This window comes from Mesorhizobium erdmanii USDA 3471 (genome assembly GCF_000472705.1).
Taxonomy (GTDB): Bacteria; Pseudomonadota; Alphaproteobacteria; order Rhizobiales; family Rhizobiaceae; genus Mesorhizobium; species Mesorhizobium erdmanii.
In genome coordinates this window covers 1-54,371 of sequence record NZ_AXAE01000032.1, presented here as the reverse complement: position 1 = coordinate 54,371, position 54,371 = coordinate 1, and the positions used below count along the sequence as shown (strand labels likewise).

General features: G+C 63.7%; 59 protein-coding genes and 1 pseudogene (1 of these 60 running past the window's edge). 34 read left to right on the top strand and 26 right to left on the bottom strand.

Features of this window, described 5'->3' with window-relative positions; all coding sequences use genetic code 11:
- Together A3AU_RS01000000135930 and A3AU_RS0124145 are read left to right on the top strand one after the other, a co-directional pair.
- Window positions 1-121, top strand: partial view of a putative bifunctional diguanylate cyclase/phosphodiesterase gene (locus A3AU_RS01000000135930; protein ID WP_051355446.1) — the end only. 1,934 nt of this gene lie to the left of the window's left edge; only the last 121 of its 2,055 coding nucleotides appear in the window; its start codon lies beyond the left edge, outside the window; it ends in the stop codon at window positions 119-121.
- A 64-nt stretch (window positions 122-185) separates the two neighbouring features.
- Window positions 186-827, top strand: coding sequence for a LysE family translocator (locus A3AU_RS0124145; protein WP_027055181.1), 642 nt, complete (start codon window positions 186-188; stop codon window positions 825-827).
- On the opposite strand, the gene A3AU_RS0124140 is transcribed toward A3AU_RS0124145, so the two are convergent.
- From A3AU_RS0124140 to rlmN, 3 genes are read right to left on the bottom strand one after another with little or no spacing between them, the layout of a single operon-like run.
- Complete coding sequence (locus A3AU_RS0124140) at window positions 799-1,281, bottom strand: hypothetical protein (protein ID WP_027055180.1); 483 nt, start codon at window positions 1,279-1,281, stop codon at window positions 799-801. The two genes, A3AU_RS0124145 and A3AU_RS0124140, sit on opposite strands and share 29 nt — an antisense overlap.
- Complete coding sequence (locus A3AU_RS0124135) at window positions 1,278-1,727, bottom strand: hypothetical protein (RefSeq protein ID WP_027055179.1); 450 nt, start codon at window positions 1,725-1,727, stop codon at window positions 1,278-1,280. The genes A3AU_RS0124140 and A3AU_RS0124135 overlap by 4 nt, the downstream gene beginning before the upstream one ends.
- The gene (rlmN, locus tag A3AU_RS0124130; protein WP_027055178.1) at window positions 1,724-2,959 is read right to left on the bottom strand and encodes a dual-specificity RNA methyltransferase RlmN; all 1,236 of its coding nucleotides are present in this window, start codon (window positions 2,957-2,959) and stop codon (window positions 1,724-1,726) included. The genes A3AU_RS0124135 and rlmN overlap by 4 nt, the downstream gene beginning before the upstream one ends.
- A gap of 238 nt (window positions 2,960-3,197) precedes the next feature.
- Here rlmN and A3AU_RS0124125 point away from each other — a divergent pair, with 238 nt between their 5' ends.
- Both A3AU_RS0124125 and A3AU_RS0124120 read left to right on the top strand, forming a co-directional pair.
- Window positions 3,198-3,497, top strand: coding sequence for a hypothetical protein (locus A3AU_RS0124125; RefSeq protein WP_027055177.1), 300 nt, complete (start codon window positions 3,198-3,200; stop codon window positions 3,495-3,497).
- A gap of 124 nt (window positions 3,498-3,621) precedes the next feature.
- Window positions 3,622-4,992 carry a chloride channel protein gene (locus A3AU_RS0124120; protein WP_027055176.1) on the top strand — a complete coding sequence of 457 codons (1,371 nt, stop codon included), beginning with the start codon at window positions 3,622-3,624 and terminating at the stop codon, window positions 4,990-4,992.
- Between the two features lie 53 nt (window positions 4,993-5,045).
- On the opposite strand, the gene A3AU_RS0124115 is transcribed toward A3AU_RS0124120, so the two are convergent.
- From A3AU_RS0124115 to A3AU_RS0124105, 3 genes are all read right to left on the bottom strand, one after another.
- On the bottom strand, window positions 5,046-5,549 hold the full coding sequence (locus A3AU_RS0124115) for an invasion associated locus B family protein (protein WP_027055175.1): 504 nt from the start codon (window positions 5,547-5,549) through the stop codon (window positions 5,046-5,048).
- Window positions 5,550-5,822: 273 nt separating this feature from the next.
- On the bottom strand, window positions 5,823-6,185 hold the full coding sequence (locus A3AU_RS0124110; protein ID WP_027055174.1) for a YkvA family protein: 363 nt from the start codon (window positions 6,183-6,185) through the stop codon (window positions 5,823-5,825).
- 433 nt (window positions 6,186-6,618) lie between these two features.
- Window positions 6,619-6,912, bottom strand: a complete 294-nt coding sequence (locus A3AU_RS0124105) for a 4a-hydroxytetrahydrobiopterin dehydratase (RefSeq protein ID WP_027055173.1) — start codon at window positions 6,910-6,912, stop codon at window positions 6,619-6,621.
- Between the two features lie 103 nt (window positions 6,913-7,015).
- Between A3AU_RS0124105 and A3AU_RS1000000138260 the strand changes: the two genes are divergently transcribed.
- A complete protein-coding gene (locus tag A3AU_RS1000000138260; protein WP_081709644.1) occupies window positions 7,016-7,528 on the top strand; it encodes a low molecular weight protein-tyrosine-phosphatase in 513 nt (170 codons plus the stop codon).
- On the opposite strand, the gene thpR is transcribed toward A3AU_RS1000000138260, so the two are convergent.
- Together thpR and A3AU_RS0124095 are read right to left on the bottom strand one after the other, a co-directional pair.
- On the bottom strand, window positions 7,432-8,028 hold the full coding sequence (gene thpR / locus A3AU_RS0124100; protein WP_027055172.1) for an RNA 2',3'-cyclic phosphodiesterase: 597 nt from the start codon (window positions 8,026-8,028) through the stop codon (window positions 7,432-7,434). The genes A3AU_RS1000000138260 and thpR overlap by 97 nt on opposite strands.
- 128 nt (window positions 8,029-8,156) lie before the next feature.
- Complete coding sequence (locus A3AU_RS0124095; protein ID WP_027055171.1) at window positions 8,157-8,801, bottom strand: arylesterase; 645 nt, start codon at window positions 8,799-8,801, stop codon at window positions 8,157-8,159.
- 86 nt (window positions 8,802-8,887) lie between these two features.
- On the opposite strand from A3AU_RS0124095, the gene A3AU_RS0124090 reads away from it, so the two are divergent.
- The 4 genes from A3AU_RS0124090 (at window position 8,888) to A3AU_RS0124075 (ending at window position 13,813) form a co-directional block, all read left to right on the top strand.
- A complete protein-coding gene (locus A3AU_RS0124090; RefSeq protein ID WP_027055170.1) occupies window positions 8,888-9,583 on the top strand; it encodes an ABC transporter ATP-binding protein in 696 nt (231 codons plus the stop codon).
- On the top strand, window positions 9,583-12,132 hold the full coding sequence (locus A3AU_RS0124085) for an ABC transporter permease (RefSeq protein WP_027055169.1): 2,550 nt from the start codon (window positions 9,583-9,585) through the stop codon (window positions 12,130-12,132). The genes A3AU_RS0124090 and A3AU_RS0124085 overlap by 1 nt, the downstream gene beginning before the upstream one ends.
- A gap of 216 nt (window positions 12,133-12,348) precedes the next feature.
- Window positions 12,349-13,122 carry a Bax inhibitor-1/YccA family protein gene (locus tag A3AU_RS0124080; protein WP_027055168.1) on the top strand — a complete coding sequence of 258 codons (774 nt, stop codon included), beginning with the start codon at window positions 12,349-12,351 and terminating at the stop codon, window positions 13,120-13,122.
- Window positions 13,123-13,243: 121 nt separating this feature from the next.
- Window positions 13,244-13,813 carry a GNAT family N-acetyltransferase gene (locus A3AU_RS0124075; RefSeq protein ID WP_027055167.1) on the top strand — a complete coding sequence of 190 codons (570 nt, stop codon included), beginning with the start codon at window positions 13,244-13,246 and terminating at the stop codon, window positions 13,811-13,813.
- A 51-nt stretch (window positions 13,814-13,864) separates the two neighbouring features.
- Here A3AU_RS0124075 and A3AU_RS0124070 read toward each other — a convergent pair whose 3' ends face one another.
- Together A3AU_RS0124070 and A3AU_RS0124065 are read right to left on the bottom strand one after the other, a co-directional pair.
- Complete coding sequence (locus tag A3AU_RS0124070; RefSeq protein ID WP_027055166.1) at window positions 13,865-14,251, bottom strand: DUF2794 domain-containing protein; 387 nt, start codon at window positions 14,249-14,251, stop codon at window positions 13,865-13,867.
- Window positions 14,252-14,825: 574 nt separating this feature from the next.
- Window positions 14,826-15,611 carry a DUF1223 domain-containing protein gene (locus tag A3AU_RS0124065; RefSeq protein ID WP_027055165.1) on the bottom strand — a complete coding sequence of 262 codons (786 nt, stop codon included), beginning with the start codon at window positions 15,609-15,611 and terminating at the stop codon, window positions 14,826-14,828.
- Window positions 15,612-15,788: 177 nt separating this feature from the next.
- Here A3AU_RS0124065 and A3AU_RS0124060 point away from each other — a divergent pair, with 177 nt between their 5' ends.
- Window positions 15,789-16,469 carry a ceramidase domain-containing protein gene (locus tag A3AU_RS0124060; protein ID WP_027055164.1) on the top strand — a complete coding sequence of 227 codons (681 nt, stop codon included), beginning with the start codon at window positions 15,789-15,791 and terminating at the stop codon, window positions 16,467-16,469.
- A gap of 109 nt (window positions 16,470-16,578) precedes the next feature.
- On the opposite strand, the gene acnA is transcribed toward A3AU_RS0124060, so the two are convergent.
- On the bottom strand, window positions 16,579-19,269 hold the full coding sequence (gene acnA, locus A3AU_RS0124055) for an aconitate hydratase AcnA (protein WP_027055163.1): 2,691 nt from the start codon (window positions 19,267-19,269) through the stop codon (window positions 16,579-16,581).
- A gap of 285 nt (window positions 19,270-19,554) precedes the next feature.
- Between acnA and ccmA the strand changes: the two genes are divergently transcribed.
- From ccmA to A3AU_RS0124025, 4 genes are all read left to right on the top strand, one after another.
- Window positions 19,555-20,163 carry a heme ABC exporter ATP-binding protein CcmA gene (gene ccmA / locus A3AU_RS0124050; protein ID WP_027055162.1) on the top strand — a complete coding sequence of 203 codons (609 nt, stop codon included), beginning with the start codon at window positions 19,555-19,557 and terminating at the stop codon, window positions 20,161-20,163.
- A gap of 212 nt (window positions 20,164-20,375) precedes the next feature.
- The gene (gene ccmB / locus A3AU_RS0124040; protein ID WP_027055160.1) at window positions 20,376-21,041 is read left to right on the top strand and encodes a heme exporter protein CcmB; all 666 of its coding nucleotides are present in this window, start codon (window positions 20,376-20,378) and stop codon (window positions 21,039-21,041) included.
- 124 nt (window positions 21,042-21,165) lie between these two features.
- Window positions 21,166-21,336, top strand: coding sequence for a heme exporter protein CcmD (gene ccmD, locus A3AU_RS0124030; protein ID WP_027055159.1), 171 nt, complete (start codon window positions 21,166-21,168; stop codon window positions 21,334-21,336).
- On the top strand, window positions 21,333-21,911 hold the full coding sequence (locus tag A3AU_RS0124025) for a DsbE family thiol:disulfide interchange protein (protein WP_027055158.1): 579 nt from the start codon (window positions 21,333-21,335) through the stop codon (window positions 21,909-21,911). Before ccmD ends, A3AU_RS0124025 begins: the two co-directional genes overlap by 4 nt.
- Window positions 21,912-22,077: 166 nt before the next feature.
- Here the strand turns inward: A3AU_RS0124025 and A3AU_RS1000000139950 are convergent, their stop codons facing one another.
- On the bottom strand, window positions 22,078-22,242 hold the full coding sequence (locus tag A3AU_RS1000000139950; RefSeq protein ID WP_081294228.1) for a hypothetical protein: 165 nt from the start codon (window positions 22,240-22,242) through the stop codon (window positions 22,078-22,080).
- Between the two features lie 293 nt (window positions 22,243-22,535).
- On the opposite strand from A3AU_RS1000000139950, the gene A3AU_RS0124015 reads away from it, so the two are divergent.
- Window positions 22,536-23,456: an SMP-30/gluconolactonase/LRE family protein gene (locus A3AU_RS0124015; protein WP_027055156.1), complete on the top strand. Its 921-nt coding sequence runs from the start codon at window positions 22,536-22,538 to the stop codon at window positions 23,454-23,456.
- 167 nt (window positions 23,457-23,623) lie between these two features.
- On the top strand, window positions 23,624-23,830 hold the full coding sequence (locus A3AU_RS0124010) for a tautomerase family protein (protein WP_027055155.1): 207 nt from the start codon (window positions 23,624-23,626) through the stop codon (window positions 23,828-23,830).
- A gap of 205 nt (window positions 23,831-24,035) precedes the next feature.
- Here A3AU_RS0124010 and A3AU_RS0124005 read toward each other — a convergent pair whose 3' ends face one another.
- The 10 genes from A3AU_RS0124005 to A3AU_RS0123960 all read right to left on the bottom strand — a co-directional run bounded on the left by A3AU_RS0124005 (window position 24,036) and on the right by A3AU_RS0123960 (window position 32,688).
- Entirely contained in the window at window positions 24,036-24,581 is a 546-nt protein-coding gene (locus A3AU_RS0124005; RefSeq protein WP_027055154.1) for an NADPH-dependent FMN reductase, read from the bottom strand.
- A 117-nt stretch (window positions 24,582-24,698) separates the two neighbouring features.
- Entirely contained in the window at window positions 24,699-25,319 is a 621-nt protein-coding gene (locus A3AU_RS0124000) for a pyridoxamine 5'-phosphate oxidase family protein (protein ID WP_027055153.1), read from the bottom strand.
- 77 nt (window positions 25,320-25,396) lie between these two features.
- Complete coding sequence (locus A3AU_RS0123995) at window positions 25,397-26,071, bottom strand: septation protein A (protein WP_027055152.1); 675 nt, start codon at window positions 26,069-26,071, stop codon at window positions 25,397-25,399.
- A 45-nt stretch (window positions 26,072-26,116) separates the two neighbouring features.
- Window positions 26,117-27,919 (bottom strand): signal recognition particle-docking protein FtsY, encoded by a 1,803-nt coding sequence (gene ftsY, locus A3AU_RS0123990; RefSeq protein WP_027055151.1) that lies wholly within the window; start codon window positions 27,917-27,919, stop codon window positions 26,117-26,119.
- Window positions 27,920-27,931: 12 nt separating this feature from the next.
- Window positions 27,932-29,272, bottom strand: a complete 1,341-nt coding sequence (mtaB, locus tag A3AU_RS0123985) for a tRNA (N(6)-L-threonylcarbamoyladenosine(37)-C(2))-methylthiotransferase MtaB (protein ID WP_027055150.1) — start codon at window positions 29,270-29,272, stop codon at window positions 27,932-27,934.
- Complete coding sequence (dapF, locus tag A3AU_RS0123980; protein WP_027055149.1) at window positions 29,272-30,156, bottom strand: diaminopimelate epimerase; 885 nt, start codon at window positions 30,154-30,156, stop codon at window positions 29,272-29,274. Before dapF ends, mtaB begins: the two co-directional genes overlap by 1 nt.
- A gap of 73 nt (window positions 30,157-30,229) precedes the next feature.
- The gene (locus A3AU_RS0123975; protein ID WP_027055148.1) at window positions 30,230-30,667 is read right to left on the bottom strand and encodes a VOC family protein; all 438 of its coding nucleotides are present in this window, start codon (window positions 30,665-30,667) and stop codon (window positions 30,230-30,232) included.
- Between the two features lie 117 nt (window positions 30,668-30,784).
- Window positions 30,785-30,946: a DUF1328 family protein gene (locus tag A3AU_RS1000000138250; protein ID WP_010912345.1), complete on the bottom strand. Its 162-nt coding sequence runs from the start codon at window positions 30,944-30,946 to the stop codon at window positions 30,785-30,787.
- 95 nt (window positions 30,947-31,041) lie between these two features.
- Entirely contained in the window at window positions 31,042-31,608 is a 567-nt protein-coding gene (locus A3AU_RS0123965) for a hypothetical protein (RefSeq protein ID WP_027055147.1), read from the bottom strand.
- A gap of 75 nt (window positions 31,609-31,683) precedes the next feature.
- Window positions 31,684-32,688, bottom strand: a complete 1,005-nt coding sequence (locus A3AU_RS0123960; RefSeq protein WP_027055146.1) for an MBL fold metallo-hydrolase — start codon at window positions 32,686-32,688, stop codon at window positions 31,684-31,686.
- Window positions 32,689-32,970: 282 nt separating this feature from the next.
- On the opposite strand from A3AU_RS0123960, the gene A3AU_RS0123950 reads away from it, so the two are divergent.
- From A3AU_RS0123950 to A3AU_RS1000000140875, 15 genes and pseudogenes are all read left to right on the top strand, one after another.
- On the top strand, window positions 32,971-33,510 hold the full coding sequence (locus A3AU_RS0123950; RefSeq protein WP_027055145.1) for a protease inhibitor Inh/omp19 family protein: 540 nt from the start codon (window positions 32,971-32,973) through the stop codon (window positions 33,508-33,510).
- 109 nt (window positions 33,511-33,619) lie between these two features.
- Window positions 33,620-34,819, top strand: coding sequence for a cell division protein ZapE (gene zapE, locus A3AU_RS0123945; RefSeq protein ID WP_027055144.1), 1,200 nt, complete (start codon window positions 33,620-33,622; stop codon window positions 34,817-34,819).
- A gap of 353 nt (window positions 34,820-35,172) precedes the next feature.
- Complete coding sequence (mdh, locus tag A3AU_RS0123940; protein ID WP_027055143.1) at window positions 35,173-36,141, top strand: malate dehydrogenase; 969 nt, start codon at window positions 35,173-35,175, stop codon at window positions 36,139-36,141.
- Between the two features lie 30 nt (window positions 36,142-36,171).
- Window positions 36,172-37,365, top strand: a complete 1,194-nt coding sequence (gene sucC / locus A3AU_RS0123935) for an ADP-forming succinate--CoA ligase subunit beta (RefSeq protein ID WP_027055142.1) — start codon at window positions 36,172-36,174, stop codon at window positions 37,363-37,365.
- Between the two features lie 4 nt (window positions 37,366-37,369).
- Window positions 37,370-37,741: a cupin domain-containing protein gene (locus A3AU_RS0123930; protein ID WP_027055141.1), complete on the top strand. Its 372-nt coding sequence runs from the start codon at window positions 37,370-37,372 to the stop codon at window positions 37,739-37,741.
- A gap of 3 nt (window positions 37,742-37,744) precedes the next feature.
- Complete coding sequence (locus A3AU_RS0123925) at window positions 37,745-38,242, top strand: DUF1579 family protein (protein ID WP_027055140.1); 498 nt, start codon at window positions 37,745-37,747, stop codon at window positions 38,240-38,242.
- Between the two features lie 11 nt (window positions 38,243-38,253).
- Window positions 38,254-39,156, top strand: a complete 903-nt coding sequence (gene sucD / locus A3AU_RS0123920; protein WP_027055139.1) for a succinate--CoA ligase subunit alpha — start codon at window positions 38,254-38,256, stop codon at window positions 39,154-39,156.
- A gap of 136 nt (window positions 39,157-39,292) precedes the next feature.
- Entirely contained in the window at window positions 39,293-42,280 is a 2,988-nt protein-coding gene (locus A3AU_RS0123915; RefSeq protein WP_027055138.1) for a 2-oxoglutarate dehydrogenase E1 component, read from the top strand.
- A gap of 46 nt (window positions 42,281-42,326) precedes the next feature.
- The gene (gene odhB / locus A3AU_RS0123910) at window positions 42,327-43,598 is read left to right on the top strand and encodes a 2-oxoglutarate dehydrogenase complex dihydrolipoyllysine-residue succinyltransferase (protein ID WP_027055137.1); all 1,272 of its coding nucleotides are present in this window, start codon (window positions 42,327-42,329) and stop codon (window positions 43,596-43,598) included.
- A gap of 16 nt (window positions 43,599-43,614) precedes the next feature.
- Window positions 43,615-44,343, top strand: coding sequence for a DUF4241 domain-containing protein (locus A3AU_RS0123905; RefSeq protein ID WP_027055136.1), 729 nt, complete (start codon window positions 43,615-43,617; stop codon window positions 44,341-44,343).
- On the top strand, window positions 44,343-44,852 hold the full coding sequence (locus tag A3AU_RS0123900; RefSeq protein ID WP_027055135.1) for a hypothetical protein: 510 nt from the start codon (window positions 44,343-44,345) through the stop codon (window positions 44,850-44,852). The genes A3AU_RS0123905 and A3AU_RS0123900 overlap by 1 nt, the downstream gene beginning before the upstream one ends.
- Complete coding sequence (locus A3AU_RS0123895) at window positions 44,849-45,604, top strand: SDR family oxidoreductase (RefSeq protein ID WP_027055134.1); 756 nt, start codon at window positions 44,849-44,851, stop codon at window positions 45,602-45,604. The genes A3AU_RS0123900 and A3AU_RS0123895 overlap by 4 nt, the downstream gene beginning before the upstream one ends.
- A gap of 22 nt (window positions 45,605-45,626) precedes the next feature.
- On the top strand, window positions 45,627-47,033 hold the full coding sequence (lpdA, locus tag A3AU_RS0123890; protein WP_027055133.1) for a dihydrolipoyl dehydrogenase: 1,407 nt from the start codon (window positions 45,627-45,629) through the stop codon (window positions 47,031-47,033).
- An 825-nt stretch (window positions 47,034-47,858) separates the two neighbouring features.
- Complete coding sequence (locus A3AU_RS1000000140880) at window positions 47,859-48,005, top strand: hypothetical protein (protein WP_335337160.1); 147 nt, start codon at window positions 47,859-47,861, stop codon at window positions 48,003-48,005.
- A gap of 21 nt (window positions 48,006-48,026) precedes the next feature.
- A pseudogene (locus A3AU_RS1000000140875) lies at window positions 48,027-48,335 on the top strand (DUF2867 domain-containing protein); the annotation flags it as partial.
- A 3-nt stretch (window positions 48,336-48,338) separates the two neighbouring features.
- Here A3AU_RS1000000140875 and A3AU_RS0123880 read toward each other — a convergent pair.
- Together A3AU_RS0123880 and A3AU_RS0123875 are read right to left on the bottom strand one after the other, a co-directional pair.
- Window positions 48,339-49,409, bottom strand: a complete 1,071-nt coding sequence (locus A3AU_RS0123880) for a TraB/GumN family protein (RefSeq protein WP_027055132.1) — start codon at window positions 49,407-49,409, stop codon at window positions 48,339-48,341.
- A gap of 286 nt (window positions 49,410-49,695) precedes the next feature.
- On the bottom strand, window positions 49,696-50,634 hold the full coding sequence (locus A3AU_RS0123875; RefSeq protein ID WP_027055131.1) for a tyrosine recombinase XerC: 939 nt from the start codon (window positions 50,632-50,634) through the stop codon (window positions 49,696-49,698).
- Window positions 50,635-50,957: 323 nt separating this feature from the next.
- Here A3AU_RS0123875 and rimM point away from each other — a divergent pair, with 323 nt between their 5' ends.
- Window positions 50,958-51,557 (top strand): ribosome maturation factor RimM, encoded by a 600-nt coding sequence (rimM, locus tag A3AU_RS0123870; protein WP_027055130.1) that lies wholly within the window; start codon window positions 50,958-50,960, stop codon window positions 51,555-51,557.
- Window positions 51,554-52,252 (top strand): tRNA (guanosine(37)-N1)-methyltransferase TrmD, encoded by a 699-nt coding sequence (gene trmD, locus A3AU_RS0123865; RefSeq protein ID WP_027055129.1) that lies wholly within the window; start codon window positions 51,554-51,556, stop codon window positions 52,250-52,252. Before rimM ends, trmD begins: the two co-directional genes overlap by 4 nt.
- On the opposite strand, the gene A3AU_RS0123860 is transcribed toward trmD, so the two are convergent.
- On the bottom strand, window positions 52,234-52,986 hold the full coding sequence (locus A3AU_RS0123860) for a sulfite exporter TauE/SafE family protein (RefSeq protein ID WP_027055128.1): 753 nt from the start codon (window positions 52,984-52,986) through the stop codon (window positions 52,234-52,236). The two genes, trmD and A3AU_RS0123860, sit on opposite strands and share 19 nt — an antisense overlap.
- A 325-nt stretch (window positions 52,987-53,311) precedes the next feature.
- Here A3AU_RS0123860 and rplS point away from each other — a divergent pair, with 325 nt between their 5' ends.
- Window positions 53,312-53,857, top strand: coding sequence for a 50S ribosomal protein L19 (gene rplS, locus A3AU_RS0123855; protein WP_027055127.1), 546 nt, complete (start codon window positions 53,312-53,314; stop codon window positions 53,855-53,857).
- Between the two features lie 289 nt (window positions 53,858-54,146).
- On the opposite strand, the gene A3AU_RS01000000135920 is transcribed toward rplS, so the two are convergent.
- A partial coding sequence (locus A3AU_RS01000000135920) for a transposase (RefSeq protein WP_032918005.1) occupies window positions 54,147-54,371 on the bottom strand: 225 nt, incomplete at its 5' end.

Below are 54,371 nucleotides of genomic sequence, written 5' to 3'. Positions count from 1 at the left end.
AGTCGAAGGCTGCAACGAGGCGCAAGGCTATTTCCTTGGCCGTCCCAAGCCGATCGATCAGATCCTGTTGACCGGAACGGCAGCCGTCATGCTGGCCGAGATGGACCAGTCGGCGGCCTGACCTGCCGTCTGGCGCCGATGCCGTGCGTCCCGTATAGGCTCCCATGTTCTCCTAGGGGCCGCACATGTCCTTCATTCCCGATACCGCCACGCTGATCCAGTTCGCCATCGCCACCGTGATCCTGGCGATCACGCCCGGGCCCGACATGACGCTGTTCGTGTCTCGCACCCTGAGCCAGGGGCGCGCCACCGGTTTTGCCTCGATGGCCGGCGCGTTGTGCGGCACGCTGATCCACACCACGCTGGTGGTGGTCGGCGTCTCGGCGCTGATCGTCGCCTCGCCGATGGCCTTCTTCGTGCTGAAAATCTTCGGCGCGGGCTATCTCGTCTTCCTGGCCTGGCAGGCGATCGCCAAGGGCTCGGCGTTTTCGCCGGAGAAGAAGACAGGACCGCAAATCTCGCTGTTGCGCAGCTGGGCGGCGGGGCTGGGCGTCAATTTGCTCAACCCGAAGATCATCCTGTTCTTCATGACCTTCCTGCCGCAGTTCGTCTCAGCGCATGACCCGCACGCGCAGGGAAAGCTGTTCTTCCTTGGCGCCATGTTCATCGTGCTGTCGATCCCGGTGACGGCGCCGATGGTGCTGGCGGCGGAGAAATTCTCGGCGGCTATGAAGGCCAGCCCGCGCGTCACGCGGGTGGTCGACTATCTTTTCGCCGGTGTTTTTTCCGCTTTCGCGCTCAAGATCCTGACGGCGCAGGCGAAATAGGCGGGTTCTCATCGGTCCACCAGCTTCCGGCCCAGCGGCCGGCGGCGAGCCAATAGAAGATGCCGCCAACCATGCCGCCGCCGATCACGGCCATGATCGCGCCGGTCTCCTTCACCGCGAAGATGGACTCTTGGGCGTGGTCGACGAGGCCGAGGAAGACGCCCGCGACCACCGCGCCCGCCAGCGCGTAGTACAGCCAGTCGCGCCGGCCGATGATTTCGGCAACCAGGATGACGATCACCGACGGCAAGAAGGCGAAATAGGCCACGAACAAAGCGACGAAGGGGATCGACACATACAGCGAAGCCGTCATCGTCGGGTGCGTGTGGTCGGGCGTATAGCCGAGCGAGGCCAGGAACAGGACGTTGAGGAAGGCGCTCGCCGCCAGCGAGGCGACGGCATAGCCAAACAGGATGACGGCAAAGCGGACGAGATAGGCGACGAAGCGGGTCATTGGGGATCTCGCCCCATGAGACGGCCGGAACGGCGTCCGGCAACCAACCAGTAGACCGAACCGGCGGCGGTGCCGGCCGTGGCCAGGAAACCGAGAAAGCCCGGATTGAAGACAAACCCGCCGGCCGAGCCCGGGATAAGAACGCCAAAGGCGATGGAGGTGACCGCCCCGGTGACCGCGAAATAGAACCATCCGCGCAGTGACAACCGTTCGGCGATGAAGATCGCGGGGCCGACGATCAGCAGCGCGCAGACCGCTACGGTGAGCACCGCCAGCGGGAAGGAGCCCAGCCAGTCGAAGGTGAAGACCAGGGACCAGTTGCCGTATTCGATCCCTTCCAGGAGCGTGATCAGCAGCACAGGCACCAGGATCGAGGTCAGCACGCCGGCGATGTAACCGACTGCTATGATGGCGATGCGTTTGAGTCCGGCGACGAGACGGCTCACGCCTCTCCGTGCCCCGCGATCATCATGGCTTCCAGCGCCAGTCGGTCGACCTTTCGCATGCGCTCGGATTCCGACTTCAGCTGGCCACAGGCGGCAAGGATGTCGCGGCCGCGCGGCGTGCGGATCGGCGAGGCGTAGCCGGCATTGTTGATGTAGTCGGCGAATTTCTCGATCGTCTCCCAGTCCGAGCACTGGTAGTTGGTGCCGGGCCACGGATTGAACGGGATCAGGTTGATCTTGGCCGGAATGCCCTTGAGCAGCTTGATCAGGCCCTTGGCGTCCTCGATGGAATCGTTGACGTCCTTCAGCATCACATATTCGAAGGTGATGCGCTTGGCGTTGGACAGGCCGGGATAGGCGCGGCAAGCCGCGATCAGCTCTTTCAGCGGATACTTCTTGTTGATCGGCACGAGCAGGTCGCGCAGATCGTCATTGGTGGCGTGCAGCGAGATCGCCAGCATGACACCGATCTCCTCGCCAGTGCGCAGGATCTCGGGCACGACGCCGGAGGTCGACAGCGTGATGCGGCGCTTGGACAAGGAAAGTCCGTCGCCGTCGGAGGCGATCAGCAGCGCCTTCTTCACCGCTTCGAAATTATAGAGCGGCTCGCCCATGCCCATCATGACGATGTTGGAGACCTTGCGGCCTTCGGCCGGCACGATGGCGCCGTCCGGCGTGTCGCGGTCGGGGAAATCGCCAAGCCGGTCGCGGGCGGTGAGCAATTGCGCCAGGATCTCCTCGGCCGTGAGATTGCGCACCAGCTTCTGCGTGCCGGTGTGGCAGAAGGAGCAGGTCAGCGTGCAGCCGACCTGCGAGGAGATGCACAGCGTGCCGCGGCCTTCCTCGGGGATGTAGACGGTCTCGATCTCGACCGGCCGCCCGGCGCCGCGCGGCGGAAAGCGGAACAGCCACTTGCGCGTGCCGTCGGCGGAAATCTGCTCCTCGACGATTTCGGGCCTGGCGACAGTGAAATGCTTGTCGAGTTCGGCGCGCAGGTCCTTGGAGATGTTGAACATGCCGGCGAAATCGGAAACGCCGCGCACATAAATCCAGTGCCAGAGCTGCTGGGCACGCATCTTGGCCTGGCGCTCGGGCACGGTGCCGGATTCGATGAGGGCGGCGGCGAGCTCGGCGCGGGTCAAGCCGATCAGCGACGGTTTTTCGGCCGTCGCGGGACGGCTGCGCAACGCGTCGCGGGCGCCTTCGGCGGTAAGGTCAAGCGAAAGGGTCATGGTTCCACGGATATAAGCGGTTTGCGGCCGATTTCATCCATCGTGCCTGATATGAAGCGCGGCGCATAGCACAGGTTGAGTACGAAGTCATGCGGCGTCGGCCTGCCCCTGTTTCGGTGGACCCCCACGTGCCGACGCGCGGTACCGATCACATAGTCGTGTTGATGTAACGACCTCCCTTCACCGGTCGAAGCCTGGGATAGGGCAAAAGTGCCCTTCAAAAACGGGAGTATGCAGGATGAATTCGAAAAACATCGCCGTTGTCATCGGTCTTATGGGCCTCTCTGTCTCACAGGCATTTGCCGAAGACACGATGGGCACGATGACCATGATGAAGGGTGGGCAGGTAACGGCCATAATGCCGGACGGGCATATGGGAACCATGACGCCGGATGCAAAAATGGGCGCCGAGATGATGAAGATGGCCAAGCCGATCAAGCACTGCATGATGATGATGACCGACGCCAAGGGCAAAACCTACATGATCGATACGTCGACAAAGAAGGCCCAGGCCGAATGTGAAAAAATGGCCATGTAAGGGCCAGGGCCATGCTGTGGGTAGTCGGCCGACGGCATGGCTCAACGTCCGCACGGACTTGATTGCGGAGGTTTGATCGCCGCAACGCCTGTGTTAGGCCTTGGCCTTCACCTGAAGGACGGACATGGCCGGCACATCGCGAAAATTTCCCATGCTGCGGCGTTCGCGCGCCATGCTCGGCTCACGGCGCGTCTGGCAGCCGCGGCTGGTGTTCTGGGCCGGCGCGATCGGCATCGGTGTGATCAGCGTGTTGTTCGCGGTCCTCGCAGACAAGGCACAGGCGCTGTTCCACCTGATGATCGGCGACCTGATGATTGGTGACAGGCACAGCTGGCGTTTCTATCTGCCGCTCATCGTCACGCCGCTGGGTTTCGTGCTGTGCGCGTGGCTGGCATATGCCTTCTTTCCCGGCTCGCAAGGCAGCGGCATTCCGCAGGCGATCGCCGCTCGGCACCTGCGCGACGACGAAGACCGCAGCCACATCCTGTCGCTGAAGCTGGTGGTGGGCAAGATCGTGCTCACCATCGTGGGTCTGTTCTGCGGCGCTTCCATCGGCCGCGAGGGTCCGACCGTACAGGTCGGCGCATCGCTGATGCTGCAGGCGGCGCGCTGGGGCGGGATGGCGCAGGCGCGCGGGCTGATCCTGGCCGGTTCCGCCGCCGGCATCGCCGCCGCCTTCAACACGCCACTCGCCGGCATCGTCTTCGCCATCGAGGAAATGGGCCGGACATATGAAGCACGCACCAACGGGCTGGTGCTGACGGCGGTGATCCTGGCTGGCCTCGCCTCGCTCGGACTGCTCGGCAACTACACCTATTTCGGCGTTTCGAAGGACACGATCTCGTTTGCAGTCGAATGGCCGCTGGTGATCGCCTGCGGCGTCATCGGCGGCGGCTTCGGCGCGCTGTTCTCGCTGCTGGCGCTGAAGGTCACGCGGCGGATCCGGCGCTGGCACACGCAGCAGCCCTTGCAGCGCGCCTTGCTGGTGGCCGCCGTCTGCGGGCTCGGCGTCGCGGTGATCGGCATCGCCTCGGGCGGACTGACCTTCGGCACCGGCTACGCACAGGCGCGCGGCGCCGTCGAAGGCACGCCGCTGCCATGGTTCTTCTTTGCCGAAAAATTCGCGGCCGGTTTGCTGTCGATGGTCTCAGGCATTCCCGGCGGTATCTTCGCGCCGTCGCTGGCGGTCGGCGCCGGTATCGGCAGTTCGCTCGGTCTCATCCTTGGTGCCAGCACCGGTGCGGCGGCGCTGCTCGGCATGGCCGGCTATTTCGCCGGCGTGGTGCAGGCGCCGATGACGGCTTTCGTCATCATCCTCGAGATGACCGGAAATCATGACAATGTCATCGCACTGATGCTGGCTTCGATGCTCGGCTATGGCACGGCGCGCATGATCTCGCACGAGCCGCTCTATCACGCGCTGTCACGGGTCTTCATCGCCGAGGCGATCCGGCGCCGGCGAGCGGAAGCCGCGCCAGAACAAGGCCATGGCTGAAAGCAAAGGCCGGGCTTTGCGGCCCGGCCCTTGGTCTCAAAAAGAGGCTTTGCCTATTTGCACTTGGCGATCGACGTCAGCGCCGCCGAGATGCCCTTCAGCGAGAAGACATAGGAGGTCGGGTTGCCGCGGCCGGACTTCGCCGTCACCTTCATGTCGGTGCCGGTCTTCATGGCCGCGATCAGCACCGGTTCCTCGGCGGCGTTCTCGACCCAGGCCGACTTGCCGCGCGTGAACATCGAGAACGACTTCTTGTCGATCGTGACGGTGGCCTTGGAACCTTCCTGGAAATTGTAGCCGGCGATGAACTGCGGCTCATAGGACACCTGCTGGCCGGGCCGCTGGCTGACGAAGAAGAACATGTCGCCATGGTCGAGCGTCGGCGGCTGCTTGTCGGTCGGCACGGTCAAGACATAACAGACCTTGCCGCCCGACGCCTGGTAGCTGTAGGTGCCCCAGGCATTGTGCTGGCCGATCTTGGTCGCCTGCTGCGCCAGCGCCGGCGCTGCGAAGGCCACCAGGGCCAGACTCGAGACTACTGCAATCAATCCGCGCATCGTTTTTCCCGTATTCCAAATGGTGCGGAGGCGGGCCGCATGGCGTCCTGCCGTCGCTTCATTTTGATTTAATCTGGGTTACCAAACGGTGAATTTCCCTCAACAAAAGGACGCTCACCCCAGGAAACCGCCGCCATTCCCGCGCCGCCGCGTTGTCAGCGGCCGGCGCGACGTCCCTTCGGCGACTTGGAGGCCACGAAAGCGGCAAGAGTTTGACTTTTCAGCCAGCCGCCGGGCCGCTCCGTCAGGAAGGCTCGTGCGGCGCAAAGACGCTCAGCCCTTGTCGGCGATGGCGTCCTTCGCAGCCTGCCGATGCGCCGGCGTGATGTGGGCGCCGACGGCGGTGATCGCGGCGGTCAGTACGGCGATGTCGTCGGTGAAACCGAGGCCGAAAATGAAGTCGGGGATGAGGTCCACAGGCAGGACGAAGTAGCCAAGTGCCGCCACCAATATGCCCTTGGCGCGCAACGGCGTGTTCTTGTCCATGGCGCAATAGTACGCGGCGACGACCTCTTCCATGAACGGTATCTGCCGCGCGGCCTTCTTGGCGGTGCGCCAGAATTTCTCGCGCACTTCGCTCTCACCGCCCAGCTTGTCGCCGAAGCCGAAGAAATCAAAACCGGGTTGTTGCGCCATCAATCACTCCTTGCGGGTCGCCACGCGCGTCCTGGCGCATGCCTCGCGATGGAAAATGTGGTGAAAGGGGAACCCGGCTGCAAGATGCCGGTGCGATTACCTGACCGAAATCGGAACGGATGCTTTTCGGTTTGCGTGAAGCTCAGGTCGCTCCGGTTGGCCAGCGCCAACTTTGGAGATTGGCTGAAACACCTCTCTCGTCGTCATCCACGGGCGAAGCAAGGAGCGAAAGCGACGCGGCGCAGACCCCTGGAGCTGCTCTCGCAGCCCAAGGGATCCATGCCGGGATTCCAACGCATCGCCGCGGTCCAGAATTCTGCTCCGCTGTGCCCCAAGTCGAGGTCACGGAATGGACCCCAGGATCTCCGCGACTCCGCGACTTCGCCCTAGATGACAAAGGTGGGGTTGCGGCCGCGACAAAGCCCGCACCAAACTAACCGGCGTATCCGTTCATCTTCTTCGCCAGCGCAATGTCGAGCGCGGTGACGCCGCCGGCGTCGTGCGTGTTCAGCGTCACGTCGACCGTCTTGTAGACATTCGACCAGTCGGGATGATGGTCCATCTTCTCGGCTGCCAGTGCGACGCGGGTCATGAAGGCGAAGGCTTCGGAAAAATTCTTGAAGACGAAGCTGCGCCTGATCGAGGCGCCGTCGGTGGCCAGCGACCAGCCGCCGAGTTCGGCAAGGGCAATGGTGATGGCGTCCTTGCTGAGTTTCTCTCTCGTCATGATGATTTCCCGTGCTATCTCGAATTTGGCCTCAGCATACTGCAAGTCGCCCAAAAGTGTTTTGCGGTTTTGGGGTTCCACATGCACGAACGGCGCATATCGAATGAGCATAAAGCCGATAAATTCCATTCTTTTCGTCTGTCTCGGCAACATCTGCCGGTCGCCGCTGGCCGAGGGCGTCTTTCGCGCCGTTTGGGCGGAGCGTGGCCGGGGCCGCGGTATGGTGCTCGATTCGGCGGCCACCAGCGGCTGGGAGGTCGGCTCGCCTCCCGATCCGCGCTCGATCGCGATTGCCTTGCGTCACGGCATCGATATTTCCGGGCAGAAGGCGCGCAAGGTCAGTCTGGAGGATTTCTCCCGTTTCGATCTGATCCTCGGCATGGACCGCTCCAATGTCGCCGATCTCAAGACGCTGGCGCCCGTGCCTGACCGGGTGCACCTGTTTTTAGAGTTCGCGCACGGACAGGCGCGCGACGTACCCGATCCCTATTATGAGGACCAGCAAGCCTTTGCCGAGGTCTATCGCATGATCCGCGAAGCGTCGGAGGCGCTGGCGACACGGCTTGCGGCGCGGGCATCGGTGCCGGACAGCGGCCAGGCCTCTTCGACGATATAGGGGCCGCCGCCGACCGAATCGCGCGACGACATCAGCACGAAGCGGCCGATGCGGAACGGCATTGTCGAGAAATTGCCACGCGCCGACAGATATTGGGCGACATCCAGCGGGCTCGAGTTGCGCAGCCTCGCCAAAGTGATGTGCGGCGTGAACTTGCGCGGATCGGCGGCCAGGCCAAGCCGCTGGCAGATGCGGTCGATCTCGCCCTGCAGGGCGCTCAGATCCGGTGACGGGGTGACGCCGGCCCATACAGCGTGCGGCTTTTTCTGGCCGAAAGCGCCGACGCCGGACAAGGTCAGCGAGAACGAGGGGCGGTGGACGCGGTCCAGCGCGTTGGCGATCTCGTCGGCGACATGGCCCTCGACATCGCCGATGAAGCGCAGCGTCAGATGGTAGTTTTCGACGTCGATCCAGCGGGCCCCGGGCAGGCCGCCCCGGAGCAGGGACAGCGAAAGGGCAGCGTCACGCGGAATTTCGAGGGCGGTGAAAAGACGCGGCATGAAGAGCCTCCCTTCCTCGAATCGAACTGTCATCCATAGCGAATCATCGATAGTCAAACGGAGCAAGAGGTTTGTTGGTCACAGTCCTTGTCAAAAAGCTTCCCTAACGGAAACAGGTCCAGTCGGCCTCACGAACCTCCCGATGCCGCCGCGATGACCTTTTCGACGGTGGGCAGGATGCGTTCGACCATCTTGTCGACGCCCTGGGCATTCGGATGCATTCCGTCCTCGAGTTGCAGGCCAGGCTGGCCGGCAACGCCGTCGAGAAAGAACGGGTAGAGCGAAACATCGTATTTCCCGGCCAGATGCGGAAAGATGGCGTCGAAGCTGTTTTGATAGTCCGCACCGAGATTGGGCGCGGCGCGCATGCCGGCCAAGAGCACGGCAATCTTGCGCTCCTTCAGCTTGCCTAGCATCTCATCGAGGTTCTTTTGCGTGATGTCGGGCGAGACGCCGCGCAGCATGTCGTTGGCGCCGAGTTCGAGGATGACCAGCCGGGTGCCGTCCGGCACCGACCAGTCGAGCCGCGCCAGGCCGCCGCTCGTGGTGTCACCGGAAACGCCGGCATTGGCGACGGTCACATCATGGCCCCTGGCCTGAAGGGCGGCCTGCAACTTGTCGGTAAAACCCTCCCCGGGTCCGAGGCCAAAGCCAGCCATCAAGCTGTCACCGAAGCCGACGATCTTGAACGGCTCGGCCCGCGCCGACGAAATGGCGCCGCAAATGGCGAGGAGAACGATCAAGCCTGCGGCTATCTGGCGTTTGAAAGACATGCGGCAGGCCCCATATGACAGAAAACTCTTCCGGCGACGGCTTCCGGCAAGCAGAGCCATCATCCCTGATATAGGACGCTTTCATTTTGACAGAAGCCGTCATCGCGTTGAAAGACGTATCCCTGACACTCGGCGAAGGCGCTTCGTCGGTCCACGTGCTGAAGGGCGTCAGCCTCGAGGTGGCGCTCGGCGAGGCCACCGGCATCGTCGGTCCGTCGGGGTCCGGCAAGTCGACCTTGCTGATGGTGCTGGCGGGACTGGAACGGGTCGATTCGGGAACGGTACGGATCGTCGGCGAGCTGCTCAACGGCAAAAGCGAGGACCGGATTGCTTCGTTTCGTGGCCGAAACATTGGCATCGTGTTCCAATCCTTCCATCTCATCCCCAACATGACGGCGCTCGAAAATGTCGCGGTGCCGCTGGAATTGGCCGGCCATGCCGATCCGTTTTCGGTGGCGGCGCGAGAACTGGCTGCGGTCGGCCTCTCCGACCGCGTCACCCACTATCCCGGCGAACTCTCCGGCGGCGAACAGCAGCGCGTGGCGATCGCCCGGGCGCTGGCGCCGTCGCCGCGCATCCTCATCGCCGACGAGCCGACCGGCAATCTCGACCAGGCAACGGGGCGGCAGGTCGCCGACCTGCTGTTCGCCAAGGCGGCGGAGCGCGGCATGACGCTGGTCCTGGTCACCCACGATCCCGCGCTCGCGGCGCGCTGCACGCGCCAGGTTTCGATGCGCTCGGGAGGGATCGAGGCGCCGGCGCCCTTGAAGGTCACTGCCTGATGCCGCTGGCGCAGACGCTGAAGCTCGCGGTCCGCTTCTCGCTGCGCGAGATGCGCGGCGGCCTGTCCGGCTTCCTGATCTTCCTCGCCTGTATCGCGCTCGGCGTCGCGGCGATCGGCGGCGTCAATTCGGTCGCGCGCTCGATCAGTGCCGGCGTCGCCGACCAGGGCCAGACGCTGCTCGGCGGCGATCTTCGTTTCCAGATCAACCAGCGCGACGCCAGCCAAGCGGAGCGCGGATTCCTCGATGGGTTGGGCACCGTTTCACGCACCGCCAGCATGCGCTCGATGGCGCGTCTGGCCGACGGTTCGGACCAGGCGCTGGTCGAGGCGAAGGCGGTCGATGAAGCATATCCGCTCTACGGCATGCTGGAAACCGAGCCGAAGCTGTCGAAGCAGGAACTGTTCGGCGAGGAGTTTGGCGTCTTCGGTGCGGCGGCGCCCGATCTGTTGTTCGAACGGCTGCATCTCAAGCTCGGCGACCGGCTGAAACTCGGCACCGCCACGTTCGAACTGCGGGCCAGGCTGGTCACCGAACCGGACGCCGTGTCCGACGGTTTCGGCTTCGCGCCAAGGCTGATGATCTCGACCGAAGGCCTGGCCGCCACCGGACTGGTGCAGCCGGGAAGCCTGGTCGAAAATGCCTACAAGGTGCGGCTGCCCGCCGACGCCGACGAGGCGCGGCTCAAGGCCATCCAGGATCAGGCCGCGAAGGATTTTCCCGAGGCCGGCTGGTCGATCCGCACGCGTGGCGATGCAGCACCCGCGCTGTCGTCCAACATCGAACGCTTCTCGCAATTCCTGACGCTGGTCGGGCTGACGGCGCTGGTGGTCGGCGGCGTCGGCGTCGCCAATGCGGTGCGCGCCTATCTCGACGGCAAGCGCGGCGTCATCGCCACTTTCAAGAGCCTCGGCGCTTCCGGCGGCTTCGTCTTTGCCGTCTATCTCGTGCAGATCCTGATCATTGCCGCGCTCGGCATCGTTGCCGGCCTGGTGCTTGGCGCGCTGATGCCTTTCGTGGCAAGTGCCGCACTTCAATCCATCATTCCGGTACCAGCGGAGGGCGGCTTCTATCCGGGCGCGCTCGGCATGGCGGCGCTGTTCGGCCTTTTGGTGACGCTGGCCTTCGCGCTGCTGCCGCTCGGCCGCGCCCGCGATGTGCCCGCAACCGCACTGTTCCGGGAGATGGGGCTCGCAGGCCGTGGCTTGCCGCGTCCGATCTATCTCGCATCGGCCATAGGCATCGCGCTGCTGCTGGCCGCGCTGGCGATCCTGTTCTCCGGCGACCAGCGCATCGCCTCGATCTTCGTCGGCGCTACGATCTTTGCCTTCCTGGTGCTGCGCCTGGTCGGTGCGCTGGTTCAGTGGGTCGCCAAAAACAGCCCGCGCGTGCGTTTCGTGGCGCTCAGGCTGGCCGTCGGCAACATCCATCGGCCTGGCGCGCTGACGCCGTCGGTGGTGCTGTCGCTGGGGCTCGGGCTGACACTGCTGGTGACGCTGGCGCTGATCGACGGGAATCTGCGGCAGCAGATCTCCGGCAGCCTGCCGGAGCGGGCGCCGAACTTCTTCTTCGTCGACATTCAGGGCAGCGATGTCGATGCCTTCTCCGCGCTGATCGGCAAAGAGGCGCCGCAGGGAACCCTGGCCAAGGTGCCGATGCTGCGCGGCCGGGTGATGGCGCTTAACGGCGTCGATGTCGACAAGGTCAAGGTGCCGGCCGAAGGCGCCTGGGTGCTGAAAGGCGATCGCGGCCTGACCTATGACGCCAGGCAACCGCAAAATGCGACGCTGACCGAGGGCAAATGGTGGCCGGACAATTATGCCGGGGAGCCGCTGGTTTCGTTCTCGGCACAGGAAGGCAAGGAGATAGGGCTGAAGCTCGGCGACACCGTCACCATCAATGTGCTTGGCCGCAACGTGACGGCCAGGATCGCCAATTTCCGCCAGGTCCAATGGGAAACGATGGGCATCAATTTCGTCATGGTGTTCTCCCCCAACACTTTTGCCGGCGCGCCGCATGGCTGGATGGCGACGCTGACCGAAAAGAGTGCCACCACGGCCGACGACGCGCGCATCCTCAATGCCGTCACCCGCGCCTTTCCGGCGGTGACGACAGTGCGGGTCAAGGACGCGCTCGACGTCGTCAACCGGCTGGTCGGCCAGCTCGGCACGGCGATCCGCGCCGCGGCCGGGGTGGCGCTGATCGCCTCGGTGCTGGTGCTGGCCGGCGCGCTGGCCGCCGGCAACCGCGCCCGCATCCACGACGCGGTGGTGCTGAAGACGCTCGGCGCCACCAGGAGAACGCTGATCGCGGCATTCTCGCTCGAATACATGCTGATCGGCCTGGCCACGGCTGTCTTCGCCCTGGCGGCCGGCGGCATCGCGGCCTGGTACATCGTCGCCCGCATCATGACCCTACCGTCGCATTTCATGCCGGAGGTGGCGGTGGCGACCATCGTCTTTGCGCTGGTGATCACGGTCGGCATCGGCCTCGCCGGCACATGGCGGGTGCTTGGCCACAAGGCAGCACCGGTGCTTCGCGCCCTCTAAAGCGGCCATCTCGGATTAAATCTTGGTAAGGATGCGGGCTGGAAAGCCCCGGAAACCGCGATTTGGGCCCTCACGAACCGTTACATGCCGTTACGGTCTTGTTCTTGACGCGAATAACCATCATATTTCGCCACAGGCATGCTGGAGTCCCGCCAGCGGCGCCTGGGCCCGCAAGAGGCCCGACACCGGACGGGACAGAAGCAATAGAGGATTCCAATGGCTGATCCCATTCGCAACTATCAGACGTCGGCGGTGCCCGGCGTTCGCGCAGACATCGATCAGGGCCTGCGCGCCTACATGATCAAGGTCTACAATCTGATGGGGCTCGGCCTCGTCATCACCGGCCTTGCCGCCATCGGCACGATCATGCTGGCCACCACCACCGATCCGGCCTCGGCTGTCGCAACGCTGCCGAGTGGCGAAATGCTGACCTCCTTCGGCTACGCGATCTTCGGCTCGCCGCTGCGCTGGGTGGTGATGCTGGCGCCGCTGGCCGCCGTGTTCTTCCTGTCGTTCAGGATCCAGTCGATGAGCGTCGCCGCCGCGCAGACCACGTTCTGGGTCTATGCCGGCCTCGTCGGCCTGTCGCTGTCGTCGATCTTCCTGGTCTACACCACGGCCAGCATTTCGCAGACCTTCTTCGCCACCGCGGCCGCCTTCGGCGCGCTGTCGCTGTTCGGCTACACGACCAAGCGCGACCTGACGGCGATGGGCTCGTTCCTGATCATGGGCGTGTTCGGCATCATCATCGCGATGGTGATCAATATCTTCCTGCAGTCGTCGGCGCTGTCCTTCGCCGTCTCGGCGATCGGCGTGCTGGTGTTCGCCGGCCTCACCGCCTACGACACGCAGAAGATCAAGGAAATGTATTTCGACGGAGACGCTTCCGATGTCGCCGGCCGCAAGGCCATCATGGGCGCGCTGAGGCTCTATCTCGACTTCATCAACCTGTTCATGTTCCTGCTGCAGTTCATGGGCGACCGCCGTTAAGGCAGTCCGCATCGTGGTCTGACTGGACCATCGGGTTTGGAAGGGGCGGCCCAACGGCCGCCCTTTTCTTTTGCGCCGGCGTTTGCTGTTATCCGAGGCAGACAGAAGGCTTGCATAAAGAATGAGCAATACCGTGATTCGGACGGCCAGGGCGGACGACCTCGATGCCATCACCGAAATCTACGCCGACGCGGTGACGCATGGCACGGCGAGCTACGAACTGGAGCCGCCCAGCCGAGCCGAGATGGGCACGCGATTCGCCACTCTCACGGCCGGCGGCTTCCCGTATCTGGTGGCGCAGAAGGACGGCGCGGTGCTGGGCTATGCCTATGCCGGCGCCTTCCGGCCACGCCCGGCCTATCGCTTCATCGTCGAGGATTCGGTCTATGTCGCGCCCGAGGCCAAGGGCCAGGGTGTCGGTCTCCAGCTGATGAAGAGCCTGATCGCCGCGGCCGAGGTGGCAGGCTTCCGCCAGATCGTCGCGGTGATCGGCGACGGTCATCCCGACAGCGCCTCGGTGAGGCTGCACGAAAAGCTCGGCTTTCGTCATTCGGGCCGGCTCGAAGGCTCCGGCTACAAGCATGGACGCTGGCTGGATACGGTGTTCATGCAGCTGTCGCTGAATGGCGGCGCGTCGGTCGCGCCCGATCCGGATTCGTTGCCGGAACGGAGATTTCGGGAGGGAAGGTAATTGAAAGGAAGGGAGTTGAAGACTGACGGATGTCCTCTTTCGCCTTCCAGCTCAAGCCTCGACAACCCTGAGCTTGCTGTCGAAGACGCCAAGCACGCGGCCAAGCTCCTGGCCGCGTTTGAGGATGCGCCCGCCGGCAGCGATGACGGCGAAGGCGCCCTGTTTGCGGGCCAGTTTCGGATCCTTGACGATCTGGAACAGCGGCACTTCGCTGGCGCGGCGGAAGACGGAAAACACCGCCCTGTCGGTGAGATGGTCGATGGCGTAGTCGCGCCATTCATTGGCGGCGACCATGCGTCCGTAGAGCCTGAGGATCTGGTCCAGTTCACGCCGATCGAAGCGCACCGGCTGGTCGAGGCGTGCGCTGCGCGCCTCGTGCAGCGGGATCAATATCGCGGATGCGTCACCATCCCCCGTCCCGCCGCTGTCGTCAGTCATGCCTCGATCCTTCAAAATGAATCTTTGCCAACCAAAATTGGCCCCTTCGCGCTGCAATTGCAAGAGCCGTGGCGAGAGGGCAGGGGTGCGCGGTTTCCGATGCGTCCAGTCACTTTTGTAACGTTGCTTGTTGGAATTGGTGATGCTTCGCCACATTTCTGCCTTTTTTTATCCGCGCTCATGCCCCAATGTCCGACGAATTTAGCGGCGTTGCCTGAGACGGTTCGGTCCGGCACCGGCTCGTAAACCCCAAGCCCCCCGCCCACGGGTCTGCGTCGGATCGAACCAACCTCGGTTTTTCCTCGGAAGAATCGGGTGCGACGATCCCAAAACCTAAATGACCGGCGTCAGAAGCAAGCTGACGTCGGTTTTTTGTTGAGCGGGTTCCGGCGCCGCCTGTCCCTCTCCCCTTGCGGGAGAAGGTGGCCTCGCGAAGCTAGGTCGGATGAGCGGTGTTCCAGCCTGGCGATTGCTTGAAATGGTCGCCGCCTCATTCCGTCACGCACCCCTCAACCGTTTCGGCGCTGCGCGTCGATCCACCCTTCTTCCACAAGGGAGAAGGACAAGGGCGTCTCTACGGCTTATGAACAACGGCGGCGCCGAGGATGGGCCCCGGCATGCCGTCCCTGCCGACGGACTGCAACAGCACGGCGCAACCGCCCTTTTTGGTTATCTCGCTCAGCGGCAATTCATAGCGTTGCGCCTTGCCGTGCCACATGCCGGCGGTCTGGATGCCGGTGACCGCGTTCCAGTAGGTCATCTTGCGGCCAGAATTCTCGCCCTGGGCGATCTTGATCGTCTGCGGCGCATCGAAATAGACGATCACGACATGGGCGTCGCTCGGACCGGCGCCGGCATCGCCGGCATCGATGATCACGCGGTCGCTGGTGCGGCTGACCTTGACCGGCACATGCATGCCTTCGCCGGATCTCGCCATACGGGCCAGCGCGCCGTCGACCTCACCGCGATTGGCGCCGTTGACGTGGACACGGCCATTGAGCACTGCCTGTGGCGTATAGACCGAGCGGCTGCCGAAGGCACGCATGTAGTCATTTTGCCGCTCGGTGTTTTCCTTGCGGCTCAGCGTGTCCTTCCAGCCGAGATAGTCCCAATAGTCGACGTGATAGGAGAGCGCGACGATGTCTTCCTTGGTGGCGAGTTCGGCGAAGAATGCATCGGCCGGCGGGCAGGAACTGCAGCCCTGGCTGGTGAACAGTTCCACCACGCCGAGCGGCTTGTCGGGTAGGGATTTTTCGGCCTGAGTTCTTTCGGCCTCGCCGGCATGGCCGGCACCGGCAAAAGCCGGTAAGGCCAGCGCAAAAGCCGCCAGCCAAAGTGATCTTCGCCAGGCCATGATCATTCCAATTCCCGCCGGTGGCGCCGGCTTTGTTCTGATTGTCTGAAATATGTGGCAGAAGCGGAAGTCAACGGGAAGTCACGTTGCGGTGAAATTTTGCCATTGCAGCCACAGGTAAGGCCGCAATAGGAGAGACACTGCATTTCACGGCGCGGTTCGATTGGGAGTGGCATCATCACCATGTGGCAAACTCTCCTGACCCCGGTCGGTCTCTATTGCGAGCGGACCGGGCCGGAACTTTGGGCCGAGCCGACGAATGCTTTGACCAACCTCGTTTTCATTGCGGCAGGATTATGGGGTGTGCGGGAAGTACGGCGGTGCAAGGCCGGTACATTCGCCGAGGTGCTGGCCTGGTGGGTGGTGGCGATCGGCGTCGGCTCGACCATATTCCATACCTTTGCCACCAGGGGCACGATCTGGGCCGATATCCTGCCGATCGCCGGCTTCACACTCGCCTATACGCTGCTCAACCTGCGTCGCTTCCTCGGCATGGGCTGGGGCAAGGCGACCGCGATCTTCGTCGTCTTCTACGCAGTGGCCGGCGCGCTCACCTTCGCCGTGCCGGACTGGCTGCGCCAGGCGTCGAACGGCACGACGAGCTACCTGCCGCCATTCCTGGCGCTCGCCTTCTTTGGCATCTGGGTGACGGCCACCGGCAACCGGGCCGGCTGGTACAATCTGACGGGGTCGGCGATCTTCGTCGTGTCCGCCATCTGCCGCATGATCGACCCGATGGTCTGCGCCAGCTTTCCGCTCGGCACGCACTTCCTCTGGCACATCTTCAACGGGCTGATGCTGGGGGTGCTGCTGGCGGCGACGGCGCGGTATGGGGCGCCGAAAGGGAGGATAGTAGGGCAGTAGGGCAGTAGGGCAGTAGGGCAGTAGGGCAGTAGGGCAGTAGGGCAGTAGGGCAGTAGGGTGTCCTCTTTCCTACTCCCTTACTGCCCTACTGCCTTATTCCCTTGCTGCCTTAGGCAGCCAAGTCTCGCAGCACGTATTGCAAAATGCCGCCGTTCTTGAAGTAGTCGAGCTCATCCAGCGTATCGATGCGGCAGATGATCGGCACGTTCTTCACCGTGCCGTCGCCATAGGTGATCCTGGCGGTCATCGTCTGGCGCGGCTTGATGGCACTCAGGCCGTCGATCTCGACCAGTTCGTCGCCCTTGAGGTTGAGCGAGGCCCATGAGGTGCCTTCCTCGAAGACGAAGGGGATGACGCCCATGCCGACCAGGTTCGAGCGATGGATGCGCTCGAAGGACTGGGCGATGACGGCGCGGACACCGAGCAGGTTGGTGCCCTTGGCCGCCCAGTCGCGCGACGAGCCGTTGCCGTATTCGACGCCGGCGAAGATGATCAGCGGCACGCCCTCCTTCTTGTATTCCATCGCCGCGTCGTAGATCGATTCCTCTTCCTTACTGGGGTAGTGGATGGTGTAGCCGCCTTCCCTGCCGTTCTCGCCCAGCATGTGGTTGCGGATGCGGATGTTGGCGAAGGTGCCGCGCATCATCACTTCATGGTTGCCGCGCCGCGTGCCGTACTGGTTGAAGTCGGCGACGCCGACGCCATGATCGGTGAGGTACTTGCCGGCCGGGGAAGCGGCCTTGATCGAACCCGCCGGTGAGATGTGATCGGTGGTGATCTTGTCGCCGAACAGGCCGAGCACGCGGGCGCCCTTGATGTCGCCGATCTTGCCGAACCCGGCGGTCATGCCTGCGAAATAGGGCGGGTTCTGCACATAGGTCGAATTGTCGTCCCAGGCATAGGTCTGGCCTTCCGGCGCCTGGACCTTCTGCCAGTGTTCGTCACCCTTGAAGACGTCGGCATATTTGCGGGCGAACAGCTCGCGGGTGACGTTCTTCTCGATGAACTCCTGGATCTCGGCCGAGCTCGGCCAGATATCCTTGAGGTAGACCGGGTTGCCGTTCCTGTCCTCGCCGAGCGGCTCTGACGTGAGATCCTTTGTCACGGTTCCAGCCAGCGCGTGCGCCACGACCAGCGGCGGCGAGGCGAGGTAGTTTGCCTGGACGTCGGGCGAGACGCGGCCTTCGAAATTGCGGTTGCCGGAGAGCACCGCGGCGGCGATCAGCCCTTTCTCGTTGATGGTCTTGGAGATCGGCGCCGGCAGCGGGCCGGAATTGCCGATGCAGGTGGTGCAGCCGAAGCCGACCAGGTTGAAGCCGATCTGGTCGAGCTCCTTCTGCAGGCCCGACTTCTCCAGATATTCGGCGACCACCTGGCTGCCCGGCGCCAGCGAGGTCTTGACCCACGGCTTCTGCTTGAGGCCGAGGCGGTTGGCGTTGCGCGCCAGGAGGCCCGCGCCGATCAGCACGCTCGGGTTCGAGGTGTTGGTGCAGGAGGTGATGGCGGCGATGACGACGTCGCCATGGCCGAGATCATGGTCGGTGCCTTCGACGGCGTAGCGCTTGGAAATCTCGGCGGCTTTCTTGTATTCGGTCTCCATGGCCTTGGCGAAGCCAGCCGGGATGCCTTCCAGCGCGACGCGGCCTTCGGGGCGCTTGGGGCCGGCCATCGACGGGACGACGCTGCTCAGCTCCAGTTCGAGCAGGTCGGTGAAGACCGGGTCGGCGGAGCCAGCCTCGCGCCACATGCCTTGCGCTTTCGAATAGGCTTCGACCAGCGCGATGCGGTCCTCGCTGCGGCCGGACATTGTCAGGTAACGGATGGTTTCCGAATCGACCGGGAAGAAACCGCAGGTCGCGCCATATTCCGGCGCCATGTTGCCGATGGTGGCGCGGTCGGCCAGCGTCATGTTGGAGAGACCGGGGCCGAAGAATTCGACGAACTTGCCGACGACGCCCTTCTTGCGCAGCATCTGGGTGACGGTGAGCACGAGGTCGGTGGCGGTGACGCCTTCCTTCAGCTTGCCGGTGAGGCGGAAGCCGATGACTTCGGGCAACAGCATCGAAACGGGCTGGCCGAGCATGGCGGCCTCGGCCTCGATGCCGCCGACGCCCCAGCCGAGCACGCCAAGGCCGTTGATCATGGTGGTGTGCGAATCGGTGCCGACGCAGGTGTCGGGATAGGCTGTCGTTTCGCCATCCTCGCTGTTGGTCCACACCACCTGGCCGAGATATTCGAGGTTGACCTGGTGGCAGATGCCGGTGCCGGGCGGCACGACGCGGAAGTTGCGGAAGGCCTGCTGGCCCCATTTCAGGAACTTGTAGCGTTCCTCGTTGCGCTCGTATTCGAGCTCGACATTGCGGGCGAAGGCCATCGGCGTGCCGAACTCGTCGACGATGACGGAGTGGTCGATGACGAGGTCGACGGGAACCAGCGGGTTGATCTTCTGCGGGTCGCCGCCGAGCGAGGCCATGGCGTCGCGCATGGCGGCGAGGTCGACCACGGCCGGAACGCCGGTGAAATCCTGCATCAGCACGCGGGCCGGGCGATAGGCGATCTCGACGCCGGCGGTGCCCTTGTCGGTCAGCCAGCCGGCAACCGCCTGGATACTCTCCTTGGTGACGGAGCGGCCGTCCTCGTTGCGCAACAGGTTCTCCAGCAGCACCTTCATCGAATAGGGCAGCTGGGCAATGCCGGTGAGGCCGTTCTTCTCGGCCTCGACGAGGTCGAAATAGATATATTCGGTGCCACCCGCGGTCAGTGTGCGGCGGCAATTGAAGCTATCGAGGGATTTTGACACGTGCGATCCGTCCTTGTCTGTTCAGCCTGAAAGGGAACGGACGCCGATGGCATGCAATCACGCGCAAAGGTGCGGGTACGGCCATTTCCGCTGTCCGTTCCCAAGCAACCCGAGCCGTTCAAGGCGGCGCGTGCGCTGGTTCGGCGCAAATTCTGTTCCCGCGCCGACCGCTGGCACGGATGCACCGCATATAGAGAATTTTCTGGAATAGTTCTAGACAGTTGGAGAGCAAATTTGTGCGATGCGGCAGCGCTCGCGAAACATTGTTTTCAGGGCAGGCGAGGGATGCGGCTTATCGCCGAAAATCTGGGCGGCGAACGCGGCGGCGAGACGGTTTTCTCCGGCCTCGGCTTTGCGCTCGAGGACGGGCAGGCGCTGGTGGTGACAGGGCCGAACGGGTCAGGCAAATCGACCTTGCTCAGGATCATCGCCGGGCTGCTGCCGAAGGCCGAAGGCCAGCTGCGGATCGAAGGGGGCGGCGACGACTTTCCTTCGATCGCCGCGGCCTGTCATTATCTTGGTCATCAGAACGCGATGAAGCCGGCGCTCAGCGTGGCGGAAAATTTGCGATTCTGGCGCGACTTCAATGGCGGTGGCGATTCGAGCGTCGAAGACGCGCTGGAAACCGTCGGGCTAGCCGGCATCGGCCATCTTCCGTTCGGCTACCTCTCGACAGGGCAAAGGCGCCGGGCGGCGATCGCCAAGCTTCTGGTCAGCCCTAGGCCGTTGTGGTTGCTCGATGAGCCGACAGCGGGGTTAGACAAGGCTTCGGAGGAGCGATTCGCGGGGCTGATGACGAGGCATTGCGCTGGGGGTGGGATGATCGTTGCGGCGACGCATTTGCCGTTAGGGCTGGAAGGGGCGAAGGAATTGAGGATGGGGCAGGCGTCTTGATGACAGCACTCTACGGCGCCCCCCTCTGTCCTGCCGGACATCTCCCCCACAAGGGGGGAGATCAGCTGTCTCCGGCGATTTCGCCAATGACCAGCGTCGTAAAGGTGAGCGGAGCGCCGAAGCTGCCAATCTCCCCACTCGTGGGGGAGATGTCCGGCAGGACAGAGGGAGGCGCGAAGGAACGCCAGCCTCAATTAGGGACCATATCGTAAATGTGGTCCCTCTTCGCCCGCGACATTCGCCTATCGATCCGCGCCGGCGGCGGTGCGCTGACCGGCGTGATCTTCTTCCTTGCCGTCATCGCCACCATTCCGTTCGGCGTCGGACCGGATTTGAAGCTGCTTGCCCGCATCGGTCCGGCGATCCTGTGGATCGGCGCGCTGCTTGCCTGCCTGCTCGGGCTCGACCGGCTGTTCCAGGCCGACCGCGAGGACGGCTCGCTCGATCTCCTGGTGCTTGGCAACGATCGCCAAATGCTGGCGCTGACGGTGCTGGTGAAATGCCTGGCGCATTGGGCGGGCAGCGTGCTGCCGCTGGTCATAGCCGCGCCGCTACTCGGCCTGTTCATGAACATGGAGCCGGTGGCAATAGGCGCCACGGCGCTGACGCTGCTGGTCGGCACGCCGGCCATCACCTTCATCGGGGCCGCTGGTGCCGCCGTGGCGGTGGCGCTGCCGCGCGGCGGGCTGTTGATCTCGGTGCTGGTGCTGCCGCTGACCATCCCGGTGCTGATCTTCGGCGTTTCGGCGAGCTACGGCGCAACTGCCGATCCCGACCCGTTCCTGCAGCCTTTCCTCATTCTTGCCGCGCTGACGTTGTTTCTTGCCGTGCTGGGTCCGGTTTCGGCAGCGCTGGCGCTGCGTCATGGAACGGATTGATGTGGCCGCAGCGTTATGAAGGCCGCGACGCGGCGTCCGATTGCGCAGCCTGTGGCGCGAAGCTAAGGAAGGCCATGATCAATCACGGCGAAGCAACAGCGGAAGGCGATGTGGGGTGCCTCGCATGAGTGCTCATGCGCTCTATGTCACCGCTGCTTACGGCATCACCGCGATCGTGCTGGCCGGGCTGATCGGCTGGATCCTGGTCGACCAGCGGGCGCGCAAGCGCGAGCTTGCCGAGCTTGAAGCCGCCGGGGTGCGGCGGCGTTCCGACAAGACGGGTGCGAAGCCGTGAGCAGCGAAACCGAAACGCCACCACCCAGCCGCCGCCTGTTCGTGCTGCTGCCGCTGCTGATCTTTCTCGGCCTTGCCGGCCTGTTCCTGTCGCAATTGCTGTCCGGCCGCGATGTCTCGGAAGTGCCGTCGGCGCTGATCGGCCTGCCGGCGCCGCAGACCAATCTGCCGGCGCTGGAGGGGTCGAACCTGCCCGGGCTCGCTTCGAAAGCCTTTGCCGGCAAGGTCACGCTGGTCAATGTGTTTGCGTCGTGGTGCGCGCCATGCCGCGAAGAGCACCCGGTGCTTCTGGCGCTGTCGCAGGACAAACGGTTCGTGATGGCGGCGCTGAACTACAAGGATCGTCCGGAAAATGCCCGCCGATTCCTCGGCGACCTCGGCAATCCTTTCCAGGCGATCGGCGTCGACGAAGCCGGCAGCACGGCGATCGACTGGGGCGTCTATGGCGTGCCGGAAACCTTCGTCATCGGCAAGGACGGCAAGATCGCCTACAAGCATGTCGGCCCGCTGACGGCGGAGTCGGCGCGGGATTTGCTGTTGCCGCAGATCGAGAAGGCGTTGGCGGCGCCGGGTTAGGCGCACCCCTTCTTCGTCATTCTAGGGCGAAGCAAGGAGCGAAGCGACGCCGCGCAGACCCTAGAATCCATGCCGCGACAGTCGTGACAGGCAAGGCGGTTCAGGATTAGGGACTCTTCGCCGCGATCCTCGGGTCGAGCCCGAGGATGACGAAACGCGGTAGGGCTCAGCCGTAGATCTGCTTGTGGATCTGGTAGAGCATTTCCGAGCGGTCGGCGCGCATGTCGGCCAGATCACGGCTGGTGAAGCTGTCGATTTCGGCGACGAGGCGGTTGTAGTGCTTGCGCTTGGCGATGCTGTTGCGAGCGCGGGTCATGAGGTCGGAGATCATAGCGAGTTCCCTTTTGCACCGCATTTTCGCGGCTGGTTGTTCCTCCCTTGATCAGTTCGAAGCATGACATAGTAATGGTGCGTTGCAAAAAGAAGATGTTGCAATGCACCATTGCACTGGACGCATAGCCGGTTAATGGCGTCCTAAAGAGCTTCGCGCCCGGGAGAGCACCGCTGGACCAGGGCGAGCGGCGCTTCCTCTCTGTTTTGTCATACAAATTGCGAAGGCCCCGTCTTGCCAGATCGATCGCGGGCTGGCTTGATCCAGCGTCACGTGATGCCGGGAGGAAATGCATGGCGGCCGCAGACTATTACGAGATTCTCGATCCGCGCTTCGCGCGCCTGTTCAACGGCAACGCGCAGGTGGACAAGCTGTTCACCGGATGCCGCTGGGCGGAAGGACCGGCCTGGTTCGCAGCCGGCCGTTACGTCGTCTGGTCCGACATTCCGAACAACCGCATGCTGCGCTACGACGAGACCGACGGCAGCGTCAGCGTCTTCCGCCAACCCTCGGGCAATTCCAACGGCAACACCGTCGACCGGCAGGGCCGGCTGGTGACTTGCGAGCATTCTGGCCGCCGCGTCAGCCGCACCGAGCATGACGGCTCGGTCACCACCATCGCCGCCAAATGGAAAGGCAAGCGCCTGAACTCGCCCAACGACGTGGTGGTGAAGTCCGATGGCTCAATCTGGTTCACCGACCCGACCTACGGCATCGACACCGACTATGAGGGCGACAAGGCCGAGAGCGAGATCGGCGCCTGTCATGTCTACCGGGTCGATCCCGATAGCGGCGAGATCGAGGCTGTCATCACCGACATGGTGAGGCCCAACGGGCTTGCCTTCTCGGTCGACGAGAGCCTGCTCTATGTCGTCGACACCGGCCGTACCCATGGCGCCGAGAACCCGGCGCATATGCGGGTGTTCCATGTCGGCAAGCACGGCAAGAAGGTGTCGGGCGAAAAAGTGTTCGCCGACTGCACGTCAGGCTTGTTCGACGGCTTCCGGCTCGACGCCGACGGGCGCATCTGGACCAGCGCCGCCGACGGCATCCATTGCTACGATCCTGACGGGACGCTGATCGGCAAGGTCAAGGTGCCTGAGGTTACCGCCAATTGCGTGTTCGGAGGGGCCAAGCTGAACTGTCTCTACATCGCCGGCACCACCTCGCTCTACTCGGTGCGGCTGATGGTCAACGGGGCCAAGACTTTTTGAGTGAGACCGTTTGGAAATTCTACTCTGGCGGCCATCTGATGGCGTTTTCTGCGCTTCCGGTGCTCACGGACCCGAATGTCCGCTGCGCTCCGGTTCTCGAAACCACCACCATATGACTCGCCAGAGCGAATTTCGAAACGGTCTCTTGCCGGGAAGGGGAGGACGTCATGCCATTCGTCAACATCCGCATCGTCAAGGAAGTGATCGCCGCCGATCCGGTCGGCAAGAAGGCTGACATCGCCAAGAAGGTCACGGCGGCGATCATGGACGCCACCGGCCTCGGCAATGACGATGTCTGGGTGGTCTTCGAGGAGGTCAATGCCCGCGACTGGTATGTCGGCAAGACCGATGTCGAGACGTTGCGTAAGGGGTAGGTCGCCGGCACGTTTGGGGTTCGGGCGCTCCCTTTTTTAGTCATCCTCGGGCTTGACCCGAGGATCCATGCCGCGGTCTCTGACGTCAAGCGCAGCGGCGCAGAATCTGTAACCGTTGCAACGCTTTAGCGTCACGGCATGGATCCCTTGGGCTGCGGAGCAGCTCCAGGGGTCTGCGCCGCGTCGCTTCGCTCCTTGCTCCGCCCTAGGATGACGAAGTTGCGTTTGCGCGTATAAAACTCACAAAGCCCTGCAGTGCTTCCCGCATCGCCTGCTGGTTCGCTTCCTCCCCCAGAATCATCTCCACCTCCGGCGGCTTCTTCCCCAGCAGCGCAATCTCCAGTTCGCCCTCGCAAAGCGCGAACGACATGGTGCGCATGATCTCGGCCAGGGCGGCACGGGCGAACAGCGAGCGCGGCGAGGCGTGTGCCAGCATGGCCGGCTTGGCGATGGCTGCGTCGCGCGAGACCAGCCAGTCGAGCGCGTTCTTCAGCCCGCCTGGCACGCCATGGGCATATTCGGGGCAGGAGACGACGATGCCGTCGGACCGCGTCACCGCGTCGATCAGCGCGGCGGCCTCATGCGGCGTCAACTCGCCCTCGTCGTCGGGGTTGAAGATCGGCAATTGGCCGAGGCCGTCATAGACGGTGACGCGGCAGCCTGACGGCGCGTTGCGGGCCAGCGCCGCGACCAGGGCCGAATTGGTGGAGGCTGCCCGCAGGCTGCCGGAGATGGCAAGGATGTTCAGCAAGGTAGGAGCCAGTCAGGACGAATCGCCGTCTATTTATTTTGACGCAATTCCGAGGCAAAGCGCTACGCGCTTTTTACGGGAAAACCATTTCACACTTTTCTCGGAATTGCTCCGAGCCTACCACATGGTCTGCTTGTATTCCCCGTCCAGCCAGCGGTCGGTGGCCTCGGCCGAATCGCCTAGCGCCAGCTGGTCGCGCAGGATCTGGCCGAGCGTCGGCAGCGTCGCGCGGTCGTACCAGGTGTCCGGCTTCCACAAATCGGAGCGCATGAAGGCCTTGGCGCAATGCATGTAGGCGGCCTTGACGGCGACGACGATGACGCTTTGCGGCTCCTTGCCGTCGACGGCCAGGCGCTCGCGCAAGGTGGCGTCGACGGTGATGCGGGCATCGCCATTGACGCGCAGCGTCTCGTTCATGCCGGGGATGAGGAAGAGCAGGCCGACCGAGGGATTGCGCAGGATGTTTTCCAGCGTGTCCAGCCGGTTGTTGCCGGGCCGGTCGGGAATGGCGATGGTCCGGTCGTCAAGAATGGCGGCGAAGCCGGGCTTGTCGCCCTTGGGCGTCACGTCGGCATTGCCTTCGCCGTCAGAGGAGCCGATCAGCACGAAAGGGCTCTTGCCGATGAAGGAGCGGCAATGGCCATCGAGCGCCGTCAACTCCTTGCGGATCGAGCCATCGGTCGGGCGCGGCGTCTTGTAGATCGTCCGCAATTCCTCGCGCGTGGTGACGAATTCCATGGCTCTCCCCTTTGGTTTTGACGCAATTCCTGTGGGAAAACCGCTACACACTTTTCCTGGAATTGCTTTTGCAGACCCTACTTGCCGGCCTTCTCTTCCCCGCCTGCCTTGTCGTCCAGCGAATGGCGCAGGATCAGCGGCATCTGGCTGAAAGTGAACAAAAGCGTGATCGGCATGATGCCCCAGACCTTGAAGGTAACCCAGGCATCGGTAGAAAAATTGCGCCACACCACTTCGTTGACGACGGCCAGGAAGATAAAGAACAGGCCCCAGCGGAAGGTGAGTTTCCGCCAGCCTTCGACATCCAGCTTGAAGGCGGAATCGAAGACATAGCCGAGCAGCGACCTACCGAAGAACAGGCCGCCGAGCAGCACGCCGCCAAATAGCGTGTTGACGATGGTCGGCTTCATCTTGATGAAGATGTCGTCCTGCAGATAGAGCGTCAGCGCGCCGAAGATGAAGACGACGACGCCCGACACCATCGGCATGATCGGCAGCGTGCGCGTCAGCAGCCACGAGGCGATCAGCGCGATGGCCGTGGCGGCCATGAACAGCCCGGTGGCAACGAAGATCGGACCGCCGAATTCGCCCAGGACAGGGAATTTCTGCACCAGCCACTCGCCGCGCGCATTGGCAAAGAAGAAGACCAACAGCGGCCCGAGCTCCAGCACCAGCTTGAGCACGGGGTTGACGCCTTCCTTCTTCTCTTTCTGCGGGTCGGACGGATCGCGTTCGAGAATGGGTGGGTTCATGATCTTCCTTCTTACGCACGATCCCGGTCAAAGGGGATCACGCCGTTACGCCACTCCAGCGATCGCCCTGGCGAATTCGCTTGCCGAGAAAGGCTCGAGGTCGTCGACCTGTTCGCCGACGCCGATGAAATAGACCGGCAGTTTGTGCTTTGCCGCGATCGCCACCAGAATACCGCCGCGCGCCGTGCCGTCCAGCTTGGTCATCACAAGGCCGTTGACCCCGGCGATGTTGCGGAAGATCTCGACCTGGTTGAGCGCGTTCTGGCCGGTGGTGGCGTCGACCGTCTGCAGCACAGTGTGCGGCGCTTCCGGATCGAGCTTGCCCAGCACGCGGACGATCTTTTCCAGTTCGGCCATCAATTCGGTCTTGTTTTGCAGGCGGCCGGCGGTGTCGATGATCAGCACGTCGGAGCCGGCTTCCCTGGCCTTTTCGAAGGCATCATAGGCGAGGCCGGCGGCATCGGCGCCGAGCTTGGAGGCGATGACAGGCGATTTCGTCCGTTCGCCCCAGATCTTCAATTGTTCGATCGCGGCAGCGCGGAAGGTGTCGCCGGCGGCGAGCATCACCGATAAGCCGCCATCGGTCAGTTTTGCCGCCAGCTTGCCGATGGTGGTGGTCTTGCCGGTGCCGTTGACGCCGACCACCAGGATGACATGCGGCTTGTGCGAGAGATCGAGCTCGAGCGGTCTTGCGACCGGGGTCAGCACTTTTTCCACCTCCGCCGCCATGACGGCCCGGACTTCCGAATCCGAGACATCCTTGCCGTAGCGGCTGGAAGCGAGCGAATCAGTGACGCGCAATGCCGTTTCGACGCCGAGATCGGCGCGGATCAGCACGTCCTCCAGGTCTTGCAGCGTGTCCTCGTCCAGCTTGCGCTTGGTGAAGACGCCGGCGATGTTGCCGGTGAGCTCGCGCGACGAACGGGCAAGCCCGTCGCGCATGCGCTGGAACCAGGAGCGCCGCAGCGCCGGCTCCGGCGCTTTCGCCGGCTCGGCCTTCTGCTCGACTTTCTTGCTAACGGTCACCTTGCCCGGAACGGGTTTCGGCTCCGCCGAGGGTTGGGGCGGCGGTTGCGGGACAGCCTGCGGCTCGGGCGCGATCTCGGCAATGACGGGCTGCGGCTCGACCGGCGCCGGCTGGCGGATGGGTGGCGCGATTTCGGCAGCCGGGGCTTCCGGCTCGGGCGCGGGCGCCGGAACTTCTTCCTCCGCCCCGTCCCTATAAGGGGAGAAGGTGGCGGCAGCCGGATGAGGGGCGGCGCCGGCCTCCAAAGTTGGTTGCACGGAAGGCGACGGCGGCAGCGGTACTTCGGCCGGCGCAGGCTGCTCAACCGGAATCTCGACAGGCGGAGCCGGCACTTCGATCGGCGCCGGTTCCGGCTGCCTTTCGGGACGCGGCGCGATCTCTGGCTCTTCCGGCGTGGGAGCAGGGACTTCTTGCGGCAGCGGTTCGGGCTGGGGCTCCGGAGCGGCCGGAGGAAGCGGAATCTCCTCGGGCGCCGGCGGTTCCGGGATCGCTGGAGCGGGTGCCGGTTCTTCTTCCGGCACGGGGACCGGCAGCGGTTCCGGCTCCGGCGGAATGGTCGGCGCGGGCTCTGGCACCGGCTCCTCGACAGGTGCCGGTTCGGGTGAAAGGGCGACCTCCTGCTCGGCGGGCGCCAGCGCGACCTTCGCCGCGGGCTGTGGCTCCTCGCGTTTCAAGAACTCCGGAACAACCTGCTCGGCCGCCGGCTTCAGCGCATCGAGCTGGTCCCATTTGATCGGCGGGAGGGGCGCGGTCTCGTCGATCCGCTCCTCGACAACCTCTTTCTTGCCGAACGAAAATATCTTCTTGAAAAAACCAGCCATGCTTTGCGTTTCTCAGGCGGCGCGGGCGGCAAGGGGGGCTGCGATCAGCCTGGCGCCATCGTGGCCGGTAATTGTCGCTTCGACGATTTCGCCCGGCGCGCTGACGCCAAGTGCGGCAAGCGTGAAGCCTTCGGTGCGGCCAAGGCCGTCACGCTCGATCAGGATCGACTGGCGGGTGCCGGCAAGCGAGGACAGATGGCTGACATACGCGGCTTCGCCGGCGGCGCGCAGCCGGGCGGCGCGTTGCTTGACCACTTCGCGGCGCAGCTGCGGCATGCGCGCGGCGGGCGTGCCTTCGCGCGGGCTGAACGGGAACACATGAAGATGGGTCAGGCCGCACTCCTCGACTATTCTTATCGAGTTCTCGAACATGGCGTCGGTCTCGGTCGGGAAGCCGGCGATGATGTCGGCGCCGAAGACGATCGCAGGACGCAATTTGCGTACATCCTCGCAGAAGCGGATCGACTGGTCGCGTAGATGACGGCGTTTCATGCGCTTCAGGATCATGTCGTCGCCCGACTGCAGCGACAGATGCAGATGCGGCATCAGCCTGGGTTCGGTGGCGATGGCGTCGAGCAGATCGTCATCGGCCTCGATCGAATCGATGGAAGACAGCCGCAGCCGCTTTACGTCAGGCACCTGCCTGAGAATGGTTTTCACCAGTTTGCCAAGCTTCGGCGCGCCCGGCAGGTCGGCGCCAAAGGACGTCATGTCGACGCCGGTCAGCACGATCTCTGCGTAGCCGTTGCCGGCCAGCCGCTTGACCTGCTCGACCACGGCGCCCATCGGCACCGAACGCGAATTGCCGCGGCCGTAAGGGATGATGCAGAAAGTGCAGCGATGGTCGCAGCCATTCTGCACCTGGACGAAGGCGCGGGCGCGACCCTCGATGGCGTCGACCATGTGGCCGGCGGTCTCGCGCACGGAAAAGATGTCGTTGACGCGGGCCTTCTCGGTGTTGTTGACGCCGAAATCCGGCAGAGCGCGATAGGCGTTTGCCTTCAGCTTCTCCTCATTGCCCAGCACGAGGTCGACTTCGTCCATGGAGGCGAACTTTTCGGGCTCGGTCTGGGCGGCGCAGCCGGTGACGATGATGCGCGCCACAGGGTTGTCGCGGCGCGCCTTGCGGATCGCCTGCCTCGCCTGGCGCACGGCTTCGCCGGTGACGGCGCAGGTGTTGAAGATGACGGCGCCGCCTTGCAGCGCTCCGAGCCCGGCGCTTTCGGCTTCGCGCCGCATCACTTCGGATTCATAGGTATTCAGCCGGCAGCCGAAGGTCACCACGTCAATGCGGCTGGAGGCCTCGGAACGAGAGCCGTCGAAGTCCGGGCTCTTGGACAGAGCAACCGACATCAGGCCGCGCTTTCGGTGTCACGGGCCCATGTTCCGGTCGAGGGATCAAAACTGCCGGAAAATTCCCATTCGGCGGCGCCGGTCAGGATGACGTGGTCGTCGTCGCGCCATTCGACATGCAGCGTGCCGCCGCCGGGCGTCAGAAGGCTGACGCTGCGCCCGGTGCGCCTGGTGCGTGCCGCCGCCACTACCGATGCGCAGGCTGCCGAGCCGCAGGCCTTGGTCAGGCCGGCGCCACGCTCCCAGGTGCGGATGATCATGCTCTCGGTGGACGTCACCTGGGCAATGGTGATGTTGGCGCGCTCGGGGAAGATCGGGTGGTTTTCGAGCAGCGGGCCGAAACGTTCGAGTTCATACGACCAGACGTCGCGGTCGACCCAAAAGATGGCGTGCGGGTTGCCCATCGAGACGGCGGAAGGCGAATGCAGCACCGGCGCATCGATGGGGCCGATTTGCAATTCGATCATGCGGGTGTCGCGGAACTCCTCGGCCAGCGGAATCTCTTGCCAGCCGAAATGCGGAATGCCCATGTCGACCGAGATCGTGCCGTCGGCATGTTCGCGGGCGTTGAGGATGCCGGCACGGGTCTCGAAAGTAAAAGTCTTCTGGCCGGTCTCGGCGGCGAGCGCCTGGACGACGCAGCGCATGCCGTTGCCGCAGGCCTGGGCGCCGGTGCCGTCGGAATTAAGAATGTCGACATAGTAGGCGGTACCCGGCGTCTTCGCATCATGTATCGCCATGATCTGGTCGAAGCGGGTCGCGGCATCGGCATTCAACGCAAGGGCCGCCGCCGCCGTCACCTTGTCGGCACGGCCGCGCATATCGGCTACGATGATCTCGTTGCCGATGCCGTTCATCTTGGCGAAAGGGGCAGTGCTTGCCATGGCTCCGCGACATTCCATGTCCGTTTGGCGCTATATGGCGGAAACGGGCGGGAATTACCAGTCCGGCGTCGGTTCAGCCGAGTTCCTGGGCAAGTCCGATGAGAAGGCCTTCAGGGCCACGGATGTAGCAGAGCCGATACACGTCTTTGTACTGGACGACTTCGCCCACGAGTTCGGCGCCGCGCGTGCGCAGCCTTTCCAGCGTATCGTCGACATTGTCCACGGTGAACATCGCGCGAAGGTAGCCCAAGGCGTTGACCGGCGCGTTCCGGTGATCGGCGACGACAGCCGGCCTGAGGAAGCGAGAGAGTTCGAGCCGGCTGTGGCCGTCCGGAGTGCGCATCATGGCGACCTCGACATGCTGATCGCCCAGTCCAGTGACACGCCCCGCCCATTCGCCTTCGATCTTGGCGCGCCCTTCGAGCTCAAGGCCGAGCTCGAGGAAGAAATCGATCGTCGATTCGAGGTCCTCGACAACGATTCCCACGTTGTCCATGCGCTTGAGCACCATGATCGCAATCTCCAAGATGGTGGCCATCCGGCCGTTGTCGTCCACATCGGAAGCTTGAACCATGGACGGCCTCAAACCGCCACTATTGCCAAACGGTCGGACGTAAAGGCACCGGGCTTACGTCACCGCGAAAATGCCAAGCACCACCAGCAGGAAGATGACCAGCACAATGCCGATAAGGATGCGCGCGCCGGTGGCGGCGGCTCCGGCCAATGCCGGCATGCCTAGAAGGCTCGCCGCGGCGGCGACGATCAGAAGAATGATGATCCATTTGATCATGGGAATGCCTCGCAAGCCGATAGATCTTGAAACCGCATCAAAACGTTTCTGTCGCGCCTGGGTTCCCACTGGCCGCGACGCGTGCCAGCGGCGAATTATCCGGCGATCTCGATGTCCGTGCTAAATGGCGCCGTCTTGCTGGAATTCTGGTCGTGCATGAGGAAGTCGCACCGGTATTTGCCTGCCGGCAAGCCATCGAGGGACAGATCCAGCTTGAAGAACAGCTCGCGATTGTGCGAGCGGGACGCGACCTGAACGCTGCCGATCTTCTCGAATGTGCCGAGTTTCTCGCCCGCCTCGGAAAGCACGGTGAGGTCGACGAAAAGCCCGATCTGGCTGTTGCCGAGGCCGTCCGAGCCATAGCCATAGCCGACCGGTTCCATATAGAGCACCACCTTCTCGCCGGCCTTGTAAATGTGATTGGCCCGCTCGCTGTAGATGCCGAAGCCGCTGGCCGAATCGACCTGCCTGACATTCATCACGGCAAGCGGCATTGCCTTCCAAAGCGCCTCCTCGGCATCGCGGAATTTCTCCAGCGCCGCGGCACCGTCACCAGCCTGCAGCGCCTTTTCGGCGTCGGCGGCGCGATCGGCGATGTCGCCGGCATGGGCGACCGAGGTCGAGATTGCCGCGGCAAGCAGCGCAGCCAGGATCGATTTCATAAGCGCCTCTCCGTTCCGTGATACCCCATGGTGGGCGAAAACCGCCCTAGGGTAAACGTCAAACCTTGCCGGAACTCAAGGCACGTCCCACACCTCTCCCGGCTGCAAGGCGCGAAAGCACTCTTGCGGCAGGCCTTCCGCCTCAAGCGCCCCGGCCAGCTTGCGCACCGGCTCGTCCATCGGTTCGTCAGTGAGCTGAAAAGTGCCCCAGTGGCAGCCGGCGGCGAAGGCGGCTCTGCACAGCTTCATGCCTTGCACCGCTTCTTCCGGATTCTGGTGCTGCGGGGCCATGAACCAGCGTGGCTCATAGGCGCCGATCGGCAGGATGGCGAAGCGGAAGTCGCCATGCTTCTCGGCCATCAGCCGGTAGTTGATGCCGTCGTGGAAGCCGGTATCGCCGGCGAAATAGATCTTTCCGCCCGGTGTCTCGATAACAAAGCCGGCCCACAGTGCCATGCGCCGATCGCGGCCGCCGCGCGCCGACCAGTGATGCGCCGGCTCGACATGGATAGCAGAGTGGGCGCCGACCTCGACCCTGTCGCCCCAATCATGCGCCGCCAGACGCATGCCTGGCACGGCGGCGGCGATGATGGTGTCGTTGCCAAGCGGCGTCACCACCAGCGGATCGTGTTTTTCCTTCAGCCGCTTCAGCGTGGCGAGGTCGAGATGGTCATAGTGATTGTGGCTGACGAGAACGAGGTCGATCTGCGGCAGGTCGTCGAAGGCGATGCCCGGCGCGTTGGCGCGCTTTGGCCCGACGAAGGAAAACGGCGAGGTGCGTTGCGACCAGACCGGATCGGTGAGGATATTCAGCCCGGCGGTCTGGACCAGCAGCGTCGAGTGACCAACCATGGTTATGGTGAGGTCGGCGCCGTCGACCCGAGCGGCAGGCCTTGCCTGCGCAAAAGGGCTCGGATTGGCGGCCGGCCATTTCGAGCGCTGGCCGTTAAACTGCCATTTCAGCAGAGCGGTGAAGCGGCCGGGCAGCTGGCCGCCGGGATTGAAGAACAAGGCGCCGTCGAAATGGTCGCTGGGCGGGCCGCTGTAATAGCGGTTGGCGGCTCTTTTGCTCGCGGGCAAGGTCTGTGCTCCAGCGGATTTCGGCTCCTAGACATAGGCCTTGCGCCGGTTGGCGCAAGCATCCGCGGGGCGAATGCGGAAGCGGGCGCCGCAGCGGTCGACATCCACGGACTTGAGCGACGGGGAGATCAGGCACACCGAGATTGCGATAAATTTGCAACAAATCTTGCCGCAAACTCAATTTTAACCATATCGGGTTGAAATTTCGCCACCTTCTCCATCTTGGTGGAAGTGATATTGCGCGGACGGCTTCCCCCCCAGCCGGATCCGACGGAGGTTGGAATGAATTTTTCGAAAAGCGGCCTGGTGGCCGTATCGCTGGCTGCGCTCGTTGCGAGCGGCTGCACGACCTCACGCTTCTCGTCGATGGACGACCAGCAGCCGGCACCGCTGCCGGCGGCTCCTGCCGGCCAGGTGAGTTCCAACCAGTTGCCGCCGCCAGCTTCGCCCGGCGCCACCGACCCGTCGCAATTCCCGACCGCGCCGGCAAACACGCAGGTCGCGTCCCTGCCGCCGGACGGCTCGGCGCCCGCCGGCGCCTCGGATCTCAGCGCGGCAAGCGTCGCCGGCGTCTGGAATGCCAGCGTTTCCGGCCAGAGCTGCAAGATCGCGACGCCGCAGACCAAGTTCGGCGCCGGCTTCCGCGCCGGACCGCTGCACTGCCCGGCGCCGATCGACGGCATCAAGTCGTGGAACGTCGCCGGCAAGCAGCTGACGCTTTATGATGAGAATGGCGGCTCGCTGGCCCGGCTCTATTCCTCGGGCGGCTCGAAATTCGACGGCCAGACTTCCAACGGTCAGCCGATCTCGCTTACAAGGTAGGCTAGGTATGCAGATATTCAGGTGATGCCGGCCTGCGCGCAGCCCAACCTGAATCTTGGCACACCCAGTCCCTCTGGAGCATTCCTGCTCTGAACAAACGACGTGACCGATGCATTTGCGTGACGGCCTCCAGACCCATGCGACCGTCAGGCAGCGCTACGACCATCTGGTGGACACCGGCGCGATCGAGCGCGACGAGGCGCAGGAGCGCGTCGCCGCGGCACTCGACCGGCTGACAGCGGAAATCTCGGCAAAACGACTGGCGCACAAATCCAGTGCGCTGGGCTGGCTATTTGCCCGCAAGCGCGAGACGCGCGACGTCGTCAGGGGCCTCTACATCCATGGCGGTGTCGGCCGCGGCAAGACCATGCTGATGGACATGTTCTTCGAGCTGCTGCCGGTCCGGCGCAAGCGCCGCGTCCATTTCAACGACTTCATGGCCGATGTGCAGGACCGCATCCAGAAACATCGGCAGGCGCGCAAGAATGGCGACGTCAAGGAAGACGACCCCATCCCGCCGGTGGCCAAGGCGCTGGCCGAGCAGGCCTGGGTTCTATGCTTCGATGAATTCTCGGTCACCGACATCGCGGATGCGATGATCCTGTCCAGGCTGTTTGCGGCGCTGTTCGCCAATGGCGTCGTGCTGATCGCCACCTCGAACGTGGCGCCGGAAAATCTCTACCGCGATGGGCTGAACCGCCAGCTGTTCCTGCCGTTCATCGGCATATTGGAACGCCACGCGCAGGTGCTGTCGCTCGACAGCGACAAGGATTACCGGCTGGAAAAGCTCGCCCGCACGCCGGTCTACGTCACGCCGGCCGACGCGGCCGCCGACCGTGCGCTGGACGAGGCATGGCGCACGATGACGCGTGGTGAGCCGGCGATGGCAACGTCGCTGACCATCAAGGGGCGGCAGGTGGTTGTGCCGCGCGCGGCGGATGGCGCGGCGCGGTTCACCTTTGCCGAACTGTGCGAAAAGCCGCTCGGCGCGCGCGACTACCTGGCGATCGCCGCGCGCTTTTCAACCATCTTCATCGATCACGTGCCGGTGCTGGGCGAAGGCAAGCGCAACGAGGCCAAGCGCTTCATCCTGTTGATAGACACGCTCTACGACCACCACACGCGGCTGGTGGTGAGCGCCGAGGCCCCGCCGCATAAGCTCTATGTTGCCAAACGCGGCGTCGAGGTGTTCGAGTTCGAACGTACGTCCTCCCGGCTGATCGAGATGCAAAGCCGCGACTGGCTCGAGGAATGGGCGGAGCGGCGGAACGCGAAGGCGGCGGCTGAAGCGCAGCAGGCTCAGGCCTAAAGACGAAGGTAGCGATCCTTCGCGCTGTCCCGCGGACGTCCTCAAGTGGAACACGTCCTTGGCGAAGCCCATCACAACGGCGTCATCGGCCCTTCAAGCCCTCCAATTGTCACCCTAGTTGTATAATATCTAGAAAGTCGGCTCACAGACTTTGACGTTTACGTAAATCCCAAACCATCTAACCGATTGAAAATGCTGGGGTCGAAATAATCGTTTGAATTTATTCCGCACCGGAGCTATTGGGTGCGGCGAAATCTCGCGGGTTTCCGCAGCATACCGGCCTCTTCCTCGGCACCGTCATCAGATCGTCAAAGATTTGGGCGCAGTCACAGACAAAGGGAAAACATCCTCACATGGCACGCAACAAGATAGCGCTTATCGGCTCGGGCATGATCGGCGGCACGCTCGCCCACATGATCGGCCTCAAGGATCTCGGCGACGTGGTGCTGTTCGATATTGCCGAGGGCATTCCGCAAGGCAAGGGGCTCGATATCGCGCAGTCGTCGCCGGTCGATGGTTTCGATTCCCGGCTGACCGGCGTCAACGACTATGCCGGCATCGAGGGCGCCGATGTCTGCATCGTCACCGCCGGCGTACCGCGCAAGCCGGGCATGAGCCGCGACGACCTGCTCGGCATCAATTTGAAGGTCATGGAACAGGTCGGCGCCGGCCTGAAGAAGTATGCACCGAAGGCCTTCGTCATCTGCATCACCAACCCGCTCGACGCCATGGTGTGGGCGCTGCAGAAGTTTTCGGGCCTGCCCAAGACCCATGTCGTCGGCATGGCCGGCGTGCTCGACAGCGCGCGCTTCCGCTACTTCCTGGCCGAGGAGTTCAAGGTTTCGGTCGAGGACGTCACCGCCTTCGTGCTCGGCGGCCACGGCGATTCCATGGTGCCGATGATCCGCTATTCGACGGTATCGGGCATTCCGCTGCCCGACCTCGTCAAGATGGGCTGGACCTCGAAGGAGAAGCTCGACCAGATCGTCCAGCGCACCCGTGACGGCGGCGCCGAGATCGTCGGCCTGCTGAAGACCGGCTCGGCCTATTACGCGCCGGCGGCCTCGGCGATCCAGATGGCCGAATCCTACCTCAAGGACAAGAAGCGCGTGCTGCCCTGCGCGGCGCACCTCTCCGGCCAGTATGGCGTCAAGGGAACCTATGTCGGAGTTCCCGTTGTGATCGGCGCCGGCGGCGTCGAGCGCATCATCGAGATCGACCTCAACAAGAGCGAACAGAAGATGTTCGACAGCTCGGTGGCGACCGTGCAGGGCCTGACCGAGGCCTGCGTCAAGATCGCGCCGCAGCTCGCTTCGAAGTAAACCCAGTCGCTGACCTGGAGACAGTCCCCAATGAACATCCATGAATATCAGGGCAAGGCGCTGCTGAAGAGCTTTGGCGCGCCGGTGGCCGAAGGCGTGCCGGTGTTCAAGGCAAGCGAGGCGGAAGCCGCGGCAAAAGCACTGCCCGGTCCGCTCTATGTGGTGAAGAGCCAGATCCATGCCGGCGGCCGCGGCAAGGGCAAGTTCAAGGAATTGTCGCCCGACGCCAAGGGCGGCGTGCGGCTGGCGAAGTCGGTCGCCGAAGTCGTTGCCAACGCCAACGAGATGCTTGGCCACACGCTGGTGACCAAGCAGACCGGTCCGGCCGGCAAGCAGGTCAACCGCCTCTACATCGAGGACGGCGCCGACATCGAGCGCGAGCTTTATCTGTCGATCCTGGTCGACCGTTCAGTCGGCCGCATCGCCTTCGTCGTCTCGACCGAAGGCGGCATGGACATCGAAGCGGTGGCGCATGATACGCCGGAAAAGATCATCACCGTCGCCATCGATCCGGAAAAGGGTGTCACGGCGGATGACGTCAAGGCACTGAACGGCGCGTTGAAGCTCGACGGCATTGCTGCCAAGGACGGCAGCGCGCTGTTCCCTATCCTCTACAAGGCCTTTGTTGAGAAGGACATGAGCCTGCTTGAGGTCAACCCGCTGATCGTCATGAAGAATGGCCGCCTGCGCGTGCTCGACGCGAAAGTGTCGTTCGACAACAACGCGCTGTTCCGCCACCCCGACGTGCTCGAACTGCGCGACACGACCGAAGAGGACGAGAAGGAAATCGAGGCGTCGAAATACGACCTCGCCTATGTCGCGCTCGACGGCAATATCGGCTGCATGGTCAATGGAGCCGGCCTTGCCATGGCGACGATGGACATCATCAAGCTCTATGGCGCCGAGCCCGCCAACTTCCTCGATGTCGGCGGCGGCGCGTCCAAGGAGAAGGTCACTGCGGCGTTCAAGATCATCACCAAGGACCCCGCGGTGAAAGGCATACTGATCAACATATTTGGCGGCATCATGAAGTGCGACATCATCGCCGAGGGCGTCATCGCCGCGGTCAAGGAAGTCGGGCTGAAGGTGCCGCTGGTCGTTCGCCTGGAAGGCACCAATGCGGAGCTCGGCAAGAAGATCATCAACGACAGCGGCCTCAACGTCGTGTCGGCCGACGATCTCGACGATGCGGCCAAGAAGATCGTGGCAGCGGTGAAGGGCTGAGCGGATGCCTCCGCGCAAGATAAACCTCGTAGAGGCAGCGGATCAAAAGATCGCCAAGGTCTTCGATCCGCACATCGCCGGCGACGTCAATGACAGCCAGGCCAAGGTCGCCAAGTTCGGCGAGGCTTTCGATTGGCACGCGCATGACAATGAGGACGAAGCTTTCCTCGTGCTGCGCGGCAGGATCGCCATCGATTTCCGCGACGGTCCGGTCGAGCTCGGCGAGGGCGACTTCATCGTCGTGCCGCGCGGTGTCGAGCACCGGCCGCGTTCGCTGACGCCAGAGCCCGTGGTGCTGATGTTCGAGCCGGCGACGACGCTCAACACCGGCAACGCCAAGAGCGACCTCACCGTCACCGACCTGAAGCGGCTCTGACCGATGAACGCGGCGTCCTTCTCTTCGCTCTCGGACGGTCACCAGCGCCTGCAGGCGCTGGTCGGCGCGTGGCGCGGCGAGGAAGAGGTCTCGGACACGCAATGGGCCGATGGCGGCCCAGCGACGTCTGAAGTGCTGGCAGAGGCTGAGTTCGGCGGCCAGTTCGTGGTGCAGCGCTATCGCCAGCGCCGCGACGGCACGATCTCGTTCGGATCGCACTCAGTGTTCGGCTTCGACCAGCAGAACAGCCTCGTCACCATGCATCAGTTCGATTCGATGGGCTTTGTGCCGGCCTCGCCGGCGACAGGCACGTGGAACGGCGACGAACTGGTTCTGGAACGCTCGTCGCCGCGCGGCGCCGCACGCGTGACCTATGTTTTCGACGATGCAGATACCTACCGCATGCGATTGCATTTCAAACCTGCCGGTAAAGATAGCTGGCAAGACATGGTGAGCGGGCTCTACCGGCGCGTTTTGCCTTCCACACTCAACGGTTTTTAAAAAGGGCTCCGATGTCCATTCTCGTCGACAAGAACACCAAGGTGCTGGTGCAGGGCCTGACCGGCAAGACCGGCACGTTCCATACCGAGCAGGCGCTGGCCTATCACGGCACCAAGATGGTGGGCGGCATCCATCCCAAGAAGGGCGGCGAGACCTGGACCGGGTCGAAGGGCGAGAGCCTGCCGATCTTCGCGACCGTCGCCGAGGGCAAGGAAAAGACCGGCGCCAACGCGTCGGTGGTCTATGTGCCGCCGGCGGGTGCAGCCGAAGCGATCCTGGAAGCGATCGAGGCCGAGATCCCGCTGATCATCTGCATCACCGAAGGCATACCGGTGATGGACATGATCAAGGTCAAGGCGCGGCTCGACCGCTCGACCTCGCGGCTGATCGGCCCGAACTGCCCGGGCGTGCTCACCCCCAACGAATGCAAGATCGGCATCATGCCCGGAAACATCTTCCGCAAGGGCTCGGTCGGCGTTGTTTCGCGCTCGGGAACGCTTACCTATGAGGCAGTGTTCCAGACCACCAATGTCGGCCTTGGCCAGACCACCGCCGTCGGCATTGGCGGCGATCCCGTCAAGGGCACCGAGTTCATCGACTTGCTCGAGATGTTCCTCGCCGACGACGAGACCAAGTCGATCATCATGATCGGCGAGATCGGCGGTTCGGCCGAGGAAGACGCCGCGCAGTTCCTCAAGGACGAAGCCAAGCGTGGCCGCAAGAAGCCGATGGCCGGTTTCATCGCCGGGCGCACGGCGCCGGCCGGCCGTACCATGGGCCATGCCGGCGCGGTCATCTCCGGCGGCAAGGGCGGCGCCGAGGACAAGATCGCGGCAATGGAATCGGCCGGTATCAAGGTTTCGCCGTCGCCGGCCCGGCTTGGCACGACGCTGGTTGAAGCCATCAAGGGCTGAATCTGGCGCCGGTTATGGAATGAGGGCCAGCGACGGTTCGTTGGCTTTTGAGGGGACAAGAAGGGCGGGTGAACCGTCCACTATCGCGGCTCTGCCGCAAACGTAAGGAGACGGAGCGCTGCTCCGCTGAAACGACATGGCAAGACAAGATCAGGCCAACGACCAATTTTCGCTCACCTCATTCCTCTATGGCGGCAACGCCGATTACATCGACGCGCTCTATGCCGCCTATGAGGATGATCCCGCCTCGGTCAATCCCGAATGGCAGGAGTTCTTCGCTGGCCTGAAGGACGATGCCGGCGATGTGCGCAAGAATGCCAAGGGCGCCTCCTGGGCCAAGCCCTCCTGGCCGCTGCAGGCCAATGGCGAGCTGGTGTCGGCGCTCGACGGCAATTGGGGCATCGTCGAGAAGCATCTGGAGAAGAAGGTCAAGGACAAGGCGGTCACCAACGGCGTCGTGCTTTCCGATGCCGACGTGCACCAGGCGACGCGCGATTCGGTGCGCGCCATCATGATGATCCGCGCCTACCGCATGCGCGGCCACCTGCACGCCAATCTCGATCCGCTCGGCATCGCCAAGCCGCTCGAGGATTACAACGAATTGTCGCCGGAGAATTACGGCTTCACCGAGGCCGACTACGACCGGCCGATCTTCCTCGACAATGTGCTCGGGCTCGAATTCGGCAGCATCCGGCAGATGCTGGAGATACTGACCCGCACCTATTGCTCGACGCTCGGCGTCGAATTCATGCACATCTCCGATCCCGAGGAAAAGGCCTGGATCCAGGCGCGCATCGAGGGCGCCGACAAGGAAATCTCCTTCACCACCACCGGCAAGAAGGCGATCCTGCAGAAGCTGATCGAGGCGGAAGGTTTCGAGCAGTTCATCGACGTCAAGTACAAGGGCACCAAGCGCTTCGGCCTCGACGGCGGCGAGGCTCTGATCCCTGCGCTGGAGCAGATCGTCAAGCGCGGCGGCCAGCTCGGCATGAAGGAAATCGTGCTCGGCATGGCGCATCGCGGCCGGCTGAACGTGCTGTCCCAGGTGATGGCCAAGCCGCACCGGGCCATCTTCCACGAATTCAAGGGCGGCTCGGCGGCCCCTGACGAGGTCGAGGGCTCGGGCGACGTCAAGTACCATCTCGGCGCCTCGTCGGACCGCGAGTTCGACGGCAACAAGGTGCATCTGTCGCTGACCGCCAATCCTTCGCACCTGGAAATCGTCGACCCGGTGGTGATGGGCAAGGCGCGCGCCAAGCAGGATTATCTGTTCGGCCGCGGCCGCGAGGAGATCGTGCCGCTGGAAGAGCGGGCCAAGGTGCTGCCGCTCCTGCTGCACGGCGACGCCGCTTTCGCCGGCCAGGGCGTGATCGCCGAAATTCTCGGCCTGTCGGGCCTGCGCGGCCACCGCGTCGCCGGCACGCTGCACTTCATCATCAACAACCAGATCGGCTTCACCACCAATCCGCGCTTCTCGCGCTCGTCGCCCTACCCTTCCGATGTCGCCAAGATGATCGAAGCGCCGATCTTCCACGTCAATGGCGACGATCCGGAAGCCGTGGTCCACGCCACCAAGGTGGCGATCGAATTCCGCATGAGGTTCCACAAGCCTGTCGTGGTCGACATGTTCTGCTACCGCCGCTTCGGCCACAATGAGGGGGACGAACCGTCCTTCACCCAGCCGCTCATGTACCGCAACATCCGCACCCACAAGACGACGGTGCAGATCTATGGCGAGCGCCTGATCGCCGAGGGCCATATCAGCCAGGCCGAGCTCGACAAGCTCAAGGCCGATTGGCGCGCGCATCTGGAATCGGAATGGGAAGTCGGCCAGCACTACAAGCCCAACAAGGCCGACTGGCTGGACGGCGCCTGGTCGGGCCTGCGCACGGCCGACAACCAGGACGAACAAAGGCGCGGCAAGACCGCCGTGCCGGTCAAGACGCTGAAGGAAATCGGCAAGAAGCTGACCGAGGTGCCGAAGGGTTTCGAAGCGCACAAGACGATCATCCGCTTCCTCGAGAACCGCCGCGAGGCGATCGAGTCCGGCGAAGGCATCGACTGGTCGACGGCCGAAGCGCTCGCCTTCGGCGCCATCCTGCTCGACGGCAACCCGATCCGGCTTTCCGGGCAGGATTCCGAGCGCGGCACCTTCTCGCAGCGCCATTCGGTGCTTTATGACCAACGCGACGAGACCCGCTACATCCCGCTCAACAATCTGTCGGCGGCGCAAGCCGGCTACGAGGTCATCAACTCGATGCTGTCGGAAGAGGCGGTGCTGGGCTTCGAGTATGGCTACAGCCTGGCCGAGCCGAAGGCGCTGACCTTGTGGGAAGCGCAGTTCGGCGACTTCGCCAATGGCGCCCAGGTGGTGTTCGACCAGTTCATCTCGTCGGGCGAGCGCAAGTGGCTCAGAATGTCGGGCCTCGTCTGCCTGCTGCCGCATGGCTATGAAGGCCAGGGTCCGGAACATTCGTCGGCCCGGCTGGAGCGTTTCCTGCAGCTTTGCGCCGAAGACAACATGCAAGTCGCCAACTGCACGACGCCGGCCAACTATTTCCACATCCTGCGCCGGCAGCTGAAACGCGACTTCCGCAAGCCGCTGATCCTGATGACGCCGAAGTCGCTGCTGCGCCACAAGCGGGCGGTGTCGACGCTGCCGGAAATCTCGGGCGAAAGCTCGTTCCACCGGCTGCTGTGGGACGACGCCCAGCTGTTGCCCAACCAGGCGATCAAGCTCACCAAGGACTCAAAGATCCGCCGCGTCGTGCTGTGCTCGGGCAAGGTCTATTACGACCTCTACGAAGAGCGCGAGAAGCGCGGCATCAACGACATCTATCTGCTGCGCGTCGAACAACTCTATCCGTTCCCGGCCAAGGCGCTGATCACCGAACTGTCGCGTTTCCGCAACGCCGAGATGGTGTGGTGCCAGGAGGAGCCCAAGAACATGGGCGCCTGGTCGTTCATCGACCCGTATCTGGAATGGGTTCTGGCGCATATCGACGCCAAGCATCAGCGGGTGCGCTACACCGGCCGGCCGGCGGCCGCGTCGCCTGCGACCGGATTGATGTCCAAGCACCTTGCCCAGCTCGCCGCCTTGCTCGAAGACGCGCTTGGCGAATAGAAAACTGGGCGAACAAGAACAGAACCGAAAATAACGGACAGGCACAATGGCTACCGAAATCCGCGTTCCCACTCTCGGCGAATCCGTCACCGAGGCGACCATCGGCAAATGGTTCAAGAAGGTCGGCGATGCCATTGCCGCCGACGAGCCGCTGGTGGAGCTCGAAACCGACAAGGTGACGATCGAGGTGCCCGCCGCCGCTGCCGGCACGCTCGGCGAAATCGTCGCCAAGGAAGGCGAGACGGTCGGTGTCGGCGCGCTGCTGGGCTCGATCTCGGCCGATGGCGCTGCCCCGGTGACCAAGCCGCAAGCGGTGGCGCAGGCCTCCAGCCCCGACGCGGCGCAGACCACCAGGCAGGCCGCGGCCGAGACCGCCAAGATCGCCGGCGACGGCGCGGTCGAGTCGCGCACCATGCCGCCGGCGCCGGCCGCCGCGAAACTGATCGCCGAGAACAATCTTTCGGTCGACCAGCTTTCCGGCTCGGGCAAGCGCGGCCAGGTGCTGAAGGGCGACGTGCTCGACGCCATTTCCAAGGGCGCGCCGTCGCAGCCGGCCGAAACGCCGAAGGCGGCGCCGGCACCGATTGCAATGCGTGCGCCATCCCAAGGCGACGATGCCTCGCGCGAAGAGCGCGTGCGCATGACCAAGCTGCGCCAGACCATCGCGCGGCGGCTCAAGGAAGCGCAGTCGACCGCAGCCATGCTGACCACCTTCAACGAGGTCGACATGTCGGCGGTGATGGCGCTGCGGACCAAGTACAAAGACGTGTTCGAGAAGAAGCATGGCGTGAAGCTCGGCTTCATGGGCTTCTTCACCAAGGCTGTCACCCATGCCTTGAAGGAGATTCCCTCGGTCAACGCCGAGATCGACGGCACCGATATCATCTTCAAGAACTACGCCCATATCGGCGTCGCCGTCGGCACGGAGAAGGGCCTCGTCGTGCCGGTCGTGCGTGACGCCGACCAGATGTCCATCGCCGAGATCGAGAAGGACATCGGCCGGCTGGGCATCGCCGCGCGCGACGGCAAGCTGTCGGTCGCCGACATGCAGGGCGGCACGTTCACCATTTCCAACGGCGGCGTCTATGGCTCGCTGATGTCGACGCCGATCCTTAATGCGCCGCAGTCGGGCATTCTAGGCATGCACAAGATCCAGGACCGTCCTGTCGTGGTCGGTGGGCAGATCGTCATCCGGCCGATGATGTACCTGGCGCTGAGCTACGATCACCGCATCGTCGACGGCAAGGAAGCGGTCACCTTCCTGGTGCGCGTCAAGGAAAGCCTAGAGGATCCGGAGCGACTGGTGCTCGATCTGTGAGCGGGGCTGATCCGCAATGAGCGGCTGGCTGGAACGGTTCGGGTTTGCGCTGGGTCGCGCTCTTCGGACTTTTCGGCCAACGGCCTCGGCCGTTGCGGCTTCGCCGGCGAAATCGCTTGAATCGAGCCCAGCGCTACGAAGCAGTAATCTCGGTGTCTTCGCCCTCAGCGATGCTGAGATGGCTAAACGGAAGATCAGCGCGATCACGATCGGTGAGCTTGAACTGCCGACCGGCGAAATCGTCGCCTGCGATCCGCTCATTACCGGACTAAGCCGGCCCGCTTTCAGCCGCAAGGTGAAGCCGGGGCGCTACCCGGTCACGCTTCTTCAAGCACAGGGCTGCGTTGCCGCGGCGGTCTTGCGATTCAGCCCTGGCTTGCCGATGCGTTGGGAATTGGCGACCTTCGTTCCCGATCGTGCACCGGTTTATAAGTCGGAATTTCTTGAATTTATTGTCGATGACGCGGTTGCGTCATTCATGGACAAATCGGTCCTGACGCTGATGTCTGACCAGCAGGAACTCGACGACTATCTCGCCGATGTCGCTTGCACTATCGACAGGTTTTGTATCGATAGTCCGATTGAAGGCAACCCCCTCAATGTCGCCATGTTCGACACCGGCTATGGCGACGGCTCATATCGGTCCTTCTGGGGATTGAACGCGGCCGGCGAACCACTTCTCCTGATGACCGACTTCGAAGTGCTCGAAAATGCTGACGGCCGAGAAAGCAACCAGACGAACTGATGACCAATGCCGCCTCGCCCATGATTGGATTTGTGGCCGGGTCGCTGGCTCTCACGGCGGCGAATTCCGCCGCCCATGCCGCCTGTCCGATCGAACTCGCCGTCTATGGCGACGCGCAGAGCGGCAGCGAGATCGATTTTACCCCAACCGGCACCTCGGCCACCGTCACCAACAGCTTCCGGATGATCCTCGACAACAATGTGGTGCTGAACGGCATTGTCATGTGGAGCTCGGGTGAAGCGCGGCCGAACGGCTCCCTGATGTACAAATGCCCGGAAGGCGACACCACGGGCGATGAACTCGCCGCCTGTACCCCCTGGCACGGCGTCATCTATACGTCGGACGACAAGGGCAGCATCGGGCTGTTGCCGGCGGAAGGCGTCGAGGCGCCGAAGACGCTGATCCTGCCGGATCTCGGTCCGATGCTGCATCAGTCCACGGCCTACGGCGGCAGTGGATTTTCGAAAGTGCCGTCGGATGTTTTCACGCTGAAGGGATGCCAGGAATGAGCGATGTGCAAAAGGTGCTGCTGGTCACCGGCGGCAGTCGCGGCATCGGCGCCGCCGTCTGCAGGCTCGGCGCCAAGGCCGGCTATCGCGTCGTCGTCAACTATGCTTCGAACCAGACAGCCGCCAACGCGCTGGTCGGCGAGATCAAGGCCGGCGGCGGCAACGCTTTCGCGGTCAAGGGCGATGTCGGCAGCGAGGCCGATATCCTGGCCATCTTCGAGGCGGTGGATCGCACCTATGGCCGGCTCGACGCCTTCGTCAACAATGCCGGCATCGTCGACGCCAAGGCGCGCGTCGACGAGATGAGCGCGGCACGGCTGGAACGCATGATGCGCATCAATGTCGTCGGTTCCATTCTCTGCGCCCGCGAGGCGGTCAAGCGTATGTCGACCCGCCATGGCGGCAAAGGCGGAGCGATCGTCAATATCTCGTCGGCCGCAGCGGTGCTGGGCGCGCCCGACAATTATGTCGACTATGCCGCGTCCAAGGGCGCCATCGACACGTTCACCGTCGGGCTCGCGCGCGAGGTGGCCGCCGAAGGCGTGCGCGTCAATGCCGTGCGGCCGGGCATCATCGACACCGACATCCATGCTTCCGGCGGACAGCCGGACCGGGTGGCGCTGATCCAGGATACGCTGCCGATGAAAAGAGCTGGCACCGCGGATGAAGTCGCCAGCGCTGTTCTCTATCTTCTATCCGATGCCGCGTCCTATACGACGGGCGCGATCCTGAATGTCAGCGGCGGCCGCTGAGCGCCAAGCAAAGGAAAAAAACATGGCTTATGACGTCGTTATCATCGGATCGGGACCCGGCGGCTATGTCTGCGCCATCAAGGCGGCGCAGCTAGGGCTGAAGGTGGCGGTGGTCGAGAAGAACGCCACCTTCGGCGGCACCTGCCTTAACATCGGCTGCATTCCGTCCAAGGCGCTGCTTCATGCCTCCGAAATGTTCGCCGAGGCTGGCCATTCCTTCGACACGCTGGGCGTCGAGATCGCCGCGCCCAAGCTGAACCTGAAGAAGATGATGGCGCACAAGGATGCGACGGTGGCGTCCAACGTCAACGGCGTCGCCTTCCTGTTCAAGAAGAACAAGATCGATAGTTTCCGCGGCACGGGCAAGGTGCTTGCGGCCGGCAAGGTGTCGGTCACCGCCGAGGACGGCAAGGTCGAGGAGATCGAGACGAAGAACATCGTCATCGCCACCGGTTCCGACGTCGCCGGCATACCCGGCGTCAAGGTCGATTTCGACGAGAAGGTGATTGTGTCGTCGACCGGCGCGTTGGCCTTGGAGAAGGTTCCGGGCCATCTGGTGGTGGTCGGCGGCGGTGTCATCGGGCTCGAGCTCGGCTCGGTGTGGGCGCGGCTCGGCGCTAAGGTCACCGTGGTCGAGTTCCTCGACACCATTTTGGGCGGCATGGACGGCGAGGTCTCCAAGCAGTTCCAGCGGCTGCTCGCCAAGCAGGGTTTCGAGTTCAAGCTCGGCGCCAAGGTCACCGGTGTCGCCAAGGCCAAGAAGGGCGCCAGCGTCACCTTCGAGCCGGTGAAGGGTGGTGCGGCCGAGACCATCGACGCCGACGTGGTTCTGATCTCGACCGGGCGCCGCGCCTATTCCGACAGCCTTGGCCTAAAGGAAGCCGGTGTCGAGGTCGACGAGCGTGGCCGGGTCAAGACCGACGGGCATCTGCGGACGAATGTTGCGGGCATCTATGCCATCGGCGATGTCATCGCTGGCCCGATGCTGGCGCACAAGGCAGAGGACGAGGGCGTCGCGGTGGCCGAAACCATCGCCGGCCAAGCCGGCCATGTGAACTATGAGGTCATTCCGAGCGTCGTCTACACCAGCCCTGAAATCGCCTCGGTCGGCAAGACCGAGGAAGAACTGAAGAAGGCCGGCATCGACTACAAGGTCGGCAAATTCCCGTTCAGCGCCAATGGCCGGGCGCGCGCCATGCTGCACACGGACGGTTTCGTGAAGATCCTCGCCGACAAGGTCAGCGACCGCGTGCTCGGCGTGCACATTGTCGGCTTCGGCGCTGGCGAGATGATCCACGAGGCGGCGGTGCTGATGGAGTTCGGCGGCTCGTCGGAAGACCTCGCCCGCACCTGCCACGCGCATCCGACGATGTCGGAAGCGGTGAAGGAAGCGGCGCTGGCCACCTTCTTCAAGCCGATCCACATTTAAAGGCCTTTCATAAACTCTACTCCGGTGGCCATCTGGCGCGGTTTTCTGCGCTTCCGGTGCTCACGGACCTAGTGTCCGCTGCGCTCCGGTTCTCGAAAACCACACCAGCTGACTCACCGGAGCGAGTTTCTGGAAAGGCCTTTCAGGGCACTGACTTACAAAAAAACGGCCCGCTTTTCAGCGGGCCGTTCCGTATTCGATGTCAAGCCGGTCAGTTGGCCGGAGCCGGTGCAGGTGCCGGTGCAGGCGCCGGGGCGGGTGCAGGAGCTGGCGCGGGTGCTGGCGCAGGGGCCGGAGCGGGCGCAGGTGCCGGAGCAGGCGTGGCCGGCTTCATCGGTTCAGCCGGTGCGGGCGCCGGGGCCGGAGTGCTGGCCGCTGGCGGTTCGGCCGGTGCCGGATGCTCGCCCTTTCTTCCGAAAACGTAATACGCGACAATCGCCAGGATAACGACGACCAGCGCAATCAGCCAAGGGCTGCCGCCCCCGCCGCTCGGCCTGGGAGTGTCGTTCGATGGATTCGCCATAAAAGTGTCCTCCGTGGATGAAAATGATCAATCAACAGCCATCAACGCGCAAGCGTCGAATGGGTTTCACGCTAGCGAAGGAAAGCGCCGAAAACGCGGCGTTTGAGCCTCCCGCTGCCATCCGACTCAATTGACGGCGGTAACAGTATAGCCGGCTTTGCGAAAATCCTCGACCAGTCGCCCAAGCCCTGGAAAATGACGCCTCCCGCCAGCTTGATTTCGAGCAGCCTGACTGGCGGCGTTTCGCCACGCAGCGAGCCAAGCCAACCGATGCTATCGTTGGTTGCGATGGAGTTGCCGGCATGACGCCCACTGCACAGACTTTTCCCGATCCCGAAGGCGCTCTTGCCGGGGCTCAGTTCGCCGATCGATATGTGCTGACAACCGATGGGCTTGCCCTGACCGCCATTGGCGCGGCCAAACGCATCCTGGGGCGGTCACCGCGATAGGTCGGCCGGCTTACGCAGCTCCGCAATCTTGCCGTGAGGCCATTTGGGCTGAAAGCGGGGGCGGAGCCCGACGCGCCGCCGGAAACCAGGATCGGCATCTTTCCGCTCATCAGCCAGGCACAAGGCAGGGCCGTCCTTGGTCTGGACGACCGACATCTCGATTTCCGCATCCTGGTGGAGGTGAACGACCTCGGCGCGGGCCGTCAGCAGGTGGCTGTGTCGACGATCGTCAAGACACACAATCTGCTTGGGCGGACATATCTTGCCGTCATCATGCCGTTTCACCGGATCATCGTTCCGGCGATGCTGGCTCAGGTTTTGATCAAATAAGGGCTAAAGCCCCGCCGCCGTGACAGTATAGCCGGCCTTGCGGAAATCCTCGACCAGTCCCTGCGGACCGGGAAGGTGCAGCGCGCCGACCGCCATGAAGGCATTGCCCTTGGCCAGGATCGGCCCGGCATGATCGACCATCACCTTGTTGCGGCTGGTGATCATGGTCTCCTCGAAGGCGGCATAGCCGGCCGCGTCGTTCTGCTCCTCGGGCATGGCGGCCCGGAACAGCGGCCAGAACATGCCGGTGTCACCACGCTGGTAGAGCACGATCATGGTCTCGTTGATGTCGTTGACCTTGTCGCCGAGCTTCAGCGTGTCGACCAGGCCCTTCATGTGAAAGGCGAGCGGCAGCGAGGCCATGGCGCGCAGCTGGCTCTCGGCCGTTTCCAGTCCTTCCACCGGCTTGCCGGCCGCCTTGGCGCTTTCGGCCAGCTTGACGTCGAGCACCGGCGCACCGCCGGACTGCCGGGCGAGTTCACACGCCGGCAGCGCCATCATCGCCGACAGCATCCACGGCTTCATCTTGGCGACGGTCGCCGGCGGAATGCCGCGCGCGTCGAGTGCCGCATTCATCGCCGCCGCCTCGTCCGGGGTCAGCAATGAGGACAGCGTCGTGGAGTCGGTGAACATCATCAGGTCCGGCTCTTTCAGCATCGCCGTCATCATCTTCTGCTTGTCGAGCACGTCGGTGGTTTCGATGATGAGGGTGCCGGCGGCGTCAAACGCCTTTTGCGCTTCCGGCGGCAGCGTGGTGACGCGCGGGTCGGTCATGTGCATGGTGCCGAACAGGTAGGAAGCCTGTTCGCCCGGCTTTTCCAGCTTCCACAGCAGGCCCTTGCCATTCAGCGTGGCGGCGGCTTCCGCCTCGATCTTGCTGTAGGTGGCCGGATTGCTCTTCTGCAAGGCCGACAGCATGTCGGCGCCGCCGCAGGTCGGGATTTCCGCATGCGCCCTGCCCGCAGCGAACAGCAGCACGGCGAGGAAGGACAGGAAAAACAGCACGTTGAGCGCAACGAGCAGCTTCAGCGACAGGGACGCCGCACGATCGGCGATGGCTATGACGCGTTTCATGACATCATCCGTAGGCGCAAAAAACGGCAAAACGGTTAATTGGCGCCGAGAAATTGTCCTGACCGGCTATGTGCTGACGCTGATGGGCCGGTGATTGGCGTAAACGCCGGTCGTCGTCCACGGGCGGAGCAAGGAGCGTAGCGACGCGGCGCAGAAATTCGCTCCGTGGCATCCCTCGACAACTGTCACGGCATTGATACCAGGGTCTCCGCGACGCCGCTTCGCGGCTGCTCCGCCCTAGTATGACGAAATTGGGAGGCTTCAGCCAATCGCGACTGCGGCAAGCTCACGCTCTCGGATGCGCGGCCTCGTAAATCTCCAGCAGCCTTGCTGTGTCGACTCCGGTGTAGATCTGCGTCGTCGACAGGCTGGCATGGCCGAGCAGTTCCTGGATGGTGCGCAGATCGCCGCCGCGCCCGAGCAGATGCGTGGCGAAGGAATGGCGCAGCGCGTGCGGCGTCGCGGTGTCGGGCAGGTTGAGCGCCGAGCGCAGCTTGGCCATATCGCGCTGGACGATGGCCGGATTGAGCGGGCCGCCGCGCGCGCCGCGAAACAACAGGCCTTTCGGATCGAGATGATAGGGGCAGAGCCGGCGGTATTCGGCGATTGCTCTCAGCGCAACCGGCAGTACCGGCACCAGCCGCGTCTTGCCGCCCTTGCCGGTGACGCGCAGCACGGTGTCGGTCTCCGATGCCAGATCGGCGGCGGCAAGACCCAGGGCCTCGGAAATGCGCAGGCCGGAGCCGTACAGCAGCGTCAGCACGGCGGCATCGCGGGCGGCGATCCAGGGCTCTTCCGCCAGTTGGCCTTCCACCGACACGACCTGTCTGGCGTCGCTCGCGGTAAGAGGTTTTGGCAGCGATTTGGGCTGGCGCGGCGCGCGAAGTGCTGCGGCGCCCGCCGCATTGGCGAGGCCGCGCCGTTCGAGGAAACGCAGCAGCGAGCGGATGCCGGCCAGACCTCGACCAAGCGTGCGGGCGCCGGCGCCTTCGTTGCGGCGCGCCGCGAGGAAGCCGCGCAGGTCCGCCGGGCGCAGATTGGCGATATCGGAAATGCCGGGCGAGCCGCCGCAATGGCCGGTGAGGAAATGCAGGAACTGACGCGAGTCGCGCTCGTAGGCTTCCACTGTCTTGGGTGATAGGCGACGTTCACGCGCGAGCATCTTCAGCCAGCTCTCGCGGGCCGCCTGGAGATCGGGCTTTGCCGGGATGAGGAATTCCTGCATGGCGGCATATTCGGGTATCCGGGTTAGGAAGGCGTGAAGAGCGCGTCATTGAAATGACAACCGCCTGGGGTTAGGAGATTGTCGATTGGTGGCAGGATGCAAACCTTGGTGATTGGCTGAACGCCAGGACCGGCGGGCGTTGCTCCGGTCCAGAGGTTTGCGGCGGACAGCGCGACGTGTCCGCAAATAGATATTTGGCAGGAACGAGACAGGTGACCTTTCTGAACTGCCGTGCTTTTTGGTCACCGTAACGGAATGGATCCTCGGGTCTGCGCAGCCGCTTCGCGCCTGCTCCGCCCGTGGATGACGAAAGTTAAAGCGCCATGAGCAAGCCGCAAAACCCTGTCCAGATGGCCGTGATCGGCGCCGCCCATGGCATCAAGGGCGAACTCAGGGTGAAGACCTTCACCGGCGAGCCGATGGCGCTGGCCGATTATGGGCCGCTCTATGCCAGGGACGGCCGCGCCTTCCAGATCATTGATATAAGGCCCGCCAACACGGTCGTTGTGGTGCGTTTCAAGGGCATCGGCGACCGCAACGCCGCCGAGGCGCTCGCCGGCACCGAGCTGTTCGTCGACCGCTCGATGCTGCCCGACGACGGCGATGAGGATGAATTCTACCATGCCGACCTCGTTGGGCTGGAGGTTCGGGACGACACCGGCACCGCGCTCGGCAAGGTCGTCGCGGTGCACAATTTCGGCGGCGGAGACATTCTCGACGTGACGCTGGCCGGCCGCAAGGGCGTGCTGATCCCGTTCACGCAGGCCGCCGTGCCGCAAGTGTCGATATCGGAGGGCTTTGTCCGCGTCGATCCGGTGGCGGCCGGACTGGTCGAGGACGAGGATGGCGAGGCGCCGCGCGACGAAGATTTTGACCCGAAAGGCAGGCCGCGCGGACCGCGCGACGCCGGGGGCAACCGGTGAGCTTTTCCGCTTCCGTACTGACGCTCTATCCCGAGATGTTTCCGGGCGCGCTCGGCCTGTCGTTGGCCGGCCGGGCGCTGGAGGCTGGCACGTGGTCGCTGCAAGCGATCCAGATCCGCGATTTCGCCACCGACAAGCACCGCACCGTCGACGACACGCCGGCCGGCGGCGGCGCCGGCATGGTGATGCGCGCCGATGTCTTGGCCAGGGCGATCGACCACAGCTCGCCGCCGGACGATCCGCGTCCGCGCCTGCTGATGAGCCCGCGCGGCAAACCGTTGACGCAATCGCGTGTGCGCGAGCTTGCCGCCGGGCCGGGTGCCGTCATCCTGTGCGGCCGCTTCGAGGGCGTCGACCAGCGGCTGATCGAGGCACGGGGGCTGGAGGAAGTCTCGGTCGGCGATTTCATCCTCTCAGGCGGCGAGCCGGCAGCCCTTGTGCTGCTAGATGCCGTGGTGCGGCTGTTGCCCGGCGTGATGGGCAATGCGGTGTCGGGCGAGGAAGAGAGCTTTGAAAACGGCCTGCTCGAACATCCGCACTACACGCGGCCGCAGGAGTTCGAGGGGCGGGAGATTCCCGAGGTGCTGATCTCCGGCAATCACAAGAAGATCGCGGCTTGGCGGCGCGCGGAATCAGAGGCGCTGACGAGAGCGCGGCGGCCGGATCTGCTTGGTGCTCACCCCTTGCCGAAATAGTAGAACGCCAGAAACAGGCCGACGGCGATCACAAAGCCGCGCACGGCGTTCTGTGGCACGCGCTTGGCGATCCAGACGCCGGCATAGCCGCCGAGCGCGCCGCCGGGGATCATGATGATCGCCTGCGGCCAAGCGACGACGCCGCCCGAGACGAAGACGGTGATGGCGACAGCCGCGATGACCACGGCCAGCATGTTCTTCAGCGCGTTCAGCCGGTGGTAATCGCCGCTCTGCGTCAAGCCGAGCGTCGCCAGCATCATCACGCCCATGCCGGCGCCGAAGAAGCCGCCATAAATGGCGGTGACGAATTGCGCCAGCGATCCGGCTAGCGATCCGACCGCCGCCTGATGGCCGGGTTTTGGCGCCGGCTTAAGCCACGGCCCGGCGGCAAACAGCGCGGTTGCGGCCAACAGCAGCCACGGCACCATGACGCGGAAGGATGGGTTGGACAGCGCCAACAGGATCAGCGCGCCGGCCAGTGCGCCGATCGCCGATATGACGCAAAGCAGCAGGCCCCCGCGCCAGAAATGCCTGATGTCGGTCCAATAGGCGAGCGTCGAGGTGATATAGCCCGGGAATTGCGTGACCGAGGAGGTGGCGTTGGCGACGATTGGCGGCACCCCGACCAAGGTCATGGCGCCGAAGGTGATGAAGGTGCCGCCGCCGGCAACCGCGTTGGCGGCGCCCGACACAAAGCCCGCGAGGAAAAGCAGGATGGCGTCGAAAACAGACATGGAAAGCGGCCACCGAAAACTGTACTTGTTCCGGCTTAGGCACCACGAAAGCCTGACGCAACCCGGCACGGCGCAATTACCATGATGCCATGCCGGCAAAAAATGCTTGGGCCGGGCGTGACAAAGGGCCGAAATAGCTGTATGTGCCCGCCCGTACCGGCAAGAACAATCTTGCGGACCCGTCAACAATGACGGTGTAGTCGCCCCTGCCGATGTCTTGCGGACGAACGTCTTAGAGGCAAAGGACATAGCCGAGCGGTCAATGGAACTGCAAGGCGAGCGTAGGGCGCTCTGACTGTCGGAAGAACAAGAAGTGGATTACCAGATGGATCTCATCCGTCAGCTCGAGGCCGAACAGGCCGCCAAGATCGAAGCCAAGCGCAAGCTTCCCGAATTCCAGCCCGGCGACACCGTGCGCGTCCAGGTCCGCGTGACCGAAGGCACCCGCACCCGCGTCCAGGCCTATGAAGGCGTTGTCATCGCCCGCGCCGGTTCCGGCTTCCAGGAAAACTTCACCGTCCGCAAGATCTCCTACGGCGAAGGCGTCGAGCGCGTGTTCCCGGTCTACTCGCCGATGGTCGAAGGCGTCGAGATCGTGCGTCGCGGCAAGGTGCGTCGTGCCAAGCTCTATTACCTGCGCGATCGTCGCGGCAAGTCGGCCCGTATTTCGGAAAACACCGGCGTGCGCGCCCGCAAGCTGAACGATGAGGAGCGCGATGCGCTGAACGCCGAGAAGGCGCGTATCGAGGCCGAGAAGGTCGCGGCTGCCCAGGCGCTGGCCGCCGAGACGGCCGCCAAGGAAGCCGCCGAGAAGAAGGCCGCCGCAGAGGCTGAGGCCGCCAAGGCTGCTGAAGCGACCCCGGCCGAATAAGGTTTCGAGAGACGAGTTCTGAAAAGGCGGCTTCGGCCGCCTTTTTTCGTTTTGGCGAACAGTCAATTCGACCATGGTTCTTCGCGGCTACGCACGCCTTGGCGATTGGCCGAGCCATCTGTGTGTCGTCATCCACGGGCGGAGCAAGGAGCGCAGCGACGCGGCGCAGACCCGAGGATTCATTCCGTGCCGTCTGTGCGATCCTACGGCGCAGAACTGGCTCCGGTGAGCGCGACCTTCATTCTGAGCCGCTGCGCTTGTACCGGCCGTCACGGCATGGCAACTGTGTTCATGCGAAAGCTTTTTTGTCTCGAATGATGGCATTGAGGACGACAAGGAGCTTCCTTGCGACGGCGATGATGGCCAGCTTCTTCGAGCCTGAGCGGGCTGCGATGGCGGTATAGAAAGCCCTGAAGCGCTCACAAGCTCGGATGGCGCCGAGCGCAGCCATGTAGAGAGCACGGCGCACACGCGATCGGCCACCCTGGATCTGGCTCCTGCGGTTGAGCTTGCC

Bases quoted from the DNA above. Each gene is read 5' to 3' on its own strand.
- lpdA (WP_027055133.1), top strand. From the start codon at position 45,627: ATGGCTTATGACGTCGTTATCATCGGATCGGGACCCGGCGGCTATGTC.
- A3AU_RS0124125 (WP_027055177.1), top strand. From the start codon at position 3,198: ATGAATTCGAAAAACATCGCCGTTGTCATCGGTCTTATGGGCCTCTCT.
- A3AU_RS0123905 (WP_027055136.1), top strand. From the start codon at position 43,615: ATGAGCGGCTGGCTGGAACGGTTCGGGTTTGCGCTGGGTCGCGCTCTT.
- odhB (WP_027055137.1), top strand. From the start codon at position 42,327: ATGGCTACCGAAATCCGCGTTCCCACTCTCGGCGAATCCGTCACCGAG.
- A3AU_RS1000000140880 (WP_335337160.1), top strand. From the start codon at position 47,859: ATGACGCCCACTGCACAGACTTTTCCCGATCCCGAAGGCGCTCTTGCC.
- A3AU_RS0124145 (WP_027055181.1), top strand. From the start codon at position 186: ATGTCCTTCATTCCCGATACCGCCACGCTGATCCAGTTCGCCATCGCC.
- A3AU_RS1000000138260 (WP_081709644.1), top strand. From the start codon at position 7,016: ATGAGCATAAAGCCGATAAATTCCATTCTTTTCGTCTGTCTCGGCAAC.
- A3AU_RS0124105 (WP_027055173.1), bottom strand. From the start codon at position 6,912: ATGACGAGAGAGAAACTCAGCAAGGACGCCATCACCATTGCCCTTGCC.
- A3AU_RS0124065 (WP_027055165.1), bottom strand. From the start codon at position 15,611: ATGATCATGGCCTGGCGAAGATCACTTTGGCTGGCGGCTTTTGCGCTG.
- thpR (WP_027055172.1), bottom strand. From the start codon at position 8,028: ATGCCGCGTCTTTTCACCGCCCTCGAAATTCCGCGTGACGCTGCCCTT.
- zapE (WP_027055144.1), top strand. From the start codon at position 33,620: ATGCATTTGCGTGACGGCCTCCAGACCCATGCGACCGTCAGGCAGCGC.
- mtaB (WP_027055150.1), bottom strand. From the start codon at position 29,272: ATGTCGGTTGCTCTGTCCAAGAGCCCGGACTTCGACGGCTCTCGTTCC.
- A3AU_RS0123950 (WP_027055145.1), top strand. From the start codon at position 32,971: ATGAATTTTTCGAAAAGCGGCCTGGTGGCCGTATCGCTGGCTGCGCTC.
- ccmB (WP_027055160.1), top strand. From the start codon at position 20,376: ATGTGGTCCCTCTTCGCCCGCGACATTCGCCTATCGATCCGCGCCGGC.
- ccmA (WP_027055162.1), top strand. From the start codon at position 19,555: ATGCGGCTTATCGCCGAAAATCTGGGCGGCGAACGCGGCGGCGAGACG.
- mdh (WP_027055143.1), top strand. From the start codon at position 35,173: ATGGCACGCAACAAGATAGCGCTTATCGGCTCGGGCATGATCGGCGGC.
- A3AU_RS0124075 (WP_027055167.1), top strand. From the start codon at position 13,244: ATGAGCAATACCGTGATTCGGACGGCCAGGGCGGACGACCTCGATGCC.
- A3AU_RS0124010 (WP_027055155.1), top strand. From the start codon at position 23,624: ATGCCATTCGTCAACATCCGCATCGTCAAGGAAGTGATCGCCGCCGAT.
- A3AU_RS0124140 (WP_027055180.1), bottom strand. From the start codon at position 1,281: ATGACCCGCTTCGTCGCCTATCTCGTCCGCTTTGCCGTCATCCTGTTT.
- sucC (WP_027055142.1), top strand. From the start codon at position 36,172: ATGAACATCCATGAATATCAGGGCAAGGCGCTGCTGAAGAGCTTTGGC.
- rplS (WP_027055127.1), top strand. From the start codon at position 53,312: ATGGATCTCATCCGTCAGCTCGAGGCCGAACAGGCCGCCAAGATCGAA.
- A3AU_RS0123880 (WP_027055132.1), bottom strand. From the start codon at position 49,409: ATGAAACGCGTCATAGCCATCGCCGATCGTGCGGCGTCCCTGTCGCTG.
- A3AU_RS0124085 (WP_027055169.1), top strand. From the start codon at position 9,583: ATGCCGCTGGCGCAGACGCTGAAGCTCGCGGTCCGCTTCTCGCTGCGC.
- A3AU_RS0123915 (WP_027055138.1), top strand. From the start codon at position 39,293: ATGGCAAGACAAGATCAGGCCAACGACCAATTTTCGCTCACCTCATTC.
- rimM (WP_027055130.1), top strand. From the start codon at position 50,958: ATGAGCAAGCCGCAAAACCCTGTCCAGATGGCCGTGATCGGCGCCGCC.
- A3AU_RS0124095 (WP_027055171.1), bottom strand. From the start codon at position 8,801: ATGTCTTTCAAACGCCAGATAGCCGCAGGCTTGATCGTTCTCCTCGCC.
- A3AU_RS0123930 (WP_027055141.1), top strand. From the start codon at position 37,370: ATGCCTCCGCGCAAGATAAACCTCGTAGAGGCAGCGGATCAAAAGATC.
- A3AU_RS0123925 (WP_027055140.1), top strand. From the start codon at position 37,745: ATGAACGCGGCGTCCTTCTCTTCGCTCTCGGACGGTCACCAGCGCCTG.
- sucD (WP_027055139.1), top strand. From the start codon at position 38,254: ATGTCCATTCTCGTCGACAAGAACACCAAGGTGCTGGTGCAGGGCCTG.
- A3AU_RS0124000 (WP_027055153.1), bottom strand. From the start codon at position 25,319: ATGGAATTCGTCACCACGCGCGAGGAATTGCGGACGATCTACAAGACG.
- A3AU_RS0123975 (WP_027055148.1), bottom strand. From the start codon at position 30,667: ATGGTGCTCAAGCGCATGGACAACGTGGGAATCGTTGTCGAGGACCTC.
- A3AU_RS0123900 (WP_027055135.1), top strand. From the start codon at position 44,343: ATGACCAATGCCGCCTCGCCCATGATTGGATTTGTGGCCGGGTCGCTG.
- A3AU_RS0124110 (WP_027055174.1), bottom strand. From the start codon at position 6,185: ATGGCGCAACAACCCGGTTTTGATTTCTTCGGCTTCGGCGACAAGCTG.
- A3AU_RS0124015 (WP_027055156.1), top strand. From the start codon at position 22,536: ATGGCGGCCGCAGACTATTACGAGATTCTCGATCCGCGCTTCGCGCGC.
- ccmD (WP_027055159.1), top strand. From the start codon at position 21,166: ATGAGTGCTCATGCGCTCTATGTCACCGCTGCTTACGGCATCACCGCG.
- A3AU_RS0123875 (WP_027055131.1), bottom strand. From the start codon at position 50,634: ATGCAGGAATTCCTCATCCCGGCAAAGCCCGATCTCCAGGCGGCCCGC.
- A3AU_RS0123995 (WP_027055152.1), bottom strand. From the start codon at position 26,071: ATGAACCCACCCATTCTCGAACGCGATCCGTCCGACCCGCAGAAAGAG.
- dapF (WP_027055149.1), bottom strand. From the start codon at position 30,156: ATGGCAAGCACTGCCCCTTTCGCCAAGATGAACGGCATCGGCAACGAG.
- A3AU_RS1000000138250 (WP_010912345.1), bottom strand. From the start codon at position 30,946: ATGATCAAATGGATCATCATTCTTCTGATCGTCGCCGCCGCGGCGAGC.
- A3AU_RS0123965 (WP_027055147.1), bottom strand. From the start codon at position 31,608: ATGAAATCGATCCTGGCTGCGCTGCTTGCCGCGGCAATCTCGACCTCG.
- A3AU_RS0123860 (WP_027055128.1), bottom strand. From the start codon at position 52,986: ATGTCTGTTTTCGACGCCATCCTGCTTTTCCTCGCGGGCTTTGTGTCG.
- A3AU_RS0124060 (WP_027055164.1), top strand. From the start codon at position 15,789: ATGTGGCAAACTCTCCTGACCCCGGTCGGTCTCTATTGCGAGCGGACC.
- A3AU_RS0124070 (WP_027055166.1), bottom strand. From the start codon at position 14,251: ATGACTGACGACAGCGGCGGGACGGGGGATGGTGACGCATCCGCGATA.
- ftsY (WP_027055151.1), bottom strand. From the start codon at position 27,919: ATGGCTGGTTTTTTCAAGAAGATATTTTCGTTCGGCAAGAAAGAGGTT.
- A3AU_RS0123895 (WP_027055134.1), top strand. From the start codon at position 44,849: ATGAGCGATGTGCAAAAGGTGCTGCTGGTCACCGGCGGCAGTCGCGGC.
- rlmN (WP_027055178.1), bottom strand. From the start codon at position 2,959: ATGACCCTTTCGCTTGACCTTACCGCCGAAGGCGCCCGCGACGCGTTG.
- A3AU_RS0124115 (WP_027055175.1), bottom strand. From the start codon at position 5,549: ATGCGCGGATTGATTGCAGTAGTCTCGAGTCTGGCCCTGGTGGCCTTC.
- A3AU_RS0124080 (WP_027055168.1), top strand. From the start codon at position 12,349: ATGGCTGATCCCATTCGCAACTATCAGACGTCGGCGGTGCCCGGCGTT.
- A3AU_RS0124120 (WP_027055176.1), top strand. From the start codon at position 3,622: ATGGCCGGCACATCGCGAAAATTTCCCATGCTGCGGCGTTCGCGCGCC.
- A3AU_RS1000000139950 (WP_081294228.1), bottom strand. From the start codon at position 22,242: ATGATCTCCGACCTCATGACCCGCGCTCGCAACAGCATCGCCAAGCGC.